Here is a 56,659-nt window from a genome sequence, read left to right on the forward strand (position 1 = left end):
ACCCGGCGCCCGGGCGCGGACGCTACGGTGTGCGGATGCCGATTGAAAAGAACGACTCGCAGCTGCTCAGTGAGCTGGCCCCGGTGGTGGACGAAAACCTGACACGTCACATCGCCGAGGCGGACGGCTGGCAGCCGCACGATCTGGTCCCGTGGGACCAGGGCAAGAACTTCGCGTTCATGGGTGGAACGGATTGGTCGGCAGATCAGTCGACCCTGAGCGACGTCGAGGCGCTCGCGTTGACCGTGGGTGTGCTGGTGGCGGACAACGTCCCCGCGTACCACCGGGAGATCGCCAAGCACCTCGCCCAGGTGGGTCCGTGGTGGCGCTGGGTGGGCCGCTGGACCGCGGAGGAGAACCGGCACTCCATCGTGCTCCGGAACTACCTGATGGTGACGCGCGCCGTCGACCCCGTTGCCCTCGAGCGCGCCCGGATGGACGAGATGGTCCGCGGCTACGCGATGCCGCCGATGCACCTGCTCGAGATGCTCGCGAATTCCGCGTTCGAGGAGAAGGCCGCGGCGGTCCGTCATCACAACACGGCGGCACTCGGCGAGGACCCGCTGGTGGCAGTGATCGCCGAGCGGCTGGCCACGGACGACGAACTGCAGTCGCTGTTCTACCGGAACATCGTCGAGGCCGCGTTCGAGCTGGTACCCGACCAGACGATGCGGGCCATCGCGTCGCGGATCGAGGCCTTCGACGTACCGAGCGTGGCCCTGCCCGGCGGAACCGACAGCACCGCGGTGCTCGCCGAGGCCGGCATCTACGACCCCGCCCAGCAAGGGGAGAAGGTGTTCGCCCCGCTGCTCCGCTCCTGGAACATCGCCGGGCGCTCCGATCTCGGCCCCGAGGGCGAGAAGGCCCGCGACGAGCTGTCCGCGCTGCTGTAGGACTTCTGCGGCGAGAGGGCCCGCACTCGAGCGAGTGCGGGCCCTCTCCGTCGGCAGGGTCAGTCCTCGACCTTCGCCATCGCCAGCACGTCGAGACGCTTGTCGAGTTCCTCCTCGCTCAGCTTGTCGCCGATCAGACCACGGTCGACGACGGTCTCGCGGATGGTCTTCTTCTCCTTCAGCGCCTGCTTGGCGACGGCCGCCGCCTCCTCGTACCCGATCGCGGAGTTCAGTGGCGTCACGATGGACGGCGACGATTCCGCGAGGGTCTTGAGGTGCTCGATGTTCGCGACGAGCCCGACGACGCACCGGTCGGCGAACAGCCGCGTGACGTTGGCCAGCAACGTCAGCGATTCGAGCAGGTTCCGCGCCATCATCGGGATGTAGACGTTGAGCTCGAATGCGCCCGCGGCACCGCCCCAGGCGACCGCGGCATCGTTGCCGACCACCTGTGCGGCGACCTGGGTGGCCGCCTCCGGGAGCACCGGATTGACCTTGCCGGGCATGATCGAACTGCCGGGCTGCAGGTCGGGGAGACGGATCTCGCCGAGACCGGTCAGCGGTCCCGATCCCATCCACCGGATGTCGTTGGCGATCTTGGTCAAGGACACCGCGATCGTGCGCAGTGCGCCGGACGCCTCCACCAGGCCGTCCCGCGCCGCCTGCGCCTCGAAACTGTTCTTCGCCGGTGTGAGGGCGTCGACACCCGTCGCCTTGACCAGTTCGGCGACGACCTTCGGGCCGAACCCGTCGGGGGCATTGAGCCCCGTTCCGACCGCGGTGCCGCCGATGGGCAGCTCACCGAGCCGGGGAAGGCAGGCCACGACCCGCTCCATCCCCGCCTCCATCTGGCGGGCGTAACCGCCGAACTCCTGGCCGAGGGTCACCGGAACGGCGTCCATGAGGTGGGTGCGGCCCGACTTCACGACGGTCTTCCACTCGGTGGACTTGTCGAGCAGGGCCAGGCGCAGGTGGTCGAGGGCGGGGAGGAGGTCCTTGACCGCGGACTCGGTGGCCGCGACGTGCGTCGCGGTGGGAAAGGTGTCGTTGGACGACTGCGACATGTTGACGTCGTCGTTGGGGTGGACGACCACGCCGTTCGCCGCGGCGATCGACGCGATCACCTCGTTGGCGTTCATGTTGGAACTGGTGCCCGAGCCTGTTTGGAAGACGTCGATGGGGAACTGATCGTCGTGCTTGCCTTCGGCGATCTCGCCCGCCGCCGCGATGATGGCGTCCGCCTTCTCGGCGTCGAGGAGGCCGAGGTCCTTGTTGACCTGCGCGCAGGCTGCCTTCAGCAGACCCATTGCACGTATCTGGGTGCGCTCGAGACCTCGACCGCTGATCGGGAAGTTCTCGACGGCGCGCTGAGTTTGCGCGCGCCACAGGGCATCCACGGGCACCCGCACCTCGCCCATGGTGTCGTGTTCGATCCGGTACTTCTGCTCGTTGCTCTCGGTCATGCGTCAAACATGCCACTTCCGAGCGCGTCGTGGGGCGCTCCCCGTGCGCCTTTCCGGTAGCCGGAGCCACCGGAAAGGCGCACGGGCAGCGGAGCTGCCTAGAACGTCGGCGGAACGGCGCCGTCTTCGCCCGTGAAGTCCACGGACGAGTACTCGCGCAGCTTCTCGAGACGGTGGTACGCGTCGATCATGCGGACGGTGCCCGACTTCGACCGCATCACGATCGACTGGGTCGAGGCGCCGCCGCCGTAGTAGCGGACACCGCGGAGCAGGTCGCCGTCCGTGACGCCGGTGGCGCAGAAGAAGACGTTCTCACCGGACACGAGATCTTCGGTGGTGAGCACGCGGTCCAGGTCGTGGCCTGCGTCGATGGCCTTCTGACGCTCGGCGTCGTCGGTGGGGGCCAGCCGGCCCTGCAGCGAACCACCCATACAGCGCATGGCGGCGGCGGCGATGATGCCCTCCGGCGTGCCGCCGGTGCCGATCAGGATGTCGGTGCCCGACTCGGGCCGCGCGGCGGCGATCGCACCCGCGACGTCGCCGTCGGAGATGAGACGGATCCGGGCGCCGGTGTCCCGGACCTCCTGGATGAGCCTGGCGTGCCGGGGACGGTCGAGGATGCAGACCGTCACGTCGGAGGGGGACGCCTTGCGGACCTTCGCGACGCGCTTGATGTTCTCGGCGACGGGCGCTGTGATGTCGATGACATCGGCGGCGTCGGGGCCGACGGCGATCTTCTCCATGTAGAACACGGCGGACGGGTCGAACATCGCGCCGCGCTCGGCGACCGCGAGGACGGCGATCGCGTTGGGCATGCCCTTCGCCATCAGGGTCGTTCCGTCGACCGGGTCGACGGCGAAGTCGCAGTCGGGTCCGTCGCCGTTGCCGACCTCTTCGCCGTTGAACAGCATCGGGGCTTCGTCCTTCTCGCCCTCGCCGATGACGACGACGCCGCGCATCGAGACCGAGCTCACGAGCTGGCGCATGGCGTCGACGGCGGCGCCGTCGCCACCCTCCTTGTCGCCACGGCCGACCCAGCGACCGGCAGCCATCGCACCAGCCTCGGTGACTCGGACCAATTCCAGAGCAAGATTTCGGTCCGGGGCCTCGCGGCGACTCGAAGTGGTGCTAGCCGTCATGGGCAGTGCCTCCTGGTGCAGTCACGGTCGACGTTGTACGTCGACGCTGTGTCGGTGGCCGTCGGCCGCCGAGTGTCGAGTGGATCTCGCTGCTGATTCTCCCAGAAAGAAGTGTGACGTGCGCTGCTGGGGCGCGAATCACGAGACCGAGAATCGTTGTTCCGGGACCGACCCTGGATACTGGTGGGCGTGGCATCCGATAAACCCCGCATCCTGCACAACAACCGCGACATGGTGTGGTCGCTCGTACCCCTTGTCCTGTTCTGCGTACTGATCGCGGGTATCGCCAGCCAGTGCACGTTCAGCCCGGGCGGACCCACCAGTGGCCCGATCCCCAGCTTCGACGTCGACGCGGCGCTGAAATACGACGCACAGGACCTTCCGTTCCCGGTGCGCAAGCCGGAGACGCCGGAGGGCTGGACGCCCAACTCGGGCAGCCGCAGCATCGTCAGCGGCGACGGCGGCGGCGATTCGAGCACCGTCGGCTTCATCACCGAGGCCGGCCGCTACATCCAGCTGACGCAGAGCAACGCCGTCGAGACGGTGCTCGTGCCGTTCGTCGCCGGCGGTCCGCGTACGGCGACGGGAACCGAGGACGTCGCAGGTCACAGCTGGATCGTGTACGGCGGGGAGGGTGTCGAGCCGATCTGGGTCTCCGACTTCGGCGACGTTCGGCTCCTCGTGACGGGCAGTGCATCACCCGAGGCGTTCGAGCAGCTCGCCACCGCCGCGGCCGACGCCCCGATCCTCGCCGCCTGACGATCAGTCGAGGGTCAGTCCTCGTCGTCGGCGTGGGCGAGGGCCGTCTCGACGCGCTTGCGTGCCCCGGCGAGGTGCTCCTCGCAGCGTTTGGCCAGGGCCTCGCCCCGCTCCCACAGCGCGAGTGACGCGTCGAGGTCGAGGCCGCCCTGTTCGAGCACCTTGACCACGTCGACGAGTTCGTCGCGCGCCGCCTCGTAACCGAGCTCCGCGATGTCGGTGTCGTTTCCGGTGGGCTTGCTCATGTCCTACTTGTCCTTTCCCATCACCGCGGCACGGATTGCGCCGTCGGCGACTCGAACGCGAATCTGGGTGCCCGGTGGGGCGTCGTCGACCGAACGCAGTACCTCGGGATCGCCGTCGGGCACGATCCGCTGAACCACGGAGTAGCCGCGGGCCAGGGTCGCGGCGGGCCCGAGGGTCGTCAGCCGTGCACGAAGGTGCTCGATCGTGGTGCTCTCCGCGGCGATCGCCCGGCTGATATCGCGTCGCCCGGCCTCCCACAGTCGCTCGACCTCGTCCGACCGGTGGTCGAGTGCGCGCAGCGGGTCGGCGAGCACCGGCCGGCTCCGCAGCTGGGAGATCAGGTCCGACTCGCGCTGCACCCAGTTGCGCAGCGCCGCCGCGCTCCGTGACCGCAATTCGCCGACGAGTGCCTGCTCGGCGACGGCGTCCGGCACCACCCGCTTGGCGGCATCCGTCGGTGTCGCGGCCCGCAGGTCGGCGACGTGATCGCTGAGCGGACTGTCCGGCTCGTGGCCGATGGCGCTGACCACCGGAGTTCGGCAGGCGACGATCGCGCGGCACAGCGTCTCGTCGGAGAACGGCAGCAGATCCTCCACACTGCCGCCGCCGCGCGCGAGGATGATCACGTCGACGTGCGGGTCGGCGTCCAATTCCTTCAACGCGTCGAGGATCTGCGGAACGGCGGTCGCGCCCTGCACCGGGGTGTTGCGGACCTCGAAGCGCACGGCGGGCCAGCGGCGCTGCGCCACACTGAGGACGTCGTGCTCGGCGGCGCTCGCGCGACCGGTGATCAGCCCGATGGTGCCCGGCAGGAACGGCAGCGGACGCTTCAGCCGAGGGTCGAACAGACCCTCCGCGGCCAGCAGCGCGCGCAACCGCTCGATCCGGGCGAGGAGTTCACCGATCCCGATCGCGCGGATCTCCGTCACCCGCAGCGAGACCGACCCTCGGCCCGTGTAGAACGACAACTTGCCGAACATCACCACCCGGCTGCCCTCGGTGAGCGGGACGGGGGAGTTCTGCAACAGCTGCGGGGAACAGGTCACCGACAGCGACATGTCGACGGACGGATCCCGCAGCACCAGAAACGCGGTCCGGGTTCCCGGACGCGCGTTGATCTGGGTGATCTGCCCCTCGACCCAGACACTCCCGAGCCGGTCGATCCACTGTGCGACCTTGGCCGACACGGTGCGGACCGGCCAGGGCTGCTCGGCGGTACTCGGTCCGGTACTGGTTGCGCGGGGCTGTGCGGAGGTCACTTCGCCTTGGCGGAGGTGATGCGGTTGGTCAGCATGGTCTGGAACGGCGCTCGTGCCAGGGTCGCGTTCTCGTAGTCCAGCAGCGTCGTGAGGTCCTCGACGGACAGGCTACGCAGGCGCGCCCGCAGCTGGGCGAGCGTCAGCGTGCCGTAGTCGAGTACGACGGCGATCTCGGGTTCGGCCACCGTCGGCGCGGAGGTCGCGGCCTTCTTGCTCGCCGCCTTCACGGGGGTCGAGCCGTTGGTCGCGGCGGCGGGAGCAGCCTTCGGGGTCGAGACCTTCTCGGGTGTGCTCTCGTCCTGCGGGCTCAGCGAGTACAGGGCGAACCGGCCCGGTCCGGCCGGCCGCTCGTCGGTCACGCCGTCGACAACGGGTTCCGGATCGGTGTCGTCGTCGAAGACGGCCCAGGCCGGCTGCTCGTCGTCGTGGGTCCAGTTGATCAGTGCGAAAGCCTGGTCGCCCTTGATGGCCAGCGCCGTCATGGACTGCTGAACACGCATCGTGGTCTGCAGCACCTGACTGACCGCGGTCATGGGCAGGGTCGCCGCGGTGGTCGGCAGCTTCCTGGCCTCTTCGACGGCCGTCACGGCGATTCCAGCGGCGACACGCGCCACGAAGGGGGGACGAATCATTCCCACAGCCTGCCTGACAACGGCACGTTTGGGTAGCCGACGTGCCCACAGCGCCGACGACAGCGGTGCGACGATGCGCACACTACCGGGCGGAGACCCCGCGAAAGTGTCGTCCGTCCGGGGTGACCCGTAGTCTGGAACCATGTCTTCGGCTGTTCCACTCAATGTGGGTATCACACGTTCGGCAGATTCGGGGGCGTCGCGTGCCGACGGCGAGAAGCGGGTACTGCTCGCGGAGCCCCGCGGCTACTGCGCCGGCGTGGACCGCGCCGTCGAGACGGTGGAGAAGGCGCTCGAGAAGCACGGCGCCCCGATCTACGTCCGCAAGGAGATCGTCCACAACCGGCACGTCGTCGATACGCTCACCGATCAGGGTGTCGTCTTCGTCGACGAGACCGACGAGGTTCCGGAGGGCGCGCTGCTGGTGTTCTCCGCCCACGGCGTGTCTCCCGCGGTCCACGAATCAGCTGCGGCGCGCAACCTGCGCACCATCGACGCCACGTGCCCGCTGGTCACGAAGGTCCACCAGGAAGCCAAGCGCTTCGCCCGCGACGACTTCGACATCCTCCTGATCGGCCACGAGGGCCACGAGGAAGTGGAGGGCACCGCCGGTGAAGCCCCCGATCACGTGCAACTGGTCGACGGGCCCGACTCCGTCGACGCGGTGACGGTCCGCGACGAATCGAAGGTCATCTGGTTGTCGCAGACCACGTTGAGCGTCGACGAGACGATGCAGACGGTTGCCCGGCTGCGGGAGCGTTTCCCCAATCTGCAGGACCCCCCGAGCGACGACATCTGCTACGCCACCCAGAACCGTCAGGTGGCGGTCAAGGCGATGGCACCCGAATGCGACCTCGTCATCGTCGTCGGATCCCGCAACTCCTCGAATTCCGTTCGTCTCGTCGAGGTCGCTCTGAACGCGGGCGCGAAGGCGTCGTACCTGGTGGACTACGCGCGCGAAGTGGATCCGGCCTGGCTCGACGGCGTCCGGACGGTCGGGATCACGTCCGGTGCGTCCGTGCCGGAGATCCTGGTGCGCGGTGTGATCGATCTACTCGACGAACACGGATTTCACGACGTCCAGCCGGTCACCACCGCCAACGAGACACTGGTCTTCGCACTGCCGCGCGAGCTGCGCGCCGCGCGGACCTGATCGGCCCGCTACCTGCCCCGCCGCTGCTCTAGCGGGGCTGCTCCGTCTCGAACGGCGGCTCGTACCGGTCGCGGTAGCGCACCTGCGGAATGGGGTGGGCCGGCACGTCGGGGTTCGGCCAGGGTCGCGGCGTCGTCCGCGGCGGGACCGAACGCGGCGCCTGACTGGTGCGCGGAGGCGCCGAGCGGGGAGCCTGCGCTGCCCGGTCGACCATCGGTGGTGGGGGCGCGGTGCGTCCTCCCGACGACGAGGAGCGACGAGGCGGTGGGGTGGCTGCCCGTCGCGCCGAGCGGGGATGTTCCCGCGCAGCGTCCTTGTCACGCGCCCGGCGCGGCGGCGGAGACTGCTCCGACTCCTCGGGTGCGCGCCGAGGGCGGGCGGCGCGTGGCGCCCGCTGCGCGCGTCGCCGCTCGGACGTACGGGCGGGACCGGTCTTGCGTTGCTGCAGCAGGAAGAGGCGGAGGCCGCCGATCAGCAGGGTCACCACGGTGGCGGCGAGCATCACCGGAAAACGGTTGACCAGCGGATATGCGACGTTGATCGCCAGGTCTTTCAGTGCGGTGCTGTTCTCGTCCGCGATGAGACTCTGCCCGAGCGGCACCGCGACGAACAGGATCAGCGGCGGCTGGACGATCGCGGTGAACAGCGCCCGATTGCCGGCAGCCGCCACGGCGAGAACGCAGCCGAGGAAATAAAACGTGGAGAACGCAGCCGTGAGTTCCGTGCCACGAGCCGCATCGACAGCGAATCCGACAAAGGTGACTCCGACGGCCAGGAGAATGACACCCCACCAGGGGAGACCGGGGACCGTAGGGACAATCGACCGCCTGTCGAGCGGCACCCCAGAGCGAGCACGTTGGGTTGCAGACACACAACGACAGTAGCGGCAACTTGTTAACTAGCCTCGTTGGCGTGACCGGTAGAGCCTGAGAGATCCTCGAGATTTGTGCGTCGCGGCCACGAATCGACGGCGCTGACCTCGGTGACGTCGCCGTCGAACACGTCGAGGTCGTGGAGCTTGCGGGCGGTGACTGTGACCCGGGACTCCATCGACGCGACGGTGAGATTGAACGAGTCGACGGCCTTGCCGAGTTGTGAGCCGAGGCGGTCGAGATGCGCGCCGACCGTGCCCAGCCGCGAATACAGCTCCCGGCCGAGTTGGTGGATCTTCGCGGCGTCCTGCGACAGCGCCTCCTGCCGCCAGGTGTGCGCGATGGTCCGCAGCAACGCGATGAGAGTGGTGGGGGTGGCGAGGATCACGTTCCGCGAGAACGCGTGCTCGAGCAGCCCGGAGTCGGCGATCAGCGCCGCGTCCAGGAACGGGTCACCGGGCACGAACAGGACCACGAACTCCGGCGTCGGGTCGAACGACTCCCAATACGTCTTGTCGGCCAACTGGTCGACGTGCGTGCGCAGCTGCCGGGCGTGCCGGATGAGGTGCTGTTCCCTGGCGGTCGGGTCTTCCGTCTGCGCGGCGTCCAAATACGCCGCGAACGGGACCTTGGCGTCGACCACGATCTGCTTGCCGCCCGCGAGGTACACGAGCAGGTCGGGACGGACACCGTCCTTCGACACCTGGGTGTCGAAGTCGCAGTGCCGGACCATCCCGGCCAGTTCGACCACCCGCTCGAGTTGGATCTCGCCCCACCTGCCCCGGATCTGCGGCGCCCGCAGCGCCGTGACGAGTCTGTTCGTCTGCGTGGACAGCATCTGTGAGGTGCGGTGCATGCCCTCGACCTGCTCACTGAGCCCGGCGTACGCGTGAACGCGGTTGCGTTCGACGTGGTCCACCTGTTCCGCCAGGGCGCCGACGGCCTCGTGCAGCGGCCCGACCAGTCGCGAGATCTGCTCGCCGATCGCACCCGAGTGGCGGCGGGCGGAGTCTTCGCTGACCGCGCCGAGCGACTGCCGGAGGAGGGCCTCGTTCTCGCGCAGCGCGGCGAGCTGTGCCTCCGCTCGCGCTGCCCGATCACTGCTCCGCGCCGCGTGCAACAGCCACCCGAGGGCGGTGCCCGCGGCCAGCGCCAGGAGCATTCCGAGTGCAGCGAGTGCATTCATGTGGCTCATGGTGCACCGCCCTACCGACATGTGGGGCACCGCCCCAGCGACATGTGGGGCACCGCCCCAGCGACATGTGGGGCACCGCCCCAGCGACATGTGGGGCACCGCCCCAGCGACACGTCCAATCGCTCCGACGCCACGCAGCCGAGGTGTTCGAGGTTGTCGGCACCGTGCTCTACGGTCTCGGGACATGAGGATCCTGCACACTTCGGACTGGCACATCGGACGCACGTTCCACGGGGTGGACCTGCTCACCGACCAGGCCCGTGTGCTCGACGCGATCGCCGCCCTCGTCGCCGAGCACGGCGTGGACGTCGTCGTCGTTCCCGGGGACGTGTACGACCGGTCGATCCCCAGCGCGGACGCCGTCACCGTGTGCAACCGCGGATTCGAAGCGATCCGGGACGCCGGTGCGGTCATCGTCGCCACGTCCGGGAACCACGACTCCGCGGCGCGGCTCGGGGCGGGTGCCGCGTTCTCCCGCGCGGGCGGGCTGCACCTCATGACGACGGTCGCCGGGATCGGCTCGCCCGTGGTGCTCGACGACGAGCACGGTCCCGTCGCGTTCTACGGCATTCCCTATCTCGAGCCCGAGATCACCCGCGCGCAACTGGACGTGCCGACCGCCCGCTCGCACGCCGAGATCCTCGACGCCGCGATGGACCGCGTCTGCGCCGACCTCGACGGTCGCAACGACACCGGTCCGCGCACCAGGTCCGTCGTCCTGGCGCACGCGTTCGTCGTGGGCGCAGAGGCCACCGGATCGGAGAGGTCCATCTCCGTCGGCGGCGTCGAGACGGTGTCGGCGTCGGCCTTCGGCGGGGTCGACTACGTCGCGCTCGGCCACCTCCACTCGCCGCAGACCCTCGCCGAGAACATCCGGTACTCGGGTTCGCCGCTGCCGTATTCCTTCGGCGAGCGCACCCACAGCAAGGCGGTCTACCTCGTGGATCTCGACGCCGACGGACTGCGCGCCGTCGAGCGGGTCGACCTGCCGGTGGTCCGCGGTCTCCGGCAACTGACCGGGACGGTGCAGGAGTTGCTCGAGGACGACACGTTCCGCGACGCCGAGGACTGCTACGTGTCGGCGGTGCTCACCGACCCGGAACGTCCGGTCGACGCCATGCGCTCACTCCAGACGCGATTCCCGTTCGCCGTGCACCTCGAGTGGCAACGCCCCGAAGGCGGCGACGATCTGCGCTACCGCGACAAGGTCCACGGGCGCAGCGATCTGCAGATCACGCGCAGCTTCCTCACCGACGTGCGCAGCGAGCCGTCGACCGGCGAGATCCGGCTGGTGGAGGCCGCACTCGGCTTCGCCGGCCGGTCCGGCGAAGGCACCGCCGAGGTCGTCGCTCTGGAACAGACGGCATGAGGCTGCATCGACTCGAGGTCGAAGCCTTCGGGCCGTTCGCAGGATCCGTGGAAGTCGACTTCGATCGGCTCGGCGCCGACGGGCTCTTTCTGCTGCACGGTCATACCGGCGCCGGTAAGACGACGATCCTCGACGCGGTGGCGTTCGCGCTGTACGGCACGGTGCCCGGGGCACGGAAGGACGGCAAGCGCCTTCTGTCCGACCACGCGCCCGCCGGTTCCGTTCCGACGGTGACGCTCGAGGCGACGATCGCGGGCCGGCATCTGCGACTCGTCCGCAGCCCGGAGTTCGAGCGTCCCAAGCGCCGTGGGTCGGGGACCATCAAGGAAAACGCGAAGGCCACGCTCACCTGGCTCGACGGTCGCGGGGAGAACCTGTCACGAATCCCCGACATCGCCGACGAGGTCGGGCGGCTGATGGGCATGAGCGCCGACCAGTTCTTCCAGGTGGTCCTGCTGCCGCAGGGAGAGTTCGCGAAGTTCCTGCGCGCCGACAACGAAGAACGCGGTCAGCTTCTGGAGAGGCTGTTCGACACCACCCGATTCGGGACGGTGGAGGAGTGGTTCCTCGACCGCAGGCGAACCAGCGCCCACGACCTGGACGAGCATCAACGGGCCGTCGACGTCCTGCTGGCGCGGGTCGCGACTGCCGCAGGCATCGAGGGGGGCGCCGACGCCGATCCGGTGACCTGGGCTCACAAGCTCGAGGCCGAGGCGCGCGAGACTCGCGACCTGGCCGCGGACGACCTGCAGACGGCCAAGAGTCAGGCGAAGGTGACCCGCGATGCGCTGACGGAGGCGCGCCGTGTCCTCGAACTGCAGAACCGCAGGCGGCGAGCCGAGGCGGAACTCGAGGCGCACGCAGCGGGAGCGGACCGGCGGGCGGTCCTCGTCGCCGAATTGGCGGATGCGCGACGGGCCGAACCGGTCGCGACCGTGGCACGCGACGCCGACGCCGCCCGGGCCAAGGCCGCGGCCGCCGCGCGGAACGTCGAGGCGATCACGGACGGGTTGCGTTCGACGGTGGGCGGCGCCGATCTCGTGTCGGAGTTGTCGTGGCCTCCGACCGCCGACGAACGGGAGCACATCCGGTCGCGTATCCGCGCCTGGCGTGATGAGATCGTCCGCCTCGACGGGGCACTCGCCGAATCCCTCGCCGCCGACCGGCTCGCTGTCGAAGTGGATCGGCTGCGTACCCGGCAGGTCGAACTCGCCGAGGCCGGCGACGCGCTGTCCCGGGAGCGCGAACAATTGCCGCTCGCTCTGAGGGAAGCGGAGAAGGCGCTCGACTCGGCGCAGAAGGCCCGCGCCGCGGTGCCCGGGCTCGTCGATGCCCGGGACCGGGCGGCCGACGCTGCCTCGGCGGCGGCGGATCTCCGCACCCGCCGGGCCGAGCGGGATCGGCTCGAGCGCGGTGTGCTCGATGCCCGGCGACAGCATCAGGACGCGCGGGAGCACTGGCTCGACCTTCTGCAACGTCGGATCGCGGGCATGGCAGCCGAATTGGCGGGCACGCTCGAGGACGGTGTCCCGTGCCAGGTGTGCGGTTCATCCGAGCACCCGCAGCCTGCCGAACCGTCCGAGCTGTCGGTGACGAAGACCGACGAGGACAAGGCCCTCGCCGCGGAGCAGAAGGCCGCGGCGGCGATGACGACCGCGACCGAGAAACTGGGCGCGGTGGAGCGCGCGATCGGCGTGCTCGTCCAGCGCGGTGGCGACGGTGACGCGGACGAACTCGCCCAGGCACTCACGGCCGCGGAGACGGCGGTGGGGGAGGCGACTGCGCTCGGCGACGAGGTCGAGCGTCGGTCCGCGTCGCTCACCGAGCTACGGGACCGCGAGAGTCACCTGCAGGAACGGTCGCGGGACCTGGGCGTCGACGCCGCCACCGTCGCCGAGAGGATCACGGCGAGCACGACACAGCTCGGGGAGATCCGGGCCCGGGTGAGCGAGGCGGCGGGCGACGACCCGAGCGTGGAGGCGCGCCGCGCACGACTCGATGCGCTCGCCGAGTCCGCATCCGAGCTGCTCGACGCGCGGGACGCCGGTGCCGGAGCCGAGTCGGCGGCCCGTGAACTCGCGGCCAAGGCCGAAACACTGGCCGGCGACGCCGGTTTCGACAGCACTGCCGACGCCGTGGCCGCGGTCCGGACGGCCGCCCGTCAGGGCGAGATCGAGGCCGTCCTCACGGCGGCGCGAGACGCCGAGGTCGGGGCGCGCAGCGTGCTCGACGACCCCGAGGTCGTTGCCGTCGCCGAGGCGGATCCCGTGGAACTGGCGTCCGTCCAGCACGCGCACGACGTGGCCGCGGAGGTCGTGAACGTCGCCGTCGCGGCGGCGTCCGACGCCGAGCGCCGTCTGCTCGATCTGGAACGGTTCGTCGGTCAGCTCGACAAGGCCGCCGAGGCGATTGCGCCGATGCAGGCCGCGCACGAGGAGCTGGCTGCCCTCGCCGAGGTGATCGCGGGCCGTGGCCAGAACGCCAGGAAGATGTCGCTGCGATCGTATGTGCTGGCGGCCCGGCTGGAAGAGGTGGCCGTCTCGGCATCCGCGCGGCTCGGCCGGATGTCGGCGGGACGGTACGAGTTCGTCCACAGCGACGAGGCCGGTCCGCGAGGCCGCCGCGGCGGTCTGGGGCTGGACATCCGCGACGACTACACCGGGGTGGTGCGTTCGGCCAAGACCCTGTCCGGTGGTGAGTCGTTCCTGGCGTCGCTGTCGCTGGCGCTCGGTCTCGCCGATGTCGTCGCGGCGGAGTCGGGAGGCGTCGTCCTCGACACGATGTTCATCGACGAGGGATTCGGCACCCTCGACGCGGACACCCTCGACTCGGTGATGGGCGTGCTCGACGAGCTTCGTGACGGCGGCCGGGTGGTCGGGATCGTCAGTCACGTCGACGAGATGCGTCAGCGAATCCCGAGCCGGCTGCACGTGATTCGCGGACGCACCGGCTCCACCGTGGAGGTGGTCGCCGGCTGACCGCCGGTCAGTCCGCCTTGGGCGCGACGGCGGCCTCGTCGACGGTGACGCCCTCCCGTTCGGCGTCGTCGAGGTCGTCGTTCGCGGCGACGGCGTCGGCGATGTTGCTTTCGGCGCTGTGCTCGTCGATCTGCTCACCGATGTAGCGCACCACCACGGCGGCGACGGCGGCGGCGGGCACCGCGAGGAAGGCGCCGACGATCCCGAACACGGAGCCACCGGCGGTGACGGCGAGCAGAACCACGACGGCGTGCAGTTTCATGCTCTTGCTCTGGAGAACGGGCTGCAGCACGTTGCCCTCGATCTGCTGCACCACGAGGATGATGATCAGCACGATCACCGCGGTGGTGAGACCGTTGGCCACCAACGCGACGAGCACGGCGAGAGCACCGGCGACGAACGCACCGACGATCGGGACGAAGCCACCGATGAACGTCAGGATCGCGAGGACCGGTGCGAGCGGCACACCGAGAATGAGCAGTCCGGCGCCGATGAAGACGGCGTCGATGAGGCTGACCAGTGCCTGCGTCCGGATGAACCCGCCGAGCGTGTCCCACATGCGGCCCAGCACCACTTCGAGGTGACGGCCCGCGCGGCCGCCGCCGACGGAGTGCAGCCACGGGATGAACCGCGGGCCGTCCTTGATGAAGAAGAACGACAGCACCAGCACGAGGCCGAGTGTGAGCAGCAGGGAGCTGGCGGTGCTGACGCCGGTGAACACACCGGACGCGATGACCGTCCCACTTTCCTGCACCTTCACGACGATGGTGTGGATGCCCTGGTCGATCTGATCGTCCTGCAGGTTGATCGGCGGACCCTTCAACCAGTCCTGCACCTGGTTGATGCCCTGGGTGGCCTTGTTGGCCAGCTCGGGTGCCTGGTTGACCACGGACGGCACGATGCCCGCGATGATTCCGGCGACGACGGCGATGAACACGACGAGCGACGTCGCGGCGGCCGCCGCCGGGGGGATACGCCGTCTCGTCATCGCCCGCGTCGGCGGCCACAGCACCGTGCACACCACGACGGCCAGCAGCACGGGGAGGACGATCACCCACAGCTTTTCGATGATCCACCCGAACAACAACGCGCCCAGCGAGATGGCCACGAGGACCAGCGACCACTTGGCCACCCACATCGCACCCACCCCGATGAGATGCCCGCGGTCCGGTTTCGTGATTGCGCTCCCGGACGGTGCCGGGGCTTCCTTCTCCGTCACAGATGGTCCTCCCTGCCGTGTCTGCTCAGCCGATCAGTACTGACAGTACTGGGGGACGCCGGGACGGCCCGGTGAGGTCAGCAGCAGCGGGCACCCGGGTTCGCGTCGGCGTCCGCGTAGCGGGCCTTCCAGTACTCGCGCTCGGTCGGCACCTCGGCCTCCGGATGGTTCCGGCGAAGGTGTTCGACGTACCTGCTGTAGTCGTGGTCGCCCATCAGCGACCCCGTCCACCACCAGGCGGTCCGGACGGCCCCCACGACCCTATTCATCATGGTGATGTGCCCGGTCCGTGTGGGTGTGTGCAGCACCGGGTGCGCGCACGACGCCCGATGCGATGAGTTCGTTCCACTCCTTGTCGAGTTCCTTCTCGGCGGCGGTGGGGACGAACCCGGCGGGCGCGAAGATCTTCGACGGTTGCTCGGGTGACTCGGTGGTCGGCAGTCCACCCGCCCGGAATGCCTTGATGCAGACGAGCGCTCCGGCCACCACGACGACGAGGACGAGTCCGGCGAACACGATCGACAGGGTGCCCTGGATGAACGTGTTGCGGATGACGGCGTCGATGGCCTCGGGAGTCTTGGCGGAACCGAAGCTGGTCTTGCCGGCTTCCTTCGCCTCCTTGAACGCGGCGTGCTGGGACCAGTAGCCGACGGCGGTGTTGCCGGAGAAGATCTTCTGCCAGGACGCCGTCATGGTGACGATCAGGTCCCAGACGAGGGGAACGCCCGGAATCCATGCCCATTTGAAGAGGCCCCTCTTCATGACGATGGCGAGGACCACCATCAGCGCGATCGCGGCGAGCAGCTGGTTCGCGATGCCGAAGAGCGGGAACAGGGTGTTGATTCCACCGAGCGGGTCGGTGACGCCCATGAGCAGGATCGCGCCCCACAGTCCGACGACGGCCAGCGAGCACACCCAGGCTCCGACGCGCCACGACGGATCCTTGAACTTGCGGGCGGGTCCACCGAAGTTGCCGAGCGAGTCCGACAGCATGAACCGGGCGACACGGGTGCCTGCGTCGACGGTGGTGAGGATGAACAGCGCCTCGAACATGATCGCGAAGTGATACCAGAACGACTTGAGGGCGGCGCCGCCGAGGAACTGGCTGAGCACTTCCGACATGCCGAACGCGAGCGTCGGGGCACCGCCGGTGCGGGAGATGATCGACTCCTCGCCCACGTTCTCCGCGGCCTGCGAGAGGGTGTCGGGGCTGATGTTCGGGCTGGACAGTCCGAGGCCGTTCACGTAGGCGGCGGCCGTCTCGGGGGTTCCGCCGGTGAGGGTGGCCGGCGCGTTGAGCGCGAAATACAGGTGCTGGTCGATGATGCACGCGGTGACGAGCGCCATGATCGCGACGAACGACTCGGTGAGCATGCCCCCGTATCCGATCAGCCGCATCTGCTTTTCCTTCGCCAGCAGCTTGGGTGTGGTGCCGGAGGAGATGAGGGCGTGGAAGCCCGACAGCGCGCCGCACGCGATCGTGATGAACAGGAACGGGAACAGCGAGCCCGCGAACGCGGGACCGTTGCCCTGGATGGCGAACGTCGTGACGTCGGGCATCTTGATGGTGGGCTGCGCGACCAGGATGCCGATGGCCAGCAGGATGATCGTGCCGATCTTCATGAACGTCGACAGGTAGTCGCGCGGGGCCAGCAGCAGCCACACGGGCAGGACGGAGGCGGCGAAACCGTAGGCGATCATCAGCCAGGCGATGGTCACCTTGGAGAGCGTGAACCAGTCGGCGCCCCAACCGGTGTCGGCGACCCAGCCGCCGGACACGATGGCGAGGAGCAGCAGCACGACGCCGATCAGCGACACCTCCGCGACCTTGCCCGGGCGCAGGTACCGCAGGTAGACGCCCATGAACAGGGCGATCGGGATGGTCATGGCGATCGAGAAGACGCCCCACGGGCTTTCCGCGAGCGCGTTGACGACGACGAGGGCGAGTACAGCGATGAGGATGATCATGATGACGAAGACGCCGATCATGGCGGCCACACCGCCGACGAGGCCGAGTTCGTCGCGAGCCATCTGACCGAGGCTGCGTCCGCGGCGTTTCGTCGAGATCCACAGGACGAGGAAGTCCTGGACCGCTCCGGCGAAGACGACGCCGATGATGATCCACAGCGTGCCGGGCAGGTAGCCCATCTGTGCGGCGAGGACGGGACCGACGAGGGGACCTGCGCCGGCGATTGCGGCGAAGTGGTGCCCGAACAGCACCCGCCGGTCCGTCGGCATGTAGTCCTTGCCGTTTTCCAGGATTTCGGCGGGGGTGGCCCGGTCGTCACGGGGCTGGACGAGTTTGCGCTCGATCATCCGCGCGTAGAAGCGGTAGGCGATGAGGTACGTGCAGACGGCGGCCACCACGAACCAGACGGCGTTGATGTTCTCGCCGCGGATGAACGCGATCATCACCCAGGCGATGCCACCGAGGAGGCCGAGGACGGCGAACGTGATCCGCGCCGCCGGTGAGATGGGGGTGCGGTCCACGACGCCGACCGCTGGCAGATCCGGATCCGTTTTCAGATACTCGATCTCGGATTCGGGGGCGGCTCTCAGGGCCATCGCGAACTCCTTCCCAGCGCCCCCGTCGTCATTGTGTGCCGGGGGTGACGCCGTCGACAGATGCCACATCTTTTGTGGCCCCCGTCACCCTATTGCGCCGACGTTCGGTTCGACGAAAAAACGACGTCAGAAGCGAGACGAATCGGCGTCGATCCAGTCGGTGAGCCAATCCGAGGGCGGATCCTCGAGCAGTTCGCCGGGCATCAGCCACTCGTACAGTTCCGCGTAGGTGCGCGTGGTGACCCCGTCGATCCGGCGGTTGAGCATCGACGGTGTCAGTTGGTCGAAGCTGTCGAGACCCATCGATGCCACCATCTGCTGGGCGCCGGCCACCGTCGACTTCTGGAACCGGAACACCCTGGCCGCCTTGTCGGGGACGTCGAGCGCGCGGGTCCGCGCCGGGTCCTGCGTCGTCACTCCGACGGGGCAGCGGTTGGTGTGGCACATCTGCGCCTGGATGCAGCCGACGGCGAACATCATCGCGCGGGCGGCCAGGGTGAAGTCGGCGCCCTGAATGATCCGTTTGACGATGTCGGATGCGCTGGCGACCTTCCCGGACGCGCCGATCTTGATGCGGTTCCGCAGTCCGGCGCCGGTGAGCGCGTTGTGCACGAGCATCAGCCCCTCGGTGAGGGGCATGCCCATGTTGTCCTCGAATTCCACTGGACCTGCACCGGTTCCGCCCTCGGAGCCGTCGACGATGACGAAGTCCGGGGTGACGTCGCGTTCGAGCATCGCCTTGCAGATGCCGAGGAACTCGGTGCGCGATCCGACGCACAATTTGAACCCGACGGGTTTGCCGCCGGAGAGCGTTCGCAGGGTGACGATGAAGTCGATCAGCTCGTTCGGGGTGGAGAACGCGGTGTGCGAGGGCGGGGAGATCACCGTCTTCCCGACCGGCACGCCGCGCGTCTCGGCAATCTCCCGCGACACCTTCGCCCCGGGCAGCACGCCGCCGAGCCCGGGTTTCGCGCCCTGCGACAGCTTGATCGAAATCGCCTTCACCTGGTCTGATGCCGCATGTTCGGCGAACTTGCCGGGGTCGAAGTGGCCGTCGTCCGTGCGGCAGCCGAAGTAGCCGGACGCGATCTCCCAGATCAGGTCGCCGCCGTGCTTGCGGTGGTACGGGCTGATCGCGCCCTCGCCGGTGTCGTGCGCGAACCCGCCGCGCGCGGCCCCGGCGTTGAGGGCTTCGATGGCGTTCGCGGAGAGCGAGCCGAAGCTCATCGCCGACACGTTGAGAAGCGCGATGTCGTAGGGCCGTTCGCAGTCGGGGCCGCCGATGCGGACGGTCGGCGGCTCGGGCGGTGCCATCCGGGCGCGCAGCGAGTGGGCCATGAACTCGTAGCCGACGGCGTGCACGTCCCGCTCGGTGCCGAACGGTTCCTCGGCGAGCGTCCCCTTGGCCCGCTCGTAGACGAGGTCGCGGGTGTCGCGGTCGAAGGGCGTTCCGTCCGTGGACGATTCGACGAAGTACTGCTGGATCTCGGGGCGGATCTTCTCGAGCAGGAACCGCGCGTGCCCCAGCACCGGATAATTCCGCAGAATGCTGTGGCGCCGTTGCAGCAGATCCCACGTCCCCAGGGCTGCGAGCGCGAGAAGGACGACCGCGGCGAACCACCACCCGGTCGCCACACCGAGGGTCAACGCAAGAGCGCCCAGTCCGAGGATCCATAGCGCGAGGACGATCAACCAGCGGGTCACTCGCTGAGACTAGAACCTCACATGAGTGCCGACGCGTACTCCGGCGCACTTTCGCACTCACATGGGGAGACAGGTGGGATAGTGGACGCACGAGGTCAGCTGCCACGACAGGGGGAGTCATGTCGGAGTCGCCGAGCAATCCGGAATCGTCGAGCAACCCGGTGCCGCCGAAGCCCGGCGACACGGGTACCTACGGCTACCAGTACCCGACGCAGCAACAGCAGCCGCCGCAGTCGCAGCCGTACCCGGGCCAGTACGGCCCGCCGCCACTGCCGCCCTCGAACGCCGGATGGGCGGTGGCTGCCGTCCTCTTCTTCTGGCCGCTCGCCTTCGCCGCGTTCAACCACGTCCACGACGTGTACCCCAAGTGGGCGATGGGCGACTATCAGGGCGCCCAGTACGCGTCCGACCGCGCGAAGGCGCTCGGCAAGATCGCCCTGTGGATCTGGGTGGCGCTGATCGTCGTCTTCGTGATCGGGTACGCGATCCTGATCATCGCCCTCGTCGCGAACAGCAATACCTCCAGCTGGTGAGGGCGATGGTCGTTGATCGGACGCCGACGCCGTAGAATCCAACGACCGTGAGCCTTACCCTCGGAATCGTCGGACTGCCCAACGTCGGCAAGTCCACCTTGTTCAACGCGCTGACCAACAACGACGTGCTGGCCGCGAACTACCCGTTCGCGACCATCGAACCCAACGTCGGCCTGGTCGAACTGCCCGATCCGCGGCTGTCCGAGCTCGCCCGGATCTTCGGTTCCGAGCGCATCCTGCCCGCCACGGTGTCGTTCGTCGACATCGCCGGCATCGTCAAGGGCGCCTCCGAGGGCGCCGGCCTCGGCAACAAGTTCCTCGCCAACATCCGCGAGGCCGACGCCATCTGCCAGGTGGTTCGCGTCTTCAACGACGACGACGTCGTGCACGTCGACGGCCGCGTCGACCCGGCATCCGACATCGAGGTGATCGAGACCGAGCTCGTCATCGCCGACATGCAGACGCTGGAGAAGGCCCTGCCGCGCCTGGAGAAGGAAGCGAAGAAGAACAAGGAACTCAAGCCCATCCACGAGGAGGCGCTGAAGGCGCAGGAAGTCCTCGACGAGGGCAAGACCCTGTTCAGCGCGAAGGACAAGCTGGACTTCTCGCTGCTGCGCGAGCTGAGCCTGCTCACCACCAAGCCGTTCCTGTACGTGTTCAACGCCGACGAGGCCGTGCTCACCGACGACGCGAAGGTTGCCGAATTACGCGCCTCCGTCGCCCCGGCGGACGCTGTGTTCCTCGACGCCAAGGTCGAGCAGGAGCTGCTCGAGCTGGACGAAGAGGACCGGCAGGAGATGCTCGACTCCATCGGACAGTCCGAGCCGGGCCTGCACGCACTCGCCCGCACCGGCTTCCACACCCTCGGCCTGCAGACCTACCTCACCGCCGGTCCCAAGGAATCCCGCGCCTGGACCATCCACAAGGGCGACACCGCCCCCCAGGCCGCCGGCGTCATCCACACCGACTTCGAGCGCGGCTTCATCAAGGCCGAGATCGTCTCCTTCGACGACCTCATCGCCGCCGGATCCATGGCAGCCGCCAAGGCCGCTGGCAAGGTCCGCATGGAGGGCAAGGACTACATCATGGCCGACGGCGACGTGGTGGAGTTCCGCTTCAACGTCTGACGGCGGTTCCTCGCACGAGCACCCCGACCACTCCTGCGCCGACGAGTGAGATCAGCCCGGTGGTGACGGCGGCGGAGTTCCAGCCCAACATCATGCCATCGACGGTGCCTGCCGGGTCGAGGGCGATGATGCTGACGACGGTGACGCCGATGGAGGAGCCGAGGTAGCGGGCGGTGTTGTTGGCGCCGCTGCCGAGTCCGCCCTGATCGGCGGGCACGCTGGCGACGGCTTGGCGGCCGAGGCCGGCGTTGAGCAGGCCGCTCGCGACGCCGGCGAGCAGCAGTCCCGGGACCAATCGCAGCAGGGACGAGTCGGGGGTGAGGCCCGTCATCGTGAGCATGGCGAGGCCGACGCCGGCGAGTCCGATGACGAGTTGTGGTGAGCCGGCGAGCCTTGCCGGGAGTGTGCGGGCGAGCAGCGACGCCACGACACTCGTGCCCGACCACAGCGCGATCACCCCGGCTGCGGCCAGCGTGCTGACGTGCATCGTCTTGACCAGGAACGTGCACGCGAACGACATCAGGCCGATGATGCCCGCCCCGGTCGCGAGGGCCGCGAGGGTGGCGGCCAGGAAGTCGCGTCGACGGAACAATGTGAGGTCGAGCATCGGGAACGGTCGCCGCCGCTCGACCGCGACGAAGACAAGGGTGAACACGGCCGCGCCGACGCCGCAGAGCACGGTGGCGGCAATGTTGCCCTGTCTGCCCTCGACAAGTGCGACGAGCACCAGGACCATCGCGGCGCACAGCGTGACCGCTCCCGGGACGTCGATCCGCTTGGGGACGGCGGAGCGTGACTCCGCGAGCGCGCGCGTCGCGACCTGTCCGATCACGAGCGATGCGACGGCGAGTGCCCAGTACAGGCCGCGCCACCACCCGGCGAGGTCGAGGAGGCCCGCGACGACGGGGCCGACGGCGATGCCGGCGCCGACGCTCGCACCCCAGATTCCACTCGCCGTCGCCCTTGCCGCCGGGGTGGTGAAGGCATGTGCGACGGCGCCGAGGCTGGCCGCGATCAATGCCGCCCCCGCCACTCCCTGGATCAGTCGTCCGACGATGAATAGGACGGGTTCCTGACTGACCGCGCCGACCACCGCGCCCAGGGCGAGAAGCCAGGCACCCCAGTGGAACACCCGGCGCCTGCCGTAGTCGTCGGCGAGTGCGCCCGCGGTCAGCAGGACCGCGGCGAGGCCGACGCTCATCGAACTGAGAATCCACGTCTGCGCTGCCGGGCCCGCCGACAGCGCCGCGGCAACGGTGGGCATGTTGCCGAGCGGGGCGCAGAACGCGACCAGGGCGACGAACGTCCCGAGCGATGCGACGGCCAGCGTGGTCCCCGGGCGGGGAGTGTGTGCACGGATCAGTGGGGCAACCGCAGTTGGTCTGTTCACAAGACTGAACTTAGAACCATTTTGGTCTGGTGACAAGACTGAATTGCGTTAGCATGTGGGTGTGGCACTGGGAACCGGGTACTCGCAGCAGAACTGCAACCTCGCTCGCGCCCTCGAAGTGGTGGGTGAGCGGTGGACGATGCTTGTGCTGCGCGACTGTTTCTACGGGGTCCGCCGCTTCAGTGATCTGCTTGCCCACCTCGACATCTCGCGCGCCGTCCTGACGGACCGGCTGACCGCTCTCGTCGAGGCCGGCGTCCTCGTCCGTGTCGCAGACGGCGGTCATCCCGAGTACGAACTCACCGAGGCCGGGAAGGCTCTGTGGCCGAGCATCTATGCGCTGTCGCAATGGGGTGAGCAGTACGTGTCGCCCGGCAGTTACCCGGGTCGCGTGTTCTCGCACGCGGTGTGCGGAGCGCAACTCGATCGTTTCGGGCGATGCCCCGACTGCGGCACGATCCCGGGCCCCGAGGACCTGGTGGTCGCGCCCGGGCCGGGGGAGGCCGTCCGTCCCCGCAGCGACGCCGTCGCCGTGGCCCTGCGTGAGCCGCGCCGGATGCTCACTCCACTGCGGCCGCACAGCGCCTGATCGACGCGACCCTCACGCCGCGACGGGCAGGGCCGGTTCGAACGTCGCCCGCACCTGCAACCACTGGGCGAGGATCTGGCATCCGGTGAGCCCGCTCGCATCGAGGGGTTCGCTGGCGTACGCGACGTGCCGCCCACCCCGCGCATTGACGACGCGCACACCGCGCCAGGCGAGGCGCGGCGGCAGGTAGCCGAGCACCTCGATGGCCGCGGTCCGCAGCCGGCGCAGGTCGGTGCGCCACTGCCGGGGGCTGACGCGGGTCTTGGTCGCATTCTGGAAGCTGTTGTTGCGGATCAGTTCCCACGTCTGTGCGAGCCACGTCCGCAGCGCGCGAAACGACATCCACCGGGTGAGGTCCGCGATGTCGCGCACGTAGCTGTCTTCGCTGGCATTGCAGATCATGTCGTCCGGGTGCGCGATCCACTGGACCGGTACGGAGTCGGGGATCGGGGCGCCGTCGCCCGCGACACCGCGCCCGCGGCAGCCCGGCACCACCCCCGCGGGTTGCTCGGGGTCGGAGACGAGACCCACCGCGGAGAGGTTGTCGGCGCGCAGGGCGCCGGTGGCGATCTGTCCGAGCACTTCACGGATCACGGTGCATCCCTGCGAGTAGCCGATCAGCATGACCGATCCCGGAGCGTCCTCAATGGCGTCGGTCAAGCGGCGGACGCCGACCTCGGTGCTCTCCCGGTAGCTGAGCCCGCCCGCGGCGACCGGCCCGTACGACGCCGGATAGCCGACCCACCGCGACGCGAACCGGTCGTCGAGGGCGTCGGTGACGTCACGCAACAGTCCGGAGACGTGGCGTCGGTGGTCATCGGGGTGGGACTCTCCGGTGCCACCGACGGCGAGAACGGTCACCTGGGACATGGCTCCCATCATGCCGACCGCGGGTAAGGATCCGTTCGGGCGACCCTGAGAAGTTCCTGGCAATCGAGCGCCGTGGGTTGTCACCCGATCGTCAGCGCGATCAAGGCCACCAGCGGGGGCACGCTCTGCGACAGTGCGCCGACGACGCCGTCCCCGCGCTGTCGGCTGAGCGCCATCCGGTCCGAAACGGCCAGGGCGATGCCCGCCAGGAACATGAAGAGGCAGGTGTAGACGACGAGGGTGCGACCCGGAGTGTCGTGACCCGCCCACCACAGGACGACGCCGGCGATGGCGCCGGAACCGAGGAACAGGTTGTAGAAGCCGACGTTGAACGCCCACAGATGGGCGGCGGGCACATCGCGGCCGGGGATGCGGAAGATGCCCTCGTGCACCGACGGCGCGCGGAACAGGACCGACTCCCACACGAATGCCAGCAGGTGCACGCCCGCGGCGACCAGTGTGGCGATCTGCGCGACGATGGTCACGGCGCACCCGACCCGGTCGCGAGTTCGACGCCGTACCGATCGGTGACCCCGTGCAGCAGCCGGTCCATTTCTCCCGGCGAGTCCCCGCCACGGCCGACCGCGTCGAGATCACCGAAGAAACGGCTGTGGGATGCCCCGGCGGAGACGAGGAGGAAGTCGGCGGACTCGGAGAGGACCGTGAACGTATTCATCGTTCCCGCCTCGATGGCGATGGTTTCCCCCGCCGCGAGTTCGTACCCGGTGTCTCCGGCCTGGACCAGCATCCGGCCGCGCAGCACGTGGTAGGACTTCGACCACGGCTCGGCGTGCAGCGGGCCGTCCGGTGCGGTCCGGGACGCTTCGACGAGGAAGACTTCGTACGCTCCGCCGGTGTGATCGCCGCCGACCAGGACCGTGATGTCGGCGTCCGGCGCGGTGAGGTGGCGGCCGTCGCCTGCTCTGTTTACGTGAACGTGGGTGGACATACTGCGACGGTATGACCGGTGCACCCCGCTGCCCATCCCCGGAATCTGGGATGGTGGTGTGCCCGTGACCAGCGCATACTGTGTTCATGCTGGAGGTCCGGGCGGAAAAGTTGCGCCGGGAGGTGCTCGCGGTGGCGGGATCGGGTGCCGGTGTCACGCAGCTGCACGAGCGCGCCATCGAACTGGTCGGTGAGACGGTGCGCAGCGACCTGACGTGCTGGGCGATGCTCGACCCGGAGACACTCGCGATCAGTTCGATGACCAGCGGGCGCAGCCGGATACCGCAGCAGTACGAACCGCTGCTCGCCGAATCGGAGTACAACGGCGACGATCCGGGCACGTTCGCCGAACTCGCCCGCAGCGGCCGAACCGTCGCGCGTGCCTCGGACCTACCCGCGGACGAGGTCGCGCACAGCCTCCGCCACGGCGCGGTGTGGGCGCCGCTGCAGCTCGGCAGCGAGGTCCGAATCGTGTTCCGCGTCGACGGTGTGTGCTGGGGCGCAGCCGGATTCGTGCGGTCCGGGCCGGATTTCACCGACCGTGAGCTCGAGTTCCTCACACTCGTGGCTCCCGGCCTGGCGGTCGCGACGCGGGCCGCATCCGTGCACGCCCCGGCGGTCTCCGGTCGCGGCGACCAGGGTCCGGCGGTGGTGGTCACCGACGCTGCCGGCGATCCGATTGCGCTCACGGCCGCTGCCCGCAGCTGGCAGGACCGCTTCGACGAGGTCGCCCCGGGCAGGCTGACGGTGGTGCTGCGGGCCGCGACGTTCGGAGCGCGGTCGAGCGGTTCGGGGATCTTCAAGGCGCGTGTGCGCGACGCGGAGGGCGGCTGGATTCTGGTGCGCGCCACGGCCTTGATCGGCGGCGACGAACCGCAGACGGTGGTCACCCTCGAACCCGCCGTCGGCGGCGAGCTCACCGGATTGTTGCTCGCGGCGTATGCGGTGACCGCACGCGAGCGTGACGTGTGCGCCGATGTGATGGCCGGCTACGCGACGTCCGAGATCGCGGACCGCCGCGGTATCACTGTGAACACCGTCCAGGACCACCTGAAATCGGTGTACGCGAAGGCCGGGGTCCGCAGCCGCGCGGAGCTCGCCGCTCGGCTGCGGACCGGTCGCGAGCACTAGCGGCGGCTCACGAACCGGCCCCGCCCTCCACGGCGGCTCAGCGCGGTTCGGGCCGTTCCTGGTAGCACTTGAAACTCAGTGCGAGACGGCCACGCCCGTGTGTCATCGAGCGCAGGGCGACCGGATAGTCGGTGACCTCGCTCGTCGGCACCGACGCGATGACGGTGACCTCGCCGTCCCCTGCCGGTTCGGTGCCCTCGATCTGGCCGCGGCGCCGTCCGAGATCCGCCATCACGTCACCCTGAAGCGCCGACGGCACCGTGACCTCGACGTGGTCGACGGGTTCGAGGACGAGGGTGCCCACCTTGTCGATGGCCGCACGGAGGGCGAGTGCCCCCGCCATCCGGAAACTGAAATCGTCGGAGTCGACCGAGTGATGCTTGCCGTCGAGAACGGTGGCCCGCAGGTCGACGAGCGGAAACCCGTGCCGGCCTCCGCGTCCCATCGATTCGGCGATCCCCTTGCCGACCGCGGGGATGAGGGACTTGGGTATCACTCCACCGCGGGTCTCGTCGACGAACTCGTAGCCCTCGTTGCGGGGGAGCGGCTCGAAGCGGACCGTCGCCACCCCGAACTGGCCGTGGCCGCCGCTCTGCTTCTTGTGGCGGCCCTCCGTCTCCACGGTGCCGAGCAGCGTCTCGCGGTACGCGATCTTGACGGGTTCGGTCTGGAGGGTGATGCCGTACCGCCGCTTCAACCGGGTCAGCGCCACCTGCACGTGCACATCGCCGGCGCCCCGGACCACCGTCTGGTGGGTTTCGCTGTCGCGGGTCACCTCCAGCGTCGGGTCGTCGCTGACGAGCTCCGTCAGGGCGGTCGCCAGTTTGTCCTCGTCGCCCGCGCTCTCGGCGGCCACGGCGATTCCGTAGACGGGACGCCGGTGCACGATCGGGGGCACGGTGAGGGACGAGCCGATCGGCGCGAGGGTGTCACCCGTCGAGACGTCGGTCAGTTTGATGGCGCCGACGATGTCGCCCGCCTCCGCGGTGTCGATCGCGGTGTGTTTGCTGCCGAGGACGCGAAGCAGGTTGTGCAGGCGCTCCTTCGCTCCGGTGCGCTGATTGACGAGGACGTCGTCGGCGTGCACGGTGCCGGACAGGATCTTCACCAACGCCACCTGCCCGACGTACTCGTCGGTCTGCGTCTTGAAGACGTACGCGAGCGGATCACCGGACGGATCGCACCGCACCTCGGCGACCCCGTCGCCGTGAACCTCGATGCCCGGGACCTCCGACGGTGCGGGCGCGATCCGGCACACGAAGTCGAGCAACCGGTCGACGGCGATCGCATCGACCGCCGACCCGCACAGCACCGGCCACAGCGAGCCCGCCGCGAAACCCGCGCGGAGCGCGTGCTCGAGTTCGGCCACGGAGATGTCCTCCCCGTCGAGATACTTCGAGAGCAGGTCGTCCTCGATCTCGACCACGTCCTCCACGAGATGCTCGTGCTGTTCGTGCTCGCGGTCGGCGATATCGGCGGGCAGTTCGTCGCTCGTGTTCGCGGACCCGCTGTCGTAGAGGATGACGTGCTCGGTGAGGAGATCGGCGACCCCGGTGAACGCCGACGCCTCGCCGACGGGCAGGTCGACCGGCTCGACCCCGGACCCGAAATGGTCGCGGATACCGGCCAGGACGACGTCGAACGACGCCCGCTCCTTGTCCATCTTGTTCACGAACAGGATGCGCGGGATGGAACGCTCACCGGCCGCCTGCCACAGCAACTCGTCGTTCACCTGCAGACCGCTGACGCCGTCGATCACGAACACGGCGACGTCCGCGACCCGGAGAGCGGTCATCGCGTCGCCGATGAAATCGGCATAACCCGGCGGGTCGAGCAGGTTGATCCGGTAGTCGCCCCACGAGAAGGAGGCCAGGCCGAGCGCCAGCGACTGCGTGCGGTCGTGCTCTTCCGGTTGGGTGTCGAGCACGGTGTTACCGCTCTCGACGCGTCCGGGCCGGGTGACGACACCGGCGCGGAAGAGCATCGCCTCCGCGAGCGTCGTCTTCCCGTTACCCTGATGTCCCATCAGAGCGATATTGCGGATCAGATCCGTCTCGGTCGTCACTGCTACCCCCACCACAGCACTGTCGTTGGGTCGCTCCCGACGATACAGCGCGCGCGACCGTCGGCGAGGCGTTATCTTCCACCTGTCCAGGTGGGCGCGACCTCGTTCCACCACACCCGACAGCGAATGGAGACCGGCATGGCTTCGGACGACTTCCTCGTCGAACGTTCCACCGTCATCGATGCGAGCCCCGACGTCGTTCAGCCGCTCCTCGACAACTTCCGGCAGTGGCAGTCGTGGTCGCCGTGGGAGAACGTCGATCCCGACCTGAAACGCACGTACTCCGGCCCCGAGTCGGGTGTCGGCGCCGCCTACGCCTGGGAGGGCAATCGCAAGGCGGGGGCGGGGTCGATGGTGATCACCGAGTCGGTGCCCGGTTCGAAGGTCGTGCTCGACCTGAAGTTCCTCAAACCGTTCAAGGCGGACAACGTCACGACGTTCCTCCTCGAACCGAACAGCGCCGGGACCACCGTCCGCTGGCAGATGACCGGCAAGACCAACCGTTTCTTCAAGATCGTGGGAGTCCTCTTCCCGATGGACAAGATGGTGGGCAAGGACTTCGAGAAGGGGCTCGCGCAACTGAAGGCGACGGCCGAGCAGCGTTAGGCGTCGGTTCCCGTCGTCAACTCGAGGTCGGTCATCGTCTTGAAGCGGGGTGTGCCGTCGCTGTCGTTGCGTGCCTGTTCCATCACGAGGCGGGCGGACCGTCCGTTCAGGTGGAGCGTCGCGACCTGGTCGCCGAAGAACGGTCCGGCGACCTTCGACCAGTCGATGGGAACGGGTGGCACCCGCGACACCCGGCCGAGGATGAAACGCACGGTCCGCTCGGTCGCGCGCCGCCACGAGATCCGGAACGTCACTTTCATGGCGGCCGGAACGTAGTTGTGCAGGGGAGAGCACGTCAGCTGATACACCAGTGACTGCAGTTTCTCGGCGTAGTGCGCCTGCGCGACATAGGCGTGGTGGACGTCCCCGGACAGCACCGAGATGGTGGACGGCGCCCGGCCGGCCGGACCGGCCTTGCGGCCTGCTCCGACCTCGGCGAAGAGGCGGGCCAACCGGTCGAACGAGTCACGGAACGCCGCCCAGTGCTCGAGGTCCGCACCCCGCCGGATCTTCTCCGCCACGGCCGCCACCCGCGGGCCGCGGGACCCGGCGGCGAGTCGTTCGTCCCAGGACTCGAGGTCGTGCAGGGCGCGGGGCAGCAACCACGGCAGCGACGTCCCGACGAGCAGATGGTCGTAATCGCCCTCGGTCTGACGTTCGATCCAGGAGAATTCGGGGTCGGACACCATCTCGCGGCGACCGCCGGAGAGGACACGACCACACCGCGAGTCGATGACGAGCAGCCGCGCGACCCCGAGGTCCCGGCGATACGACCATTGCGTGCCCTTCGCCCCGTCCGCTTCCTCGTCGGCGGCCGACGCGAATTCGCGGAGCATCGGCTCGACGTCGCCGCCGTGCTTCCGAACCCGTTGATACAGTTCATTTTCGGCGAGCAGGCTCGGCGCCAGGTTCCCGAGGTGCTGGTACACCCAGTACGAGGACAGCGCGCCGACGATGCGCTCCTCCCACCACGACGTGGCCTCGAGTTCGGCACGCCAGGATTCCGAGGTGTTCCAGTCGTCCCGGACGTCGTGGTCGTCGAAGATCATCGACGTCGGCACCGTCGACATTAGCCAGCGCACCTGAGGGTCCGTCCACGACTCGGCGTAGAGCCAGGTGTACTCCTCGAAATTGCGCACCTGCGGCCCCGGCGGCTCTTTCACGTCGTGGATCTCGGCGACCCGGGCCTCGGTCTCGGGGGAGAGTTCGTCGGCGTACACCTGATCCCCGAGCAGTAGCAGGGCGTCGGGCCACTGGTCCGGGGACTGTTCGGCCATCCGCACCGCGTAGGCGTCCAGCGCGTCGGCGCCGAGGTGCCGGTTGTCCTCCGTCGTGGACATCGTGGCGAACCGGCACGACCCGAACGTCAGGACGAGCGTGTCGTCGTCCTCCCGGAGGGTGCGGATCACCGACGGGACGGCACTCGGCAACGGCCACACCGCGCGGCCGTCGAGGGTCACCTCGTACGGGGTGGTCGACCCGGGCTCCAGACCCTCCACGACGACGAGCGCATAGTGGTGACCCGACACGTTCCACGTGCGCTCCTCGTGGCCGAGGACCCGGACGGTGCATGCCTCCGACGTCTCGACCCACACCGTCGCATCGCACGTGCCGACATGCCTCAGCAGTGGCCCCAGAATCAGCTCCGCCACGGCGTCACCTTGCCGGAATTCTCTTCGCGCGTGACGGATACATACGTTCAGCCTACGGATCCCCGAGCAAACCCGAGAAGGCTTCCGCCGCGAAAGAGTTGTGGGGTTCGCGGCGACTCGTGGTGATTCGCCAGGAGGTGCCGTCACCTGGTACCACTTTGGTATCATGGGTACATGGCCATGACATTGCGACTGACTGAGGAGCAGGAGCGCGCGCTCACGCTTCTCGCCGACGCTCAAGGTGTCAGCAAGCAGGAGGCGACCGTCCGCGCGATCGTGGAGGCTGCTGCCCGACACACCCATGACGAGCGGGTTCGCGCGCTGTCCCGTGGCGGCCGCGAGCGGTATGCCACTTTGCTGGACCGCCTCGCTCAGTGACGATCGACTACCTGACTCTCGAGGACTTGCTCGCGCTGGCCGAGGATCTCGGCGTTGCGTCCGTCCGGGACCTCGGACTGCTCGACTCGGCGGCTCATCGTCCGCAGACGTCATTGGTCGGCGAGGAGGCGTACCCGTCGATTCACGACAAGGCTGCCGTTCTGCTCGAGTCCCTGACGAGGAACCAGGCGCTGGTCGACGGGAACAAGAGGCTGTCCTGGCTGGCGGTTCACGTGTTCTATGGACTGAACGGCTACGACCTGGATGCTCCCGAAGATCCGGCGTACGACTTGGTCATCGCTGTGTCGAGTGGGGAGCAGGGGTACCGGGAGGTGTCGCGGCAGCTCGCTGATTGGGCGCGTCCCGTCTGAGTGTCGCTACATCCGAAGATCCCTGTCGGACAGTATGTGTCGGAGGGTTCGGCTAGCCTGTCGCGCATGGCTGAACCAGTGAAGGGTCCCGCGTCGTATTTCCCGTCGATCGAGGAGAAGTACGGTCGGCCGATCAGTGAATGGCAGACGCTCATCCGGGCGTCCGAGCTGACCAAGCACATGGAGTTGGTGAGCTGGCTGAAGTCCGAGCACGGCCTCGGTCACGGCCACGCCAACGCGCTGGTCGCCCACACCCTGAAGGAGGACGCCGCCGCCTGACGGCCCCGGTCCGGGTTCGGCGCGGGAGGTTCCTCGCCGCCCTGGCGCAGCCATCTCCGGACCTCTCGCCGCGATGAATCCGATATTCGGCCGCGGGCTATCATTCCGACGACGAATCTGGTGTCGAGGGTTCTGCTGTCGAAGGGAATCGAAGTGAGCACGAAAATCGAACAACTGGAGTTCCAGGCGGAGACCCGCCAGCTCCTGGACCTCATGATCCACTCGGTGTACTCCAACAAGGACTCGTTTCTGCGGGAGCTCATCTCCAACGCGTCGGATGCGCTGGACAAGTTGCGGCTCGAAGCCTTCCGCAACAAGGAGCTCCACGTCGACACGTCGGATCTGCACGTCGAGATCGAGGTGGACGCGGAGAAGCGCACGCTGACCGTCCGCGACAACGGCATCGGCATGTCGCACGACGAGGTCGTCGACCTCATCGGCACGCTGGCCAAGTCCGGCACCGCAGACCTGCGCCGCAAGTTGAAGGAAGCGAAGGACGCCGCCGCCTCCGAGGAACTGATCGGACAGTTCGGCATCGGCTTCTACTCGACGTTCATGGTCGCCGACAAGGTGACGCTGCTGACGCGGAAGGCCGGCGAGAGCGAGGCCACGCGCTGGGAGTCGAGCGGTGAGGCCACCTACACGATCGAGGCGGTCGACGACGCCCCGCAAGGCAGCTCCGTCACCCTGCACCTCAAGCCCGAGGACGCCGAGGATCACCTGCACGACTACACGTCGGAACGGAAGATCAAGGAACTCGTCAAGCGCTACTCCGACTTCATCGCGTGGCCGATCCGGATGAACGTCGAGCGCACGGTTCCCGCGGAGGGCGACGGTGAGGACGAGGTCACCACGACGTCCGAGACGATCAACTCGATGAAGGCGCTGTGGGCGCGCTCGAAGGACGACGTCTCCGAGGACGAGTACAAGGAGTTCTACAAGCACATCGCCCACGCCTGGGACGATCCGCTCGAGGTCATCCCGATGAAGGCGGAGGGCACGTTCGAGTTCCAGGCACTGCTGTTCATCCCGTCCCACGCCCCGTTCGACCTGTTCATGCGGGACGGGAAGACGGGTGTGCAGCTGTACGTCAAGCGCGTCTTCATCATGGACGACTGCGACCAGCTGATGCCGGAGTACCTCCGCTTCGTCAAGGGTGTGGTCGACGCTCAGGACCTGTCCCTCAACGTGTCTCGTGAGATCCTTCAGCAGGACCGGCAGATTCGTGCCATCCGGCGCAGGCTCACCAAGAAGGTCCTCACCACGATCAAGGACCTGAAGACCGAGCGGCCCGACGACTACCGCACGTTCTGGGCGGAGTTCGGCCGCGCGGTCAAGGAAGGCCTGATGTCGGACACCGACAATCGGGATGTGCTGCTGGGTATCTCGTCGTTCGCGTCCACCCACAGCGAGGAGGAGCTCACCTCGCTCGAAGACTACGTGGCACGGATGAAGGACGGTCAGGAACAGATCTTCTACGCGACCGGCGAATCCCGGCAGCTGCTCGAGAGCTCACCGCACATGGAGGCTTTCCGCGCGAAGGGCTTCGAGGTGCTGCTGCTCACCGATCCCGTGGACGAGATGTGGGTCGGCGCCGTGCCGGAATTCGACGGCAAGTCGTTCCAGTCGATCGCCAAGGGCGAGGTCGATCTCGACACCGAGGAAGACAAGAAGGCACACGAATCGGAGCGGGAGGAGCAGGAGAAGGACTTCGCCGGCTTGCTCTCCTGGATGGCCGACGCGCTGAGCGAGCAGGTCAAAGAGGTGCGACTGTCCACGCGGCTGACCACATCACCGGCCTGCATCGTCGGCGACGCCTTCAGCATGTCGCCGGCGTTGGAGCGGATGTACCGGGCGTCCGGGCAGCCCGTCCCCGTGACGAAGCGCATCCTCGAGCTGAACCCGACCCACCCGCTCGTCACCGGGCTGCGGGAGGCGCACGGCGAACGCAACGAGGATCCGGCGCTGGGGGAGACCGCGGAGCTCCTCTACGGGATGGCGTTGCTGGCAGAAGGCGGCGAACTCGAGGATCCCGCCCGGTTCACCACCATGCTCGCCAACCGTCTCGCCAGGACGGTGTAGTTCACCTTGCTGGTATTGGTCACGGGGGGAACAGGGTTCGTCGGGGCATGGAGCGCGAAGGCGGCGGTGGACGCCGGTCACCGGGTGCGCTTCCTCGTGCGGGATCCTGCTCGCCTCGTGACCAGTGCCGCGGCACTCGGACTCGACACATCGGATCACGTCGTCGGTGACATCACGGACGCCGAGTCCGTGCGCCGCGCGCTCGACGGCTGCGACGCCGTCGTCCACGCCGCCGCCGTGGTCGCGGTCGACCCGCGGCGCGCGGAGGAGATGCTGCAGACCAACCTGGCCGGCGCGCAGAACGTGCTGGGAACCGCGGTCGAGCTGGGCCTCGATCCGATCGTCTACGTCTCGAGTATCGCTGCGCTGTTCCAGCCGGGGGCCCGGCTGCTCACTCCCGACCTGCCGGTGTGCGGGCCCCCCGACGCCTACGGCCGGAGCAAGGCACGTGTGGAGCAGTACGCTCGCGACCTTCAGGCCGACGGCGCACCCATCGCGATCACCTATCCGGGCATGATCATCGGCCCGCCGGCGGGGACCCAGTTCGGCGAGGCCGCCCAGGCAGTCGAGGCCGCCGTCCACCTGCGGGGTCTGCCCGGGCGGGGCGCCGCGTGGACGATGGTCGACGTCCGGGAGGTGGCAAGCGCGCACGCCGCCCTCCTCGAGCAGGGACGCGGTGCCCGCCGGTACATGCTCGGTGGTCCCCGGATTCCGATCGCGGGGATCGCCGAGATGCTGGGCGTGATCACCGGCAAATGGATGGGCGTGTTCCCGGTTCCGGACGCCGCGCTGCGCCTGGTGGGCAGGCTGGTCGACGCCGTCGACCGGTTCGTCCCCATCGACACCCCGATCTCGGAGGCCGCGATGGAGTACTACACGCGGATGCCGGACACCGACGACCGGCCGAGCGAGAGCGAACTGGGTGTGAAGTACCGCGATTCGGCGGAAACCCTGGCCGACACCGTTGCCGGGCTGGCGGAGGCGGGCCGACTGTGAGCTTTACTCGTGCGGAGTTGGAGTCGTTCCGCGACGCCGAGGTTCCGGACCTCATCGGACCGGGCTGCAGGCTGCTGTTCGTCGGTATCAACCCGGGACTGTGGACCGCCGCGACCGGGGCGCATTTCGCGCGCCCGGGCAACCGCTTCTATCCGGCCCTGCTGGCCGCCGGGATCATCGAGCGTCCGATCGACCCGACGTCCGGGATGTCGGACGCGGATCGCCATCACCTGATCGAGCGGGGTGTCGGCATCACCAACCTGGCCCCACGCGCCACGGCGAAAGCGGACGAGTTGTCCGGCGAGGAACTGGCCGTCGGAGCCGAGCGCCTGCGCGCCGTGGTCCGCGGCACCGCTCCCCGGGTGGTCGCCGTCGCCGGAATCACCGCCTATCGCACGGCATTCGGGGAGCGTGCCGCGAAGAAGGGTAAGCAACCCCGCGACCTCGAGGGCGCGGAGTTGTGGCTGGTACCCAATCCCAGCGGGCTCAACGCCCACGAAACCGTCGCCACCCTGGCCGCGTCGTACCGCGAGGCGGCGATCGAGGCGGGAATCGTTTCCGGCTGACCGGGCGGGTCGCTAGGCTGCGGAGATGACCGTCGTCTACAACCTCTTCTTCGTCTGCCACCTGCTCGGCATGGCCGCCCTCGTCGGCGGTTATTTCGCGGTGCTCGGAGCGCCGCGGATCTCCGAGGTGATGGTGTGGGGTGCGCGGCTCCAATTCGTGACGGGACTGATCCTGGTCGGGCTCGGCGAGGCCGTACTGGACAAGGACTACAACCACGTCAAGATCGGCGTGAAGCTTGTGCTCTCACTGGTCGTGGTCGCGCTCGCCGAGATCGTCCGGGGCAAGCAGAAGAAGGGGCAGGAGAACCCGAACCTGATCCACGTGACCGGTGGGCTCGGCATCGTCACCGTCTTGGTGGCCGCACTCTGGACCTGATCTCGAGCGGGCATCACTTCTTTGGTGGAGCAAGGATTTTCATCGCGAGTCGCTGCGCGGACTCGGGCATCCGGTCCTTCATCGACATCGCGAACTCGCCCGCCTTCGTGCGCACGGACGTGCCCCTGCCGAACCGCCGGTTGAAGGCGGATCCCTCGGTCGGCTGATCGAAGTGGAGGGGCGGGGCGCCGTCCGCGGCGCCGAGTGCGCGCCCGATCACCATCCGCTGAATCTCGCTGGTGCCCTCGAAGATGGTGTACAGCTTGGCGTCCCGGTACCACTTCTCGACGGGGTGGTCGCTGATGTACCCCCACCCACCCATCGTCTGCAGTGCGCGTTCCGTGGTCTTCACCGCGACCTCCGACGCCGCGAGTTTCGCCATCGAACCCTCGCCGTGGCGGAACTCCACGCCCGCCGCCGCCATCCACGACGCCCGCCACGTGAGCAGCCGCGCGGCGTCGATCTGGGTCGCGAGGTCGGCTAGCGGAAACGCGATGCCCTGGTTGTCGATGATGGGGCCGCCGAATGCCTCGCGGCGGTTCGCGTACTCGGTGGCGTATTCGAGCGCGGCGCGGGCGATGCCCAGCGCCTGAGCGGCGACCATGGGGCGTGTCTGCTCGAACGTGCCGAGGGTGGCCGATTTGCGTTGGGGCGCGCCGGTGGCCACCTCCTCCTGCACCTCGCGGGCCTTCCGCATGCGGTTCTGCAGCTTGTCGTCGCCGCCGAGCAGGTGGTCGGCGGGTACCCGCACCTGATGGAATTTCAGCTCCGCCGTGTGCGACGCGCGGCAGCCCAGCTTGTCGAGCTTGCGGACGAGTTCGATACCCGGGCTTCCGCCGGGGACCACGAAGAGCGCCTGCCCGCGATGGCCCAGATCCGGATCGACGGTCGCGTTCACCACGTGCACGTCGGCGATGCCCCCGTTGCCGATCCACATCTTGTGGCCCTCGATCACCCACTCGTCGCCGTCGCGCGTCGCGGTGGTCCGCAGATTCCGCACGTCGCTGCCGCCCTCGGGTTCCGAGATACACAGTGCCGCGAGTTTCAGGTTGCCAGGCTCGCCGAAGCACTCCGGCGCCCACCGCAGCATCTGCTCCGGCGTCGCGGCCTGCCCGATCGACGACAGCGCCAGCGCGGGCATCACGACGGCCAGCCCGATTCCGGCGCAACCCCAGAACAACTCCTCCATGAACAGGGGGAGGGACAGACCGGTCGGGTCGCCGATGAGGTCGCGGTAGAACAGCGGACTGTAGAAACCCTCTTGGGCGGCCTTCTCGAGAACGTCCCAGGGGAACTCCTGCGCGCGGTCGTGCTCGGCAGCCACCGGTCGGATCACGTTCTCCGCGAAGGCGTGCGTCCGCTCGACGAGGTCTTTCTGCGCCGGAGTGAGAGCGAGGCTGAAAGTCATGGCAGTCCCTCGGTTGCCGCGTTGGTGTGCAACAACGTAACACTCACGACTCGCCGCTACCGGAGTTCACGAGATCTCAAAATACGGGACGAATATCCCATTATCTGGTCGATGTTGCTAGCGTCGAGGCATGAACGGCGACGAGACGGTCTACACCCACGGTCACGACGAATCGGTGCTGCGAAACCATCGGTGGCGCACCGCCGAGAACTCCGCCGGTTATCTGCTCCCGCACCTGCGCGCAGGCATGACGTTGCTCGACGTCGGGTGCGGGCCGGGCACGATCACCGCCGACCTCGCCGGACTCGTCGCACCCGGAGTCGTCACCGCCGTCGAGATGAACGACGACGCGCTGTCCCTCGCCCGGAACGAATTCGCGAAGCGGGGAGTCCCGAACACCCTGACCGTGGTGTCGGACGTCCACGCCCTGAACTTTCCCGACGACAGCTTCGACGTCGTGCACGCGCATCAGGTCCTGCAACACGTCGGTGACCCGGTGCAGGCGCTGCGCGAGATGAAGCGGGTGTGCAGGCCCGGCGGAATCGTCGCCGCCCGCGACGCGGACTACGGCACCTTCACGTGGTTTCCGGCGACACCGGAACTCGACGAATGGCTGACGCTCTACAAAAACATCGCGCGGGCGAACGGTGGTGAACCGGACGCCGGCCGCCGCCTGCGGGCCTGGGCACACGAGGCGGGTTTCGCCGACGTCGTGAACACCGCGAGCACGTGGTGCTTCTCCTCCGACGAGGATCGCGAGTGGTGGGGAGGGTCCTGGGCTGATCGCTCGCTGCAGTCGAACTACGCGGACCGCGCGCTCGAACTGGGGCTCGCCACCGAGGCGGACCTGGAACGCATCGCTGCGGGCTGGCGTTCGTGGGTGCGGGAGGACGACGGCTGGTTCGCGCTCCTGCACAGCGAGATCCTCTGCCGCGTGTATCAGCGCGGAGGGAAAATCTCGCGACGAGTGCCCGAGGATGGAACACTCGCCCCATGACGACGTTACGGGTGGGTCGACTGTGGTTGGCGGGACTGATGGTGGCTCTGATCGGGCTGGTGCTCGTTCCCGGCGCCTCCGCGACCCCGAACCGAGCAGTCTTCTCCGGCGCATCGGACCAGGTGATCACCGTCTACGCGCCATCCGCGGGGGCAGTGGTCGCCGAACTGACCGCCTGGGAACGGAATGCGGACGGCACGTGGCAGGTGTTCGCGGGCCCCGTCCCCGCCGACGTCGGCGCGGAGGGAATCGGCGCGGCGAACGAATTCTCCACCCGCACGCCGGCCGGTGTCTTTCCGCTGTCGCAGGCGTTCGGCCGGCAGCCCGCACCGGAGACGGCGATGCCGTACTTCCAGTCCGATCGACGTGACTGGTGGGATGCGAATCCACTCTCGCCGACCTACAACACGCACGTCCGGCAGGACGCGAGCCCCGGTGGGAACAGCGAGAATCTCTACGCGGCTGGACCGCTGTACGACCACGCGGTCGCGATCGGCTACAACGCCGCCCGCATTCCCGGCCTCGGTTCTGCGATGTTCCTGCACGTCACGGACGGCACCACCACCGAAGGGTGCGTCGCCATCGACCGCGGCACGCTGACCTCAGTCCTCGGCCGGCTCGACCCGGCGAAGAACCCGGTGATCGAGATCGCCGTAGGCGCGTAGCACCCGTGAGTGGTTGACGAGTCCAGGGACTCGTCAACCACTCACGGGCGGCGGAGCCGCCTACAGGCCGGGACGCTTGCCGATGGTGAGGGTGGGGGTGGAGACGCCGGCGAAGAAGTCCTCGCCCTTGTCATCGACCACGATGAACGCGGGGAAGTCCTCGACCTCGATCTTCCAGACCGCTTCCATGCCGAGTTCTTCGTACTCGACGATCTCGACCTTCTTGATGCAGTCGAGGGCGAGACGCGCCGCGGGACCGCCGATGGACCCGAGGTAGAAGCCGCCGTACGACTTGCACGCGTCGGTGACCTGCTTGGAGCGGTTGCCCTTCGCGAGCATCACCATCGAGCCGCCCGCGGCCTGGAACTGCTCCACGTAGGAGTCCATGCGACCGGCGGTGGTGGGTCCGAAGGAGCCGGACGCCATGCCGTCGGGGGTCTTGGCCGGACCGGCGTAGTACACTGGGTGGTCCTTGAGGTACTGAGGCATGTCCTCGCCGGCGTCGAGCCGTTCCTTGATCTTGGCGTGGGCGATGTCGCGTGCGACGACGAGCGGGCCGGTCAGCGACAGCCGTGTCTTCACCGGGTGCTTGGACAGCTCGGCGAGGATCTCGGGCATCGGCTTGGTGAGGTCGATCTTCACGGCGGCGCCCTTGCCGGTGCCGGAGACGCCGTCGGTCTCGGCGTCGAGTTGGGCGTCGGTGACCTCGGGGAGGAACCGGCCGGGGTTGAATTCGAGCTGCTCGAGGAAGACGCCCTCGGGGGTGATCTTCGCCTTGGCCTGGCGGTCCGCCGAGCAGGACACGGCGAGAGCGACGGGCAGTGAGGCGCCGTGGCGGGGGAGGCGGATGACGCGGACGTCGTGGCAGAAGTACTTGCCGCCGAACTGTGCGCCGATGCCGATCTGACGGGTCAGCTCGAGCACCTTCTGCTCGAGTTCCAGGTCGCGGAAGCCGCGGCCCGTGATCGCTCCCTCGTTGGGGAGTTCGTCGAGGTAGTGCGCGGACGCGTACTTGGCCGTCTTGAGCGCGAACTCCGCGGACGTGCCGCCGACGACGATCGCGAGGTGGTACGGCGGGCAGGCCGCGGTGCCGAGGGCGCGGATTTTCTCTTCGAGGAACCGCATCATGCCGTCCGGGTTCAGGATCGCCTTGGTCTCCTGGAACAGGTAGGACTTGTTGGCGCTGCCGCCGCCCTTGGCCATGTACAGGAACTTGTAGGCGTTCTCGTGGCCGGTCGCCGTGTCGGCGTAGAGCTCGATCTGGGCGGGGAGGTTGCTCCCGGTGTTCTTCTCGTCCCACATCGTGATCGGCGCGTTCTGCGAGTACCGCAGGTTGAGCCGGGTGTAGGCGTCGTAGACGCCACGGGCGATGGCCTTCTCGTCGTCGCCGGGGGTGAGGACGTGCTGGCCGCGCTTGCCCATGACGATCGCGGTGCCGGTGTCCTGGCACATCGGCAGCACGCCGGCCGCGGAGATGTTGGCGTTCTTGAGCAGATCCAGTGCCACGAACTTGTCGTTACCCGATGCCTCGGGGTCGTCGAGGATGCTCGCGAGCTGCGTCAGATGGTCGCTGCGCAGGTAGTGCGAGATGTCGTGGAGCGCGGTCTCGGTGAGCAGGCGCAGCGCCTCGGGCTCGACGGACAGGAAGGTGCGGCCGTCGGGTCCTTCGACGGTCGACACCCCCTCGGTGGTCAGCAGCCGATACTCGGTGGGGTCCTCACCGATGGGCAGCAAGTCCTCGTAGAGGAAGTCGGCCATTCTATCTCCTGGACAGCGGGTTGTGTGAAGTTCGTATCCAGGCTAGACGCGGGCTCCGGCGGCCCTGTGACGCGGGGGCATGCTTCGACCTGCGCAGTGGCGTGGCTCACAGAGGTTTCACAGACAAATCCGTACACTTGACTTGATGCGTGTTCACGAACCAGATCGGCCGGCCGAATGACCCTTGAAGTCCAGTACGCCGGAGCTGTCGACAGCGAGACGTCCGGTGCACGCGCGAAGCGGCCCGTGCTGCACGCCTACCTTGACATCGCGATCGTGGTGGTCGTCCTCGTGGCCACGAATCTGATCGCACACTTCACCACCGCGTGGGCGAGCATCGCCACCGTTCCCATCGCCGCTGTCGTGCTGCTCGTGCTCACCCGCCGTCGCGGACTTGGCTGGGCCGAGCTGGGGCTCTCGCCCCGGCACTGGCGAAAGGGCTCGCTGTACGCGCTGGCGGCGATGGGACTCGTGATCGGCGTCGTGGCGATCGGCGCGGCCCTGCCGATCACCCGCCCCTTCTTCATGGCCGACCGGTACGCCACCCTGTCCGGTGCGCTGGTCGCGTCGATGATCGTCATCCCGTTGCAGACCGTCATCCCCGAGGAGCTCGCGTTCCGCGGCGTGCTGCAGGGCACCCTCGGCCGGGTCTACGGCGCACGCGGCGTGTTCGCGGCCGGATCGCTGATGTTCGGTCTCTGGCACATCGCGTCGTCGCTGGGACTGACGTCGGGTAACAAGGGGCTGTCCGGTTTCCTCGGAGGCGGGGTTGTCGGTCAGGTGCTGGGCATCCTGGGGGCAGTCGTCGCCACCGCCGCCGCGGGCGTCGTGTTCACCTGGCTCCGTCGCCGCAGCGGCAGCCTGATCGCGCCCATCGCGCTGCACTGGTCGCTGAACGGCGCGGGCGCGCTCGCAGCCGCCATCGTGTGGCACACGACCATGGCCTGAGTCCGGGAGTCAGCCGGTTTCCGGCGTGCCCAGCCATTCGAGCAGCTTTTCGTACACCGACTCGTGGTTGAGCATCGTGAAATGGTTCGCGGACGCGAGGTGCATGCCGTGCTCGTCGCGGAAGCCGATCATCCGCGTCCTGTTCCGGCCGGACGCGCTCGGCACGAGCACCATGCCGTCGCCGAGCAGGCGACCCAGCGGATGCCGCGGGCTGCGCGTGATGGTCGCGGAGACGAAGTAGTACGTCACGCCGTCGAGGAGTGGGACCTCGTTGCACGCCGCGGCGCGGAGTGCGTCCGGATCGCGATCGCGCCAGTCCTCGTCGACGAGTGAACCCTGGTTCAGATCCCGGATGCCGGCGCTCCTTCTGCGCAGGAGCCCGGAGATCGCGCGCGTCTCCGGCAGTGCGGCCAGGCCGGCACTCGCATAGTGGACGGCCTGCTCCAGCGGGGCGCCGAGGTGGGGCGAGCCGAGACTCACGACCTGCCGAACCCGTCTCACCCACGGCCGGTCGTCGAGGAAGGCGATCCGGCAGGCGCTGCGGGCCACGAGGCCTCCCATGGAATGCCCGACGAGTGCGATCGACTCGACCTCGACCGGCCAGTTCTCGGTGACCGCGTCCAGAAGTTCGGACAGGCTCCTGCCGTTGTCCGAGATGTGCCTGCCGGAGTTGTACCGGATCTGCAGCGCCGTATGCCCCAGGTCCGTCCCGAGCCGTTCACCGTAGGTGGGACGGCGGCCCAGCGCCCACGCGTCTTCGGTTTCGACGAGTCCGTGCAGGAAGACGACGATGCGGCCGCCGGCGTGCGGGAAGGCGTCGGCGAGCGTGGATGCGTCCGGCGCGAGCGCGACACCGTTCACCCGTATCGCCAGGGGGTCGGCGAGCGGCGATCCCTCGGATTCCAGTACGTCACCGATCAGCCCCTGGATCGCGGCGATGGCCTGGGCTCCGCGGCGTGTCTGGGACGGGGCGAGATTCTCCGACGACGGGAGATCCAGGAACCGTCCTGCGAGGGAGCCGCCGAGACGCGCGGTGTCGGCGACGAGTGTGTACACCGCGCCCGAGATCTCGTCGTGGAGCAGCTTTGCAGGAAGGGCGTGGGAGCCGACGCCGAGCCGGACGCCGGCGAAGACGCGATCCGCGATGGCGCGGTGGATGCTGCCGATGCCGGTGGCGGCGCCCCCGATTTCCTCGAGGGCCAGCCGGGCGAGGGCCCGCACCTCGGAGCGGCGTCTGATCTGCGCGTCGGTCACGAAATTTGAGTGTACGCATGTGCACTGAGATGTGCGCGTGTTACGGAAGGGCCGAGAATATGCGGTGCGGCCGATTATTTCGAGAATAAATCAACCGTGAAGCGGGAAAGTTGATCTTCGATGGTCGACTCAATTGGTCGCCCGACCAATTCCGGGAAAAATGCTGGTGACGCGGATAATGAACATGTTCACGTAGGGAATTGGCCGTCGTGATAGATACGTGATTGAGTCGATCGAAGGTCGCCGACAACGCCGTGACGGGGCCCGCGCGCCTGAAGCGTGCGAACCCCGTCACGGGTGTTCAAGTCTTGTGCCAGCGAAAATGCTAGCCAATCGTGGCCGCGGCCGCGGTTGCGGCGTCTGCGCCACCGCCCAATGCGTCGGCGGAACCCGAGAAGAAGTCCAGGGCACCGGCGAGGTCGGAGAAGGCGGAGAAGAATTCGGACAGGAAGGCGAGATCCATGCTTTTAACTCCTTGCTCGGTTGTGGGCATTTATGTCGGCGCTGAGCGGGCGCCGGATTCATTCCTACCGTTATTGAAATGAGATCGCAATCCGAAGGTTTAACCGAAATGAAACGCGGGGCGAATTACCGGGTTCCGACCAGGTGAGAAGCCCGTGTCCGGATTCACATCCGACGCTCGGGATCCCACGATGTGGGAGCCGCGGCCGTGCTCGAATACGCCGTCGGCGGGCGTCGGCGGGGCTATCCTCGTCCCACGACGTGTAGCGCCTTCCGGACATACCGACGTATAGGGGAATCCATCATGCGCAAGACCATCGTCACCGGTATCGCGGTCGCGGCCATCGCGCTGCTCGGTGCGGCCGGCTGTTCCGACGACAGCTCGAACGAGGCCCCGATCGCGACCACGACGACCTCGTCGGCGTCCGAGCGGGTGGAGGGCGCGATCAGCAGCGTGCAAGCCACGGCGTCGTCCGCCGTCAACACCGCGCGCGAGGCCACCCAGAACGCGATCAACTCGGCCATCGCGGCGGTCCCGATCGGATTCGAGTCGGGAACCGCCGAGCTCAACGCCGTCTCGGACGTGACGATCAAGGCGGTGGCCGCCGCGATGAAGGCCGGCGACAGCAAGATCGAGATCGAAGCGTACGCCACCAACTCGGACGAGGCGGCCGCCGAACTACTCGCCGATCAGCGCGCCCAGGCCGTCGCCAACGCGCTCGAAGCGCAGGGCGTCGACAAGGGCCGCATCTCGGTCGACGGAACGGCCAACCCGCCCGAAGGTGTCAACGTCGATCAGGCGGAGATCACCGTCGAGGACAGCTGACCGGCCCGGTCAGTGCAGGACCGCCCGGTGCTCGTTGCTGTACGGGATGTGCTCGGCGGTTCTGCCTTCGCGAAGTTTGAGGACCCACTCGGGATCGGACAGCAGTGCGCGGCCGATGGCCACGAGATCGAACTCGCCGTTCTCGTACTGCGCGAGCAAGCGGTCGATACCGGCGGTGTTCGACGCGCCGTCCGAGGTGAAGGCCGTCGTGAACACGTCGTCGAGGCCCACCGAACCGACCGTGATGGTGGGTAGTCCGGTCAGCCGTTTGGTCCAACCCGCCAGGCCGAGTTCCCCGTCGTCACCGGCCAGCTCGGGGAACGCCGGATCCCAGTGCCTGCGGGTGGACGGGTGCAGCACGTCGACACCGGCGTCGACGAGGGGCGCGAGCACGGCCGCGAGTTCGTCGGGGGACTGCGCGATCCGCGAGTCGTAATGGTTCGACTTCCACTGGCTGAAGCGGTAGACGATCGCGAAGTCCTCGCCGACGGCCTCGCGGATCGCTGCGACCACCTCGACGGGGAATCGGGTGCGGGCCTCGAGGGATCCGCCGTAGCCGTCGGCCCGGACGTTGGTCCGGTCCCACAGGAACTGGTCGAGAAGGTAGCCGTGCGCCCCGTGCAGTTCGATGCCGTCGAAGCCCACGTCGCGCGCGTTGACGGCGGCCGCCACCCAGGCCTCGCGCAGCGCGTCGAGATCGAACGCGGTGAATTCGCGTCCCAGGCGGGTTCCGTCCAGGGCGATTCCGGACGGGCTGGCGGTGGTCACGTCCGGATTCATGCGGGGCTGCGGGCCGCGTTCGACGCCCAGATGCCACAGCTGCGGGATGATCTGCCCGCCCTCGTCGTGGACCGCGTCCACCACCGATTTCCAGCCCGCGAGGCTGTCCTGGCCGTAGAGGACCGGCACCCGGGTGTGCGATCCGGCGGCCGGGTCGGGAATGTACGTCCCCTCGGTGATGACGAGTCCGACCCCGCCTGCCGCGCGTCGGCGGTAGTACGCCGCCACATCGTCCCCGGGAACGCCGCCTGGGGAGAAAGCCCTGGTCATGGGTGCCATCGCGAAGCGGTTCCGTAGCCGGAGGGATTTGACGGCGAACGGCTCGAAGAGCCCGTCCGCGGGTAGCGGTGTGTCGGTCATGCCTGTCTGCAACTGATCTTGGTTACGCACTATTCCTGCATACGGCCTGCTGTGTAGTTGTAATCTGAAGTCACAGTCGACACTCGCTGCCGGTGCGTGGGCTCTCGTCCACGCCCGGTCTGACGGGAGGGTGCACTGATGGGCACGAACGACGGAAAACCTGCCGATCTGGTGCTGTTCGGTGACGTGGTCACCATGAACGACGCCGCTCCACGCGCTCGGGCGGTCGCGGTGCGTGACGGTCGGATCGCCGCCGTCGGCAACGATTCTGCGGTGTTTCCGCTGATCGGACCGGCAACGATCACGGTCGACCTGCACCGCGCGTGCATACTCCCCGGCTTCATCGAGGCGCACGGCCACCCACTGAACTCCGCGGTGTTGCTCGGCGAACCGGTGGTGGACATCAGGCCGGTGACCATCGCCGATGCGGGGGAGGTGGTCGACGCCGTACGCCGCGCCGTCGACGAACACCCCGACGGCGCCGTGCTCAACGGCTGGGACCCCCTGCTCCAGAAGGGACTGCCCGAACCGACCCGGGAATGGCTCAATTCGATCGCTCCCGACACGTCCCTGGTGATCCTGCACAACACCGGCCACGTGGCCTATTTCAACGACGTCGCCGCGCGGGATTCCGGATTGACCAAAGACACACCGGACCCCGAGGGCGGTAGTTTCGGCCGCGACGAGTCGGGTGAACTTGACGGTTCGGCGTTCGAGGCGCCCGCGGTGATGGCGGTGGCCGCCACGATCCTCGCCGGAGCCAGCACCCGGCTCCCGGAGCTCCTCGCCGCGGAATGCGCGCGGATGAACGCGGCAGGGATCACCACCGCCAGTGAAATGGCGTTCGACCCACGCTTCCGGAGCGCCCTGACCGCGTTCGCCCGGTCCGGCGCGCTCACCACCCGGCTGCGGCTGTACGAGATGTCGAACCCGGAGCGCGCCACGGACGTCTCACCCGGAGTCGGCAACGACCTGCTGCGCCAGGTGGGCATCAAGATCTGGTCGGACGGCTCGCCGTGGGTGGGCAACGCGGCCACCAGCTTTCCGTACCTCGACACCGACGTCACCCGGGCGCTCGGCCTCGCCGGAACGCGTGGGGAGGCCAATTACACGACGGACGAGATTCTCGAGATCAGCAAGCCGTACTTCGAGAACGGCTGGCAGATCTCCTGTCACGCCAACGGCGACGCCGCGGTCACGCTGGTGCTCGACGCATGGGAGCGGATGCTGGCCGACTCCTCACGCGAAGATCACCGGCTCCGGCTCGAGCACGTCGGTGCGATGACCCCGGACCAGTTCCGCCGAGCGACCGAACTCGGCGTCACGTGCAGCATTTTCGTCGACCACCTCTACTACTGGGGCGACGTGCTCGTCGACGACCTCTTCGGTCCCGAGCGCGGAGCACGTTGGGCGGCTGCAGGTTCCGCGATCAAGGCAGGACAGCGGATCTCGTTCCACAACGACGGCCCGGTCACCCCGACCAACCCGCTGCGCAACATCGCCGACGCCGTCACCCGCCGCACCCGGTCGGGACGTGTGCTCGCTCCCGAGGAACGGATCTCCGTCCCGGACGCCCTGCGGGCGGAGACGATCAACTCGGCGTGGCACCTCCGGAGTGAGGACGCCATCGGGGCGATCGTCCCCGGTATGCACGCCGATCTCGTCGTGTTGTCGGCCAATCCGCTGCTGGTGGATCCCGACGACATCGCGGACCTCGAGGTGCTCGCCACGATCCTGGAGGGTCGAACGGTCTTCGGAAAGCTGGAGTGATCCGGGTGGCGCCCGGGTCGAGGGCTCTGCGGTCGATCGGGACGTCAGCCGGAAAGTGGATCCGGACTTCGGGTTACACCCGCAAATGGCTGGTTCTCGGCGTCGTGATCGGGATCGTCGCCGGGCTCGGAGCGGTCGTGTTCTACGTTGCGCTGAGGGAGGCGACGCAACTGCTGATCGTCGGCATCGGCGGCTACACCCCGCCCACCGCGGCGGGCGATGGTGGGGCGGTCGGCAGCCGGGAGTTCACGAGACCGTGGGCGATCCCGCTCGTGGTGTGCCTGGGTGGTCTGGTGTCGGGCATCATCGTGTTCACGCTGGCACCGGAGGCCGAGGGACACGGCACCGACGCGGCGATCGACGCCGTTCACCGGGACCCCCGGATGATCCGCGTCCGCGTCGTCCTCGTGAAGCTGGTCGCGTCCGCGATCACGATCGGGTCCGGCGGGTCGGGCGGTCGCGAGGGACCCACCGCGCAGATCTCGGCGGGTTTCGGATCGCTTCTCGCCCGCAGGCTGGACCTGTCCCCACGGGACGGTCGAATCGCCGTGGCGATCGGGATCGGCTCCGGCATCGGCGCGATCTTCGGCGCCCCGCTCGGCGGCGCGGTGTTGTGCTGCACGATTCCCTACAAGGAAGACTTCGATTTCGAGGTGCTCGTGCCGGCGCTGGTCACGTCGATCGTCAGCTACACCGTGTTCGGCAGCTTCCTCGGTTTCGGGCCACTGTTCGGGTATGCCGCTCAGGATTACGTCTTCGACACCCCGGTCCAGCTGGTGTGGTTCGCGCTCATCGGTGTGCTCGGCGGCCTGATCGGATTGTTGTACAGCGGGACGTTCTACACGGCCGTCGATCTCACCCACCGGCTGCCCGGCAGCCGGATCGTCAAACCGGCGGTCGGCGGACTGCTCGTCGGGCTGATGGCGCTCGTGTTGCCGGAGGTGCTGGGCAGCGGTTACGGCTGGATCCAGCAGTCGATGGCCCGCGGCGACCTCACGGCCATCCCGCTGTGGGTGGTGTTGCTCCTGCCGTTCGCGAAGATCCTCGCGACGTCGCTGTCCATCGGCTCGGGGGGATCAGGCGGCATCTTCGGCCCGGGAATGGTGATCGGGGCGTTCACCGGCGCCGCGGTGTGGCGACTGCTGGAACCGATCGCCCCGGGCGTCCCCGACAATCCGGCGCCCTTCGTCATCGTCGGCATGATGGCCTGCTTCGGGAGCATCGCCCGCGCGCCTCTCGCGGTGATGCTGATGGTCGCGGAGATGACGGGAAGCGTCGGTGTGCTGGTGCCGGGGATGATCGCCGTCGGCCTCGCCTATCTCATCGTGCGCCGATCGGGGAAGACGATCTACCGGGCGCAGCGCGAGAACCGCGCGGAGGCTCGGCTCGCCCCGGGATGATCGGATCGGGGTCCGTGTGTGGAGGGCCGGGTGGATTCCGGCATGCTTGTGGCCATGACTGTTCACGTTCCTCAGTACGTCGACCTCCTCTGGCCAGCGCTTCAGGCTGCCATTGCTCTCGGTGGTTCGGCGTCCAACGAGGAACTCGACAGCGCCGTCGTTGAGCGAGAAGGACTTTCGTCCGACGTGCAGGGGGTGCTGCACGGTGACGGTCCGAGCACCGAGATCGAGTACCGCTTGGCGTGGGCCCGCACCTACCTCAAGGGGATGGGTCTGCTCACGAACAGCCGGCGCGGGGTGTGGAGCGTGACGGAGAAGGGCCGCGAGGTCGCCGAGAGCGAGATCCGCCCCCTGCACGCCGAGTTCTCCGCCGAGAACCGCAAGAAGAACGCCGCCCGCAAATCGGCGAAGGCGGCGTCCCGCCGCAACGACGAACCGGATGCCAACATCGCCGAGGCCGAGAACGACGCGGACTGGAAGGACCTCCTCCTCGACACGGTCCTGAAGATGTCGCCGCCCGCGTTCGAGCGGCTGACCCAGCGGTTACTGCGGGAGTCCGGGTTCTCGAGCGCGTCCGTCACCGGTCGCGGCGGCGACGGGGACATCGAGGGACTCGGCGTGTACCAGTTGTCGCTGCTCAGTTTCCCCGTGTTCTTCCAGTGCAAGCGTTACAGCGGCAGCGTCGGTGCGGGGGCGGTGCGCGATTTCCGCGGCGCGATGGCGGGCCGCGGCGAGAAGGGCCTGCTCATCACCACCGGAACCTTCACCGGTGACGCCCGCACGGAGTCCAAGAGGGACGGGGCGCCGCCGATCGACCTCATCGACGGCGACCGGCTGTGCGACCTGTTGAAGGAGCATTCACTGGGTGTCCAGACCACCACGCGCCTCGTCGAGGACGTCGAGGTCAGGTCCGATTACTTCCACTCGCTGGAGCCGAAATGATGAGCGCTGGGTCACCTACCCGGCGCCCGGACACTCTTTCCCGTTGCGGTATGGCCACGAAGCGATCACGCAGGCCCTGAAGCGGTGCCGACAGCGTCCTCTCGTGTGTAAAGAGGAAGTTAAATACACATGTCGCTGACGTGAAGACGATCGAGGGAAGTCGAAATGACGACCACGGCGCCGTGGCCGTTGAAGGGCCACAGGGCACGGCCGCCCGCCGGGATGCTCGCGGACCGTCGCTTCGGGATGCTCGTCGACCAGTTCTTCCGACTCTTCCACGACAGCAGCCAGGGCGGCGGCGCGCTGGCCGTCTATCTCCACGGTGAACCGGTCGTCGACGTGTGGGCGGGATGGGCCAGCCGCGACACGTTCTGGCAGGACGACACGGTCACCCTCACGTTCTCCACCGGCAAGGGCGTCGCGTCCACCGTGCTGCACCGTCTCGCGGGACGCGGGATCGTCGACTACGACACGCCGGTGGCGCAGTACTGGCCCGAGTTCGCCGCCGAGGGCAAGGACGAGATCACGGTGCGCGAACTGCTGTCGCACCGTGCCGGACTGCACCGGGTACGCGGGCTCGTGCCCGGACCACTGAGTCTGATGGACCATTCCCTGGTCAGCGCCGCACTGGCCGCGGCGACCCCGGATCAGCGGCGGCTGAAGGTCCCCGGCTATCACGCGGTGACGTTCGGCTCCCTCGTTGCCGAACTGACGTCCCGCGCGGCTGGGAAACCCTTCACGGAACTGGTGCGCACCGAGGTCGCCGAACCGCTCGGGGTGAAGGAGTTCTGGTACGAGGTGCCGCCGGCCGAGCGTGCCCGGATCGCGAGGACCTTCCCGCACATCAACCCGTTCGGCGTTCCGTGGGGTGCCACGTCGTTCGCGATGTCGCGGCTGCCCGGTCTGCGCAACGTGGCCGACGCCGGCATGCCCGCCGGTTTCGATGCCCTCGTCCGCAACCCCGCGATCCACGACAGCGTGATGCCCGGGTGGAACGGCGTGTTCAGCGCCCGCGCGCTGGCGCGGATGTACGGGGCGCTGGCGAACGGCGGAACGGTCGGCGGTGTGGAGTTCCTCCCACCGGACGTCGTGGCGCAGCTGAGTCAGGTGCAGACGACGGCCCGCGACTACGTCCTGGGCATTCCGATGAACTGGCGGCTCGGCTACCACGCGGGGATGGTGGCACGTCGCAGGCAGCCGTCGAATACTTTCGGGCACTACGGGTTGGGCGGGTCGGGTGCGTTCGCCGACGCCGACACCGGGCTGTCGATCGCCTTCGTCACCAACCGGCTCGGCAACATGCTGACCCCGATCGCCGATCTCCGCCTGCCGAAGCTCGGCTCGACGGCGCTCGCCGTCGCCGAGAAGCTGTAGCCGGGCGGCTCGCGCCGCTGGTGGACCAATTCGATGTCGACGCGCCGTTTTTCGATCGACGCGAGCCTCCGGTCTGGAGGGCGGGGTACCGGTAGCATCGGGTCCGTGACCGACGCGACCGCCAACACCAGCCGTCCTGATCGGTTGCGTGTCCTCGTCTACAGCGACGATGCGAACACCCGCCAGAAGGTCGTTCTGGCGCTGGGGACGCGTCCGCACCCCGACCTTCCGGAGTTGGAGTACGTCGAGGTGGCGACCGCGCCCGTGGTGATCCGGCAGATGGATGCCGGCGGTATCGACCTGGCCGTCCTGGACGGGGAGGCGGTGCCCGCGGGCGGGATGGGGATCGCGAAGCAGTTGAAGGACGAGATCGACGACTGCCCCCCGATCCTGGTGCTGACCGGCCGCCCAGACGACGCCTGGCTGGCCAGCTGGTCGCGGGCCGAGGCCGCGGTGCCTCACCCGCTCGACCCGATCCGGTTGTCCGAAGCGGTCATAGCGCTGCTGCGCACCCGCCTCTCAGCTTAGGCTCGCCTGACTCCGTTTCCCTCCGCGTGAAGGTGCATCGAGCGCCTGTGCCGCAGGGGTTTTCCGTGCTTCGAGATCGCCTGGAACTCGCACGGTCAAATCGACCGGGCCCGACGACTTCCCTTGTACGCTGTGGCATAACTCACAAGAGCGTAGCTTCGGAAACGACCGTCCGGGAATCGGGCGGACAGGCTCGGGAAGAGGGGAGCTGAGACGGCATGAATGTCTATGTGCCGATCCTCGTGCTCGGGGCGATTGCGGTCGCGTTCGCGGTCTTCTCCGTGATCGTGGCGAGGATCGTCGGTCCGAGGCGCTACAACCGTGCCAAGCTCGACGCCTACGAGTGCGGCATCGAGCCGACACTCTCGCCTCTGGGTGCCGGCCGCATCCCGGTGAAGTATTACCTGACGGCCATGCTCTTCATCATTTTCGACATCGAGATCGTGTTCCTCTATCCGTGGGCAGTTCACTTCGATGCTCTCGGTTTCTTCGGTCTCGGGGCCATGGCCCTGTTCATCTTCAACGTCTCCGTCGCCTACGCGTACGAGTGGCGGCGTGGCGGTCTCAGTTGGGACTGATCGGTCCCGTCAGCGATCCAAAAGCTAAGTCGGAAGAGAAGAGTCGGATATGGGCATCGAGGAGAAGCTGCCGAGCGGCTTCCTGCTGACCACGGTCGAGGGGCTCGCGGGCTATGTCCGCAAGGGCTCGCTGTGGCCGGCGAGTTTCGGGCTCGCCTGCTGTGCGATCGAGATGATGGCCACCGCCGGCGGACGCTTCGACATCGCCCGTTTCGGCATGGAGGCGTTCCGGGCGTCGCCGCGGCAGGCGGACCTGATGATCGTGGCGGGCCGGGTGAGTCAGAAGATGGCCCCGGTGCTGCGGCAGATCTACGACCAGATGGTGGAGCCGAAGTGGGTGCTGGCGATGGGTGTCTGCGCGTCGTCGGGCGGCATGTTCAACAACTACGCGATCGTGCAGGGCGTCGACCACATCGTGCCGGTGGACATCTATCTGCCCGGGTGCCCGCCGCGGCCGGAGATGCTGCTGAACGCGATCCTCACCTTGCACGAGAAGATCCAGCAGATGCCGCTCGGTGTTCACCGCGAGGAGGTGGCGCGTGCGGCGGAGCAGGCGGCGCTGGCCGCCACCCCCACCATCCAGATGAAGGGCCTTCTGAGATGACCGGCGCGGGCGAGGGAGTGAAGCGGACCGAGATTCAGCGACGGGGCCGTGTGGTGGTGTCGAGGGAGCGAAGCGAGCCGAGCAGAAGGTGCCGGGGCGGTGTGGTGGTGTCGAGGGAGCGAAGCGAGCCGAGCAGAAGGTGCCGGAGCCGTGCGGTCTGGACTGAGGAGCGAGGGAGCGTAGCGAGTGAGTGACGAGGGAAGACCGCACGACCAAGCTCCGGCACAAGCGAGCAAAGCGAGCCGAGTTACAGAACAGATCGGTGTGCGCAAGGGTTTGTTCGGGGTGCGGGGTAGTGGGGACACGTCGGGGTATGGGCGGTTGGTGCGTCCGGTGTTGTTGCCGGGGAGTACGCCGCGGCCGTTCGGGGGGTATTTCGATGATGTCGCGGATGGGTTGGGGGCGGCGTTGGCGGAGTCGGGTGTGGGTTTCGAGGTGGCGATCGAGTCGGTTGTGGTGTTTCGGGGTGAGGTGACGTTCGGGGTGCGGCGCGAGTTCTTGCCGTTGGTGGCGCGTGTGTTGCGTGATGAGCCGGATTTGCGGTTCGAGATGTGTCTGGGTGTGAATGGTGTGCATTTCCCGCAGGATGCGGGCCGGGAGTTGCATGCGGTGTATCCGTTGTTGTCGATTACGCACAATCGGCGGATTCGTTTGGAGGTGGCGGCACCGGATGCGGATCCGCACATCCCGTCGTTGTATGAGGTGTATCCGACGAATGATTGGCACGAGCGGGAGACGTACGACTTTTTCGGGATCGTGTTCGATGGTCATCCGTCGTTGACGCGGATCGAGATGCCGGATGACTGGCCGGGTCATCCGCAGCGGAAGGATTATCCGCTCGGCGGTATTCCGGTCGAGTACAAGGGCGCGGAGATCGCGCCGCCCGACGAACGGCGGGGGTACAACTGATGAGCGAGGACACGGTTTTCACTGTCGCGGGTCAGGACTGGGACGACGTTGTCGATGCGGTGAAGGCGTCGTCGGGTGGTGGGGGTTCGGAGGGCGGCGAGGAGCGGATCGTCGTCAATATGGGTCCGCAGCATCCGTCGACGCATGGGGTGTTGCGGCTCATCTTGGAAATCGAGGGTGAGACGGTCACGGAGGCCCGGTGCGGTATCGGTTATCTGCATACGGGTATCGAGAAGAACCTCGAGTATCGGACGTGGACGCAGGGCGTGACGTTTGTGACGCGGATGGATTACCTGTCGCCGTTCTTCAATGAGACGGCGTATTGCCTCGGTGTGGAGAAGTTGCTGGACATCACGGATGAGGTGCCGGAGCGGGCGAGTGTCATCCGGGTGATGTTGATGGAGCTCAACCGCATCTCTTCGCATCTGGTGGCGTTGGCCACGGGTGGTATGGAGTTGGGGGCGGTCACGGCGATGCTGTTCGGTTTCCGGGAGCGTGAGCTGGTTCTGGACGTGTTCGAGATGATCACGGGTCTCCGCATGAATCATGCGTATATCCGGCCGGGTGGTTTGTCGCAGGATCTGCCGGAGGGTGCGGTGGAGAAGGTGCGCGAGTTGCTCGCGTTGATGCCGGAACGGCTGCGGGACATGGAGAATCTGCTCAACGACAACCGCATCTGGAAGGGGCGTACGCAGGGCATCGGGTATCTGGACCTCACGGGGTGCATGGCGCTCGGTATCACGGGTCCGATGCTGCGGGCGACGGGTCTGCCGCACGATCTGCGGAAGTCGCAGCCGTATTGCGGTTACGAGAATTACGAGTTCGATGTCAGTACCGATACGGGGTGTGACGCGTACGGCCGCTATTTGATCCGGGTCGACGAGATGAAGGAGTCGCTGAAGATCGTCGAGCAGTGCCTCGACAAGTTGCGGCCGGGCCCGATCATGGCGGAGGACAAGAAGATCGCGTGGCCGGCGGATCTGACGTTGGGTCCCGACGGTCTGGGTAATTCGCCCGGGCACGTCCGCGAGATCATGGATTCTTCGATGGAGTCGCTGATCCATCACTTCAAGTTGGTGACGGAGGGTTTCCGGGTGCCGCCGGGTCAGGTGTATGTGGCAGTGGAGTCGCCGCGGGGTGAGCTCGGTGTGCACATGGTGAGCGATGGCGGCACCCGCCCGTTTCGGGTGCATTTCCGGGATCCGTCGTTCACGAACCTGCAGTCGGTTGCGGCCACGTGTGAGGGCGGCATGGTTGCGGATGTCATTGCGGCGGTTGCGAGTATCGATCCGGTGATGGGGGGCGTGGACCGATGACCGAGCAAGCAGCACCGAAGCAAACCCCCATCTTCATCGAGTTCGGCCCCCGGCCGGAGGAGAACGGGCTGTTGGTGCGGCCGGGTGCGCGTGAGGAGTATCCGCCGGAGGTCGGTGCGCGGCTGGACGCCGATGCCGACGTCGTCATCGGGCGTTACCCGAATTCGCGGTCCGCGCTGTTGCCGCTGCTGCATCTGGTGCAGGCGGAGGACGGGTGCATCACGCCGGCGGGGATCGAGTTCTGTGCCGGCCGGCTCGGGTTGACCGGCGCCGAGGTGGCTGCGGTGGCGACCTTCTATTCGATGTACCGGCGCGACCCGACGGGCGACTACTACGTCGGAGTGTGCACCAACACGTTGTGCGCGATCATGGGCGGCGACGCGATCCTCGCCGCGCTGGAGGAGCATCTCGACCTGCCGCACGGTGGCACGTCCGCGGACGGCAAGGTCACGCTGGAGCACATCGAGTGCAATGCGGCGTGCGATTACGCCCCGGTGGTGATGGTCAACTGGGAGTTCTTCGACAATCAGACCCCGGAGTCGGCTCGCTCACTCGTCGATTCCCTGCGTTCGGGGGAGCGGGTGTCGCCGAGCCGCGGTGCGGCGCTGTGCACTTTCCGGGAGACGGCCCGTATTCTCGCCGGGTTCCCCGACGAGCGTCCCGGTGCGCCGGCGGAGGGCGGCACCGCGGGCGACGCCACACTCGCCGGACTGCGTGTGGCGCACGAACGGGGCATGACGGCGCCGGATCCGGCGGAGACGTCGCTGATCCCGGAGCCGGCGTCGCGGAACACCGAGCCGATGGCGGCGGAATCGGCGAAGGACCAGCCGGCGCCTGCCCCGTCCGCGACGGTGCCCCCGGATCGGTCCACCTCGGAGACGGATCCGGCGGCCACCGACCCGGGTCGAAAGGGAGACTGACATGCCGCTGACCCCTGTACTGAGCCGCTACTGGGACGAGCCCGAGTCGTGGACCCTCGACACGTACCGTCGCCACGACGGGTACGAGGGCCTGCAGAAGGCGCTGCGCATGGACCCCGACGAGGTCATCTCGACCGTCAAGGAGGCCGGACTGCGGGGTCGTGGTGGGGCCGGGTTCCCGACCGGGATGAAGTGGTCGTTCATCCCGCAGGGCGACGCCAAGCCGCACTACCTCGTGGTCAACGCCGACGAGTCGGAACCGGGCACCTGCAAGGACATGCCGCTCATGCTGGCGACGCCCCACGCGCTCGTCGAGGGCGTCATCATCGCGGCGTACGCGATCCGCGCCGGGCACGCCTTCATCTATGTGCGCGGTGAGGTGGTACCGGTGCTGCGCCGACTGCAGGCCGCGGTCGCGGAGGCGTATGCGGCTGGCTACCTCGGCACGAACATCCTGGACAGCGGTTTCGACCTCGAACTGGTCGTGCACGCGGGTGCGGGGGCGTACATCTGCGGGGAGGAGACGGCGCTGCTCGATTCGCTGGAGGGTCGCCGCGGTCAGCCTCGGTTGCGTCCGCCGTTCCCCGCGGTGGCCGGTCTCTACGCGTCACCGACCGTCGTCAACAACGTGGAGTCGATTGCGAGCGTCCCGCCGATCATCGTGAACGGCATCGAGTGGTTCCGGTCGATGGGCAGCGAGAAGTCGCCCGGCTTCACCCTGTACTCCCTGTCCGGGCACGTGACGAAGCCCGGACAGTACGAGGCCCCGCTCGGAATCACCCTGCGGGAGTTGCTCGAGTACGCGGGCGGAGTCCGTGCCGGGCACCGGTTGAAGTTCTGGACTCCGGGCGGTTCCTCGACACCGATCTTCACCGACGAGCATCTCGACGTCGCCCTCGACTACGAGGGTGTGGGGGCCGCCGGGTCGATGCTGGGCACCAAGGCCCTGCAGATCTTCGACGAGACCACGTGCGTGGTGCGTGCCGTGCTGCGCTGGACCGAGTTCTATGCGCACGAGTCGTGTGGCAAGTGCACGCCCTGCCGGGAAGGCACCTATTGGCTGGTGCAGATCCTGGAGCGCCTCGAAAGGGGGGAGGGGACCGACGCCGATCTGGAGAAACTGCTCGACATTGCCGACAACATCCTCGGCAAGTCGTTCTGCGCTCTCGGTGACGGTGCGGCCAGCCCGATCATGTCTTCCATCAAGTACTTCCGCGACGAGTACCTCGCACACTTCGAGCAGGGCGGCTGCCCGTTCGACCCGCATCAGTCCACGCTCATGGCGGGAGTGCATGCATGAAGCCAGCGAGCGTAGCGAGCGATGTTTCGGCGCGGAGGCCGCGCGTTCTGGACCGAGGAGCGAGGGAGCGCAGCGAGTGAGCGATGAGGGAAGGGCGCGTGTGAAGGGCTCCGCGCCAGCGAGCGTAGCGAGCCATGATACGAGCCCTGACGCAG

At 67.9% G+C, this 56,659-nt stretch carries 55 protein-coding genes (1 of these 55 cut by a window edge); 33 read left to right on the forward strand and 22 right to left on the reverse strand.

Features of this window, described 5'->3' with window-relative positions; genetic code table 11:
* Window positions 1–35 precede the first annotated feature (35 nt).
* A complete protein-coding gene (locus tag RHA1_RS28630) occupies window positions 36–893 on the forward strand; it encodes an acyl-ACP desaturase (RefSeq protein WP_011597957.1) in 858 nt (285 codons plus the stop codon).
* A gap of 59 nt (window positions 894–952) precedes the next feature.
* Here RHA1_RS28630 and RHA1_RS28635 read toward each other — a convergent pair whose 3' ends face one another.
* Window positions 953–2,356 (reverse strand): class II fumarate hydratase, encoded by a 1,404-nt coding sequence (locus RHA1_RS28635; RefSeq protein WP_009479113.1) that lies wholly within the window; start codon window positions 2,354–2,356, stop codon window positions 953–955.
* Between the two features lie 98 nt (window positions 2,357–2,454).
* Window positions 2,455–3,495 (reverse strand): class II fructose-bisphosphatase, encoded by a 1,041-nt coding sequence (glpX, locus tag RHA1_RS28640; RefSeq protein ID WP_005238998.1) that lies wholly within the window; start codon window positions 3,493–3,495, stop codon window positions 2,455–2,457.
* Window positions 3,496–3,684: 189 nt separating this feature from the next.
* On the opposite strand from glpX, the gene RHA1_RS28645 reads away from it, so the two are divergent.
* Entirely contained in the window at window positions 3,685–4,254 is a 570-nt protein-coding gene (locus RHA1_RS28645; RefSeq protein ID WP_041812491.1) for a DUF4245 domain-containing protein, read from the forward strand.
* A gap of 14 nt (window positions 4,255–4,268) precedes the next feature.
* On the opposite strand, the gene RHA1_RS28650 is transcribed toward RHA1_RS28645, so the two are convergent.
* Genes RHA1_RS28650 through RHA1_RS28660 form a run of 3 tightly spaced genes read right to left on the reverse strand, consistent with a single transcriptional unit; the run spans window position 4,269 to window position 6,391 of the window.
* Entirely contained in the window at window positions 4,269–4,499 is a 231-nt protein-coding gene (locus RHA1_RS28650) for an exodeoxyribonuclease VII small subunit (RefSeq protein ID WP_011597959.1), read from the reverse strand.
* A 3-nt stretch (window positions 4,500–4,502) separates the two neighbouring features.
* Window positions 4,503–5,759 (reverse strand): exodeoxyribonuclease VII large subunit, encoded by a 1,257-nt coding sequence (gene xseA, locus RHA1_RS28655; RefSeq protein ID WP_011597960.1) that lies wholly within the window; start codon window positions 5,757–5,759, stop codon window positions 4,503–4,505.
* On the reverse strand, window positions 5,756–6,391 hold the full coding sequence (locus tag RHA1_RS28660) for a lipid droplet-associated protein (protein ID WP_029539502.1): 636 nt from the start codon (window positions 6,389–6,391) through the stop codon (window positions 5,756–5,758). The genes xseA and RHA1_RS28660 overlap by 4 nt, the downstream gene beginning before the upstream one ends.
* 142 nt (window positions 6,392–6,533) lie before the next feature.
* Between RHA1_RS28660 and RHA1_RS28665 the strand changes: the two genes are divergently transcribed.
* Window positions 6,534–7,544: a 4-hydroxy-3-methylbut-2-enyl diphosphate reductase gene (locus RHA1_RS28665; RefSeq protein WP_011597962.1), complete on the forward strand. Its 1,011-nt coding sequence runs from the start codon at window positions 6,534–6,536 to the stop codon at window positions 7,542–7,544.
* A gap of 28 nt (window positions 7,545–7,572) precedes the next feature.
* Here RHA1_RS28665 and RHA1_RS28670 read toward each other — a convergent pair whose 3' ends face one another.
* Both RHA1_RS28670 and RHA1_RS28675 read right to left on the reverse strand, forming a co-directional pair.
* Complete coding sequence (locus tag RHA1_RS28670) at window positions 7,573–8,415, reverse strand: DUF6542 domain-containing protein (RefSeq protein WP_011597963.1); 843 nt, start codon at window positions 8,413–8,415, stop codon at window positions 7,573–7,575.
* Window positions 8,416–8,438: 23 nt separating this feature from the next.
* Window positions 8,439–9,602 carry a DNA recombination protein RmuC gene (locus tag RHA1_RS28675; RefSeq protein WP_041812493.1) on the reverse strand — a complete coding sequence of 388 codons (1,164 nt, stop codon included), beginning with the start codon at window positions 9,600–9,602 and terminating at the stop codon, window positions 8,439–8,441.
* Between the two features lie 193 nt (window positions 9,603–9,795).
* Here RHA1_RS28675 and RHA1_RS28680 point away from each other — a divergent pair, with 193 nt between their 5' ends.
* A complete protein-coding gene (locus tag RHA1_RS28680) occupies window positions 9,796–10,980 on the forward strand; it encodes an exonuclease SbcCD subunit D (protein WP_011597965.1) in 1,185 nt (394 codons plus the stop codon).
* Complete coding sequence (locus tag RHA1_RS28685) at window positions 10,977–13,958, forward strand: AAA family ATPase (protein ID WP_011597966.1); 2,982 nt, start codon at window positions 10,977–10,979, stop codon at window positions 13,956–13,958. Before RHA1_RS28680 ends, RHA1_RS28685 begins: the two co-directional genes overlap by 4 nt.
* A gap of 7 nt (window positions 13,959–13,965) precedes the next feature.
* On the opposite strand, the gene RHA1_RS28690 is transcribed toward RHA1_RS28685, so the two are convergent.
* The 4 genes from RHA1_RS28690 to RHA1_RS28705 all read right to left on the reverse strand — a co-directional run bounded on the left by RHA1_RS28690 (window position 13,966) and on the right by RHA1_RS28705 (window position 19,446).
* Entirely contained in the window at window positions 13,966–15,177 is a 1,212-nt protein-coding gene (locus RHA1_RS28690) for an AI-2E family transporter (protein ID WP_011597967.1), read from the reverse strand.
* A gap of 77 nt (window positions 15,178–15,254) precedes the next feature.
* Entirely contained in the window at window positions 15,255–15,446 is a 192-nt protein-coding gene (locus RHA1_RS28695; RefSeq protein ID WP_029539499.1) for a YbdD/YjiX family protein, read from the reverse strand.
* Window positions 15,439–17,742: a carbon starvation CstA family protein gene (locus RHA1_RS28700; RefSeq protein ID WP_009479125.1), complete on the reverse strand. Its 2,304-nt coding sequence runs from the start codon at window positions 17,740–17,742 to the stop codon at window positions 15,439–15,441. Before RHA1_RS28700 ends, RHA1_RS28695 begins: the two co-directional genes overlap by 8 nt.
* A 126-nt stretch (window positions 17,743–17,868) precedes the next feature.
* Complete coding sequence (locus RHA1_RS28705) at window positions 17,869–19,446, reverse strand: FMN-binding glutamate synthase family protein (protein WP_016883361.1); 1,578 nt, start codon at window positions 19,444–19,446, stop codon at window positions 17,869–17,871.
* 119 nt (window positions 19,447–19,565) lie between these two features.
* On the opposite strand from RHA1_RS28705, the gene RHA1_RS28710 reads away from it, so the two are divergent.
* Window positions 19,566–19,979: a CD225/dispanin family protein gene (locus RHA1_RS28710; RefSeq protein ID WP_011597969.1), complete on the forward strand. Its 414-nt coding sequence runs from the start codon at window positions 19,566–19,568 to the stop codon at window positions 19,977–19,979.
* 47 nt (window positions 19,980–20,026) lie between these two features.
* On the forward strand, window positions 20,027–21,106 hold the full coding sequence (gene ychF, locus RHA1_RS28715) for a redox-regulated ATPase YchF (RefSeq protein WP_011597970.1): 1,080 nt from the start codon (window positions 20,027–20,029) through the stop codon (window positions 21,104–21,106).
* On the opposite strand, the gene RHA1_RS28720 is transcribed toward ychF, so the two are convergent.
* Window positions 21,096–22,496: an MFS transporter gene (locus RHA1_RS28720; protein ID WP_011597971.1), complete on the reverse strand. Its 1,401-nt coding sequence runs from the start codon at window positions 22,494–22,496 to the stop codon at window positions 21,096–21,098. The two genes, ychF and RHA1_RS28720, sit on opposite strands and share 11 nt — an antisense overlap.
* Window positions 22,497–22,551: 55 nt before the next feature.
* On the opposite strand from RHA1_RS28720, the gene RHA1_RS28725 reads away from it, so the two are divergent.
* The gene (locus RHA1_RS28725; RefSeq protein ID WP_011597972.1) at window positions 22,552–23,085 is read left to right on the forward strand and encodes a winged helix-turn-helix transcriptional regulator; all 534 of its coding nucleotides are present in this window, start codon (window positions 22,552–22,554) and stop codon (window positions 23,083–23,085) included.
* A 12-nt stretch (window positions 23,086–23,097) separates the two neighbouring features.
* Here RHA1_RS28725 and RHA1_RS28730 read toward each other — a convergent pair whose 3' ends face one another.
* The 3 genes from RHA1_RS28730 to RHA1_RS28740 all read right to left on the reverse strand — a co-directional run bounded on the left by RHA1_RS28730 (window position 23,098) and on the right by RHA1_RS28740 (window position 24,904).
* Entirely contained in the window at window positions 23,098–23,967 is an 870-nt protein-coding gene (locus RHA1_RS28730) for a cutinase family protein (protein ID WP_016883359.1), read from the reverse strand.
* 68 nt (window positions 23,968–24,035) lie between these two features.
* Window positions 24,036–24,440: a DUF1304 domain-containing protein gene (locus RHA1_RS28735; protein WP_011597974.1), complete on the reverse strand. Its 405-nt coding sequence runs from the start codon at window positions 24,438–24,440 to the stop codon at window positions 24,036–24,038.
* A complete protein-coding gene (locus RHA1_RS28740; protein ID WP_041812152.1) occupies window positions 24,437–24,904 on the reverse strand; it encodes a cupin domain-containing protein in 468 nt (155 codons plus the stop codon). Before RHA1_RS28740 ends, RHA1_RS28735 begins: the two co-directional genes overlap by 4 nt.
* 86 nt (window positions 24,905–24,990) lie before the next feature.
* Here RHA1_RS28740 and RHA1_RS28745 point away from each other — a divergent pair, with 86 nt between their 5' ends.
* Window positions 24,991–26,034, forward strand: coding sequence for a helix-turn-helix transcriptional regulator (locus RHA1_RS28745; protein WP_050787531.1), 1,044 nt, complete (start codon window positions 24,991–24,993; stop codon window positions 26,032–26,034).
* 37 nt (window positions 26,035–26,071) lie between these two features.
* Here RHA1_RS28745 and RHA1_RS28750 read toward each other — a convergent pair whose 3' ends face one another.
* Window positions 26,072–28,099: an elongation factor G gene (locus RHA1_RS28750; RefSeq protein WP_009479140.1), complete on the reverse strand. Its 2,028-nt coding sequence runs from the start codon at window positions 28,097–28,099 to the stop codon at window positions 26,072–26,074.
* A gap of 138 nt (window positions 28,100–28,237) precedes the next feature.
* Here RHA1_RS28750 and RHA1_RS28755 point away from each other — a divergent pair, with 138 nt between their 5' ends.
* Window positions 28,238–28,705, forward strand: coding sequence for an SRPBCC family protein (locus RHA1_RS28755; protein ID WP_011597978.1), 468 nt, complete (start codon window positions 28,238–28,240; stop codon window positions 28,703–28,705).
* Here RHA1_RS28755 and RHA1_RS28760 read toward each other — a convergent pair.
* Window positions 28,702–30,357 (reverse strand): alkaline phosphatase D family protein, encoded by a 1,656-nt coding sequence (locus RHA1_RS28760; protein WP_011597979.1) that lies wholly within the window; start codon window positions 30,355–30,357, stop codon window positions 28,702–28,704. The two genes, RHA1_RS28755 and RHA1_RS28760, sit on opposite strands and share 4 nt — an antisense overlap.
* 174 nt (window positions 30,358–30,531) lie before the next feature.
* Here RHA1_RS28760 and RHA1_RS28765 point away from each other — a divergent pair, with 174 nt between their 5' ends.
* The 7 genes from RHA1_RS28765 (at window position 30,532) to RHA1_RS28795 (ending at window position 35,405) form a co-directional block, all read left to right on the forward strand.
* Complete coding sequence (locus tag RHA1_RS28765; RefSeq protein ID WP_016883351.1) at window positions 30,532–30,735, forward strand: hypothetical protein; 204 nt, start codon at window positions 30,532–30,534, stop codon at window positions 30,733–30,735.
* The gene (locus RHA1_RS28770) at window positions 30,732–31,106 is read left to right on the forward strand and encodes a type II toxin-antitoxin system death-on-curing family toxin (RefSeq protein WP_009479144.1); all 375 of its coding nucleotides are present in this window, start codon (window positions 30,732–30,734) and stop codon (window positions 31,104–31,106) included. Before RHA1_RS28765 ends, RHA1_RS28770 begins: the two co-directional genes overlap by 4 nt.
* A gap of 66 nt (window positions 31,107–31,172) precedes the next feature.
* Complete coding sequence (locus RHA1_RS28775; protein ID WP_011597981.1) at window positions 31,173–31,385, forward strand: DUF4287 domain-containing protein; 213 nt, start codon at window positions 31,173–31,175, stop codon at window positions 31,383–31,385.
* 153 nt (window positions 31,386–31,538) lie between these two features.
* Window positions 31,539–33,467 carry a molecular chaperone HtpG gene (gene htpG / locus RHA1_RS28780; RefSeq protein WP_011597982.1) on the forward strand — a complete coding sequence of 643 codons (1,929 nt, stop codon included), beginning with the start codon at window positions 31,539–31,541 and terminating at the stop codon, window positions 33,465–33,467.
* Window positions 33,468–33,473: 6 nt separating this feature from the next.
* Entirely contained in the window at window positions 33,474–34,463 is a 990-nt protein-coding gene (locus RHA1_RS28785) for an SDR family NAD(P)-dependent oxidoreductase (RefSeq protein WP_011597983.1), read from the forward strand.
* A complete protein-coding gene (locus RHA1_RS28790; RefSeq protein ID WP_011597984.1) occupies window positions 34,460–35,029 on the forward strand; it encodes a mismatch-specific DNA-glycosylase in 570 nt (189 codons plus the stop codon). Before RHA1_RS28785 ends, RHA1_RS28790 begins: the two co-directional genes overlap by 4 nt.
* A gap of 25 nt (window positions 35,030–35,054) precedes the next feature.
* The gene (locus RHA1_RS28795; protein WP_011597985.1) at window positions 35,055–35,405 is read left to right on the forward strand and encodes a hypothetical protein; all 351 of its coding nucleotides are present in this window, start codon (window positions 35,055–35,057) and stop codon (window positions 35,403–35,405) included.
* Between the two features lie 13 nt (window positions 35,406–35,418).
* Here RHA1_RS28795 and RHA1_RS28800 read toward each other — a convergent pair whose 3' ends face one another.
* Window positions 35,419–36,813, reverse strand: coding sequence for an acyl-CoA dehydrogenase family protein (locus RHA1_RS28800; RefSeq protein ID WP_009479150.1), 1,395 nt, complete (start codon window positions 36,811–36,813; stop codon window positions 35,419–35,421).
* 130 nt (window positions 36,814–36,943) lie between these two features.
* Between RHA1_RS28800 and RHA1_RS28805 the strand changes: the two genes are divergently transcribed.
* Together RHA1_RS28805 and RHA1_RS28810 are read left to right on the forward strand one after the other, a co-directional pair.
* On the forward strand, window positions 36,944–37,810 hold the full coding sequence (locus tag RHA1_RS28805) for a class I SAM-dependent methyltransferase (RefSeq protein ID WP_011597986.1): 867 nt from the start codon (window positions 36,944–36,946) through the stop codon (window positions 37,808–37,810).
* Window positions 37,807–38,475 (forward strand): L,D-transpeptidase family protein, encoded by a 669-nt coding sequence (locus tag RHA1_RS28810; RefSeq protein ID WP_011597987.1) that lies wholly within the window; start codon window positions 37,807–37,809, stop codon window positions 38,473–38,475. Before RHA1_RS28805 ends, RHA1_RS28810 begins: the two co-directional genes overlap by 4 nt.
* 60 nt (window positions 38,476–38,535) lie before the next feature.
* Here the strand turns inward: RHA1_RS28810 and RHA1_RS28815 are convergent, their stop codons facing one another.
* A complete protein-coding gene (locus tag RHA1_RS28815) occupies window positions 38,536–40,233 on the reverse strand; it encodes a fumarate hydratase (RefSeq protein WP_011597988.1) in 1,698 nt (565 codons plus the stop codon).
* Window positions 40,234–40,410: 177 nt separating this feature from the next.
* On the opposite strand from RHA1_RS28815, the gene RHA1_RS28820 reads away from it, so the two are divergent.
* Window positions 40,411–41,181 carry a CPBP family intramembrane glutamic endopeptidase gene (locus tag RHA1_RS28820; protein ID WP_009479153.1) on the forward strand — a complete coding sequence of 257 codons (771 nt, stop codon included), beginning with the start codon at window positions 40,411–40,413 and terminating at the stop codon, window positions 41,179–41,181.
* A gap of 9 nt (window positions 41,182–41,190) precedes the next feature.
* Here the strand turns inward: RHA1_RS28820 and RHA1_RS28825 are convergent, their stop codons facing one another.
* A complete protein-coding gene (locus RHA1_RS28825; protein WP_011597989.1) occupies window positions 41,191–42,435 on the reverse strand; it encodes an esterase/lipase family protein in 1,245 nt (414 codons plus the stop codon).
* A 325-nt stretch (window positions 42,436–42,760) separates the two neighbouring features.
* Window positions 42,761–42,898, reverse strand: a complete 138-nt coding sequence (locus RHA1_RS50645; RefSeq protein ID WP_009479155.1) for a hypothetical protein — start codon at window positions 42,896–42,898, stop codon at window positions 42,761–42,763.
* A 303-nt stretch (window positions 42,899–43,201) separates the two neighbouring features.
* Between RHA1_RS50645 and RHA1_RS28830 the strand changes: the two genes are divergently transcribed.
* Window positions 43,202–43,723, forward strand: a complete 522-nt coding sequence (locus RHA1_RS28830; protein ID WP_005253674.1) for an OmpA family protein — start codon at window positions 43,202–43,204, stop codon at window positions 43,721–43,723.
* 9 nt (window positions 43,724–43,732) lie between these two features.
* On the opposite strand, the gene RHA1_RS28835 is transcribed toward RHA1_RS28830, so the two are convergent.
* Entirely contained in the window at window positions 43,733–44,863 is a 1,131-nt protein-coding gene (locus RHA1_RS28835) for an NADH:flavin oxidoreductase (protein WP_011597990.1), read from the reverse strand.
* Between the two features lie 138 nt (window positions 44,864–45,001).
* Between RHA1_RS28835 and RHA1_RS28840 the strand changes: the two genes are divergently transcribed.
* From RHA1_RS28840 to RHA1_RS28895, 12 genes are all read left to right on the forward strand, one after another.
* A complete protein-coding gene (locus RHA1_RS28840; protein WP_011597991.1) occupies window positions 45,002–46,633 on the forward strand; it encodes an amidohydrolase in 1,632 nt (543 codons plus the stop codon).
* Window positions 46,630–48,033: a chloride channel protein gene (locus RHA1_RS28845; protein ID WP_009479158.1), complete on the forward strand. Its 1,404-nt coding sequence runs from the start codon at window positions 46,630–46,632 to the stop codon at window positions 48,031–48,033. Before RHA1_RS28840 ends, RHA1_RS28845 begins: the two co-directional genes overlap by 4 nt.
* A 42-nt stretch (window positions 48,034–48,075) precedes the next feature.
* On the forward strand, window positions 48,076–48,975 hold the full coding sequence (locus RHA1_RS28850; RefSeq protein ID WP_011597993.1) for a restriction endonuclease: 900 nt from the start codon (window positions 48,076–48,078) through the stop codon (window positions 48,973–48,975).
* Window positions 48,976–49,140: 165 nt separating this feature from the next.
* The gene (locus tag RHA1_RS28855) at window positions 49,141–50,349 is read left to right on the forward strand and encodes a serine hydrolase domain-containing protein (protein ID WP_011597994.1); all 1,209 of its coding nucleotides are present in this window, start codon (window positions 49,141–49,143) and stop codon (window positions 50,347–50,349) included.
* Between the two features lie 105 nt (window positions 50,350–50,454).
* Window positions 50,455–50,877, forward strand: coding sequence for an Rv3143 family two-component system response regulator (locus RHA1_RS28860; RefSeq protein ID WP_029539495.1), 423 nt, complete (start codon window positions 50,455–50,457; stop codon window positions 50,875–50,877).
* 218 nt (window positions 50,878–51,095) lie between these two features.
* A complete protein-coding gene (locus tag RHA1_RS28865) occupies window positions 51,096–51,455 on the forward strand; it encodes an NADH-quinone oxidoreductase subunit A (RefSeq protein ID WP_005239104.1) in 360 nt (119 codons plus the stop codon).
* Between the two features lie 49 nt (window positions 51,456–51,504).
* Entirely contained in the window at window positions 51,505–52,059 is a 555-nt protein-coding gene (locus RHA1_RS28870) for a NuoB/complex I 20 kDa subunit family protein (RefSeq protein ID WP_005239105.1), read from the forward strand.
* A 186-nt stretch (window positions 52,060–52,245) separates the two neighbouring features.
* Window positions 52,246–52,968: an NADH-quinone oxidoreductase subunit C gene (locus tag RHA1_RS28875; RefSeq protein WP_011597996.1), complete on the forward strand. Its 723-nt coding sequence runs from the start codon at window positions 52,246–52,248 to the stop codon at window positions 52,966–52,968.
* Window positions 52,968–54,284, forward strand: a complete 1,317-nt coding sequence (gene nuoD, locus RHA1_RS28880) for an NADH dehydrogenase (quinone) subunit D (protein WP_011597997.1) — start codon at window positions 52,968–52,970, stop codon at window positions 54,282–54,284. The genes RHA1_RS28875 and nuoD overlap by 1 nt, the downstream gene beginning before the upstream one ends.
* Window positions 54,281–55,204, forward strand: coding sequence for an NADH-quinone oxidoreductase subunit NuoE (gene nuoE, locus RHA1_RS28885; RefSeq protein ID WP_011597998.1), 924 nt, complete (start codon window positions 54,281–54,283; stop codon window positions 55,202–55,204). Before nuoD ends, nuoE begins: the two co-directional genes overlap by 4 nt.
* 1 nt (window position 55,205) lies before the next feature.
* Entirely contained in the window at window positions 55,206–56,504 is a 1,299-nt protein-coding gene (gene nuoF, locus RHA1_RS28890) for an NADH-quinone oxidoreductase subunit NuoF (protein WP_009479165.1), read from the forward strand.
* Between the two features lie 76 nt (window positions 56,505–56,580).
* Window positions 56,581–56,659 carry the start of an NADH-quinone oxidoreductase subunit G gene (locus RHA1_RS28895; protein WP_011597999.1) on the forward strand. The gene runs 2,399 nt beyond the window's last position, so 79 of the gene's 2,478 nt are visible here — the first part of the coding sequence; its start codon is at window positions 56,581–56,583; its stop codon lies off the right edge, out of view.

Origin of the sequence: Rhodococcus jostii RHA1 (assembly GCF_000014565.1) — a bacterium.
GTDB classification, from domain to species: Bacteria; Actinomycetota; Actinomycetes; order Mycobacteriales; family Mycobacteriaceae; genus Rhodococcus_F; species Rhodococcus_F jostii_A.

Bases quoted from the DNA above. Each gene is read 5' to 3' on its own strand.
- RHA1_RS28630 (WP_011597957.1), top strand. From the start codon at position 36: ATGCCGATTGAAAAGAACGACTCGCAGCTGCTCAGTGAGCTGGCCCCG.
- RHA1_RS28635 (WP_009479113.1), bottom strand. From the start codon at position 2,356: ATGACCGAGAGCAACGAGCAGAAGTACCGGATCGAACACGACACCATG.
- glpX (WP_005238998.1), bottom strand. From the start codon at position 3,495: ATGACGGCTAGCACCACTTCGAGTCGCCGCGAGGCCCCGGACCGAAAT.
- RHA1_RS28650 (WP_011597959.1), bottom strand. From the start codon at position 4,499: ATGAGCAAGCCCACCGGAAACGACACCGACATCGCGGAGCTCGGTTAC.
- RHA1_RS28660 (WP_029539502.1), bottom strand. From the start codon at position 6,391: ATGATTCGTCCCCCCTTCGTGGCGCGTGTCGCCGCTGGAATCGCCGTG.
- RHA1_RS28665 (WP_011597962.1), top strand. From the start codon at position 6,534: ATGTCTTCGGCTGTTCCACTCAATGTGGGTATCACACGTTCGGCAGAT.
- RHA1_RS28675 (WP_041812493.1), bottom strand. From the start codon at position 9,602: ATGAATGCACTCGCTGCACTCGGAATGCTCCTGGCGCTGGCCGCGGGC.
- RHA1_RS28680 (WP_011597965.1), top strand. From the start codon at position 9,796: ATGAGGATCCTGCACACTTCGGACTGGCACATCGGACGCACGTTCCAC.
- RHA1_RS28685 (WP_011597966.1), top strand. From the start codon at position 10,977: ATGAGGCTGCATCGACTCGAGGTCGAAGCCTTCGGGCCGTTCGCAGGA.
- RHA1_RS28695 (WP_029539499.1), bottom strand. From the start codon at position 15,446: ATGAATAGGGTCGTGGGGGCCGTCCGGACCGCCTGGTGGTGGACGGGG.
- RHA1_RS28700 (WP_009479125.1), bottom strand. From the start codon at position 17,742: ATGGCCCTGAGAGCCGCCCCCGAATCCGAGATCGAGTATCTGAAAACG.
- RHA1_RS28710 (WP_011597969.1), top strand. From the start codon at position 19,566: ATGTCGGAGTCGCCGAGCAATCCGGAATCGTCGAGCAACCCGGTGCCG.
- RHA1_RS28730 (WP_016883359.1), bottom strand. From the start codon at position 23,967: ATGATGGGAGCCATGTCCCAGGTGACCGTTCTCGCCGTCGGTGGCACC.
- RHA1_RS28740 (WP_041812152.1), bottom strand. From the start codon at position 24,904: ATGTCCACCCACGTTCACGTAAACAGAGCAGGCGACGGCCGCCACCTC.
- RHA1_RS28745 (WP_050787531.1), top strand. From the start codon at position 24,991: ATGCTGGAGGTCCGGGCGGAAAAGTTGCGCCGGGAGGTGCTCGCGGTG.
- RHA1_RS28755 (WP_011597978.1), top strand. From the start codon at position 28,238: ATGGCTTCGGACGACTTCCTCGTCGAACGTTCCACCGTCATCGATGCG.
- RHA1_RS28765 (WP_016883351.1), top strand. From the start codon at position 30,532: ATGGCCATGACATTGCGACTGACTGAGGAGCAGGAGCGCGCGCTCACG.
- RHA1_RS28775 (WP_011597981.1), top strand. From the start codon at position 31,173: ATGGCTGAACCAGTGAAGGGTCCCGCGTCGTATTTCCCGTCGATCGAG.
- RHA1_RS28795 (WP_011597985.1), top strand. From the start codon at position 35,055: ATGACCGTCGTCTACAACCTCTTCTTCGTCTGCCACCTGCTCGGCATG.
- RHA1_RS28800 (WP_009479150.1), bottom strand. From the start codon at position 36,813: ATGACTTTCAGCCTCGCTCTCACTCCGGCGCAGAAAGACCTCGTCGAG.
- RHA1_RS28805 (WP_011597986.1), top strand. From the start codon at position 36,944: ATGAACGGCGACGAGACGGTCTACACCCACGGTCACGACGAATCGGTG.
- RHA1_RS28810 (WP_011597987.1), top strand. From the start codon at position 37,807: ATGACGACGTTACGGGTGGGTCGACTGTGGTTGGCGGGACTGATGGTG.
- RHA1_RS28815 (WP_011597988.1), bottom strand. From the start codon at position 40,233: ATGGCCGACTTCCTCTACGAGGACTTGCTGCCCATCGGTGAGGACCCC.
- RHA1_RS28820 (WP_009479153.1), top strand. From the start codon at position 40,411: ATGACCCTTGAAGTCCAGTACGCCGGAGCTGTCGACAGCGAGACGTCC.
- RHA1_RS50645 (WP_009479155.1), bottom strand. From the start codon at position 42,898: ATGGATCTCGCCTTCCTGTCCGAATTCTTCTCCGCCTTCTCCGACCTC.
- RHA1_RS28830 (WP_005253674.1), top strand. From the start codon at position 43,202: ATGCGCAAGACCATCGTCACCGGTATCGCGGTCGCGGCCATCGCGCTG.
- RHA1_RS28835 (WP_011597990.1), bottom strand. From the start codon at position 44,863: ATGACCGACACACCGCTACCCGCGGACGGGCTCTTCGAGCCGTTCGCC.
- RHA1_RS28840 (WP_011597991.1), top strand. From the start codon at position 45,002: ATGGGCACGAACGACGGAAAACCTGCCGATCTGGTGCTGTTCGGTGAC.
- RHA1_RS28850 (WP_011597993.1), top strand. From the start codon at position 48,076: ATGCTTGTGGCCATGACTGTTCACGTTCCTCAGTACGTCGACCTCCTC.
- RHA1_RS28855 (WP_011597994.1), top strand. From the start codon at position 49,141: ATGACGACCACGGCGCCGTGGCCGTTGAAGGGCCACAGGGCACGGCCG.
- RHA1_RS28865 (WP_005239104.1), top strand. From the start codon at position 51,096: ATGAATGTCTATGTGCCGATCCTCGTGCTCGGGGCGATTGCGGTCGCG.
- RHA1_RS28870 (WP_005239105.1), top strand. From the start codon at position 51,505: ATGGGCATCGAGGAGAAGCTGCCGAGCGGCTTCCTGCTGACCACGGTC.
- nuoD (WP_011597997.1), top strand. From the start codon at position 52,968: ATGAGCGAGGACACGGTTTTCACTGTCGCGGGTCAGGACTGGGACGAC.
- nuoE (WP_011597998.1), top strand. From the start codon at position 54,281: ATGACCGAGCAAGCAGCACCGAAGCAAACCCCCATCTTCATCGAGTTC.
- nuoF (WP_009479165.1), top strand. From the start codon at position 55,206: ATGCCGCTGACCCCTGTACTGAGCCGCTACTGGGACGAGCCCGAGTCG.